Source organism: Chryseomicrobium palamuruense (genome assembly GCF_042649045.1).
In the GTDB taxonomy this organism is placed as follows: domain Bacteria; phylum Bacillota; class Bacilli; order Bacillales_A; family Planococcaceae; genus Chryseomicrobium; species Chryseomicrobium palamuruense.
Map to the genome: position 1 here is coordinate 1 of NZ_JBHSEF010000023.1, position 55,475 is coordinate 55,475.

Genomic DNA, 55,475 nt, shown 5'->3' on the forward strand with positions numbered 1-55,475 from the left:
CGCGCCCAACGGGGGTCGGGTCGGCGACTTGTATATCTTGACGTCTTGCATGTTCAGTTTTCAATGTTCATATGTCGTTTGAGACAACTTTCATATAGTAACAAAACGTTGTTTGCTTTGTCAACTTATTTCGTTGTCATGTTTTAGCGACCTTTGTATCTTAGCATCATTTCACGAAAATCGTCAACCGTTTTTGAAAACTTTTTTAAAAACTTTTAACTTTTTCTAATCGATTACAAGATGATGTGAGAGCACTATAAAGATGACACAACATATCCGGCAAGTGAAATTTCTTTACAGCATAGCAATAGATTTTTCTAGTAGACTTTTCCGTTTCACGCTTCCGGAATAGTGTTATCTGAAAATAACAAAAGCCGCTCATTTTTGAGCGACTTGTTCACGACGAGCTTTGCGGCGTTCTTCCCGCTTCGCCAAATCGATTTCTGATTGCTTGTTGTATTTCGGTAATGCGAGTAACTGAAATGCATTAACAGCTAAAATCGGGAACAATAATAGAGTCACCCAACTGTCGACGTTATCTGCCCGTACCATTAGAACCGGCAACCACTCGAGAGTGGATACAACAATCATAAAGAATAGGGCTGAGATCAATGCATGCTTTTTGGTCATGCGAGCTTTTGCGATTGCCACGGCCGCGGATGTTCCAAGTAAGACAAGTAAAAGTCCTAGGTAAAGCATTAATTGACTTGATGAGGCAGTGCCAGGGCGGAAGCGGAAAATGATTAAGTCAAAAATGACGATGACGATCAGTAAGATTTGCACCCAGTTCCATAACGTTAAACTCTTAAAAATGTTGACGCCCATTTGGTGAATCGTTAAGTAGGCGAAGAAGCCCATTTGTGCAATGACGCTCACGGTAAAGCCCATGACGACCATAAAGATGAAAGCCGCAGTGAACTCTCCCCACTCTCCTGCTCGAAAGTATTGGGCGAATGCATCGTCCCATCTTATAAATAAGCCAAGCACACCGGTGACGAGTCCCCCGATGAGCATAGCGCGTACAAAAAATTTAAACCAATTTCGTATTGTCACGAAAAGTCCTCCATCTCTTTCTAGTTCGTCTTGATTGTATCAAAAGTTCAATTGAAAAATCTATCGGTCGGCCCAGTTCTTGTATATTTCTCATGGAAATGTGAACACTAATTGAAAAAGAGGTGAGGTTTGTGCGGATTTGGTTGTTGGTTCTAAGTGTCATCTTGCTCGCTGCGTGTTCCCCGTTTCAGGAGAAAGCATCTTATGAAGAAACAAAGAAGATGGTGCTCGATGCGATGCAGACGGAAGAAGGAAAGAAGGCGCTGCGGGATACGCTTGGAGATCCGACCTTTCAGAAGATGCTGATATTGGAGCAGGACGTGGTGAGACAGTCAGTTGAGACGACACTTCTCAGTGATGAAGGGAAAGCGTTTTGGCAACACTCTATGCAGGACCCGAAGTTTATGGAGTCGATGGCGAAGAGCATGAGTGCTCAGCAAAAGGAATTGATGAAGCAGTTGATGACGGACCCTGCGTATGTGAAGACGTGGGAAGAGTTTTGGAAGCAACCGAGTCAGCAGCAGGAACTGGAAAAGTTGTTGAAGTCGAGTTCCTTACGGGAAGAAATGAAGAAAGTCGTTGAAGAAACGATTCAAAATCCGGTGTGGAAAGCGTATTGGCAAGATCTTGTGCTGAAAGCGGCAGAGTCTGGGGAAGGTACAGCCGGAGGTGGAGGCTCAGGAGCTGGTGGAAGCGGCGAAGGTGGTTCTAGTGAATCCGGAGGCTCGGGCGAGGGTGACAGTTCCGGCAGTGGAAGTGGCGGCCAATAGAAAAGGCAAGACTCAATTGATGTGAGTCTTGCCCTTTTTTTATGCGCGTTCGATGATTTGTTTTGCGATGTCGTTGTAGATTTGTCCTGTCGGATGAGATTCTTCATAGACAGATGGTGCGAAATCTTCGTTGTTCCAGTCCGGTTGTCCAAGTGGAATCTGACCAAGCAGTTCGGTGCGAAGCTCTTCTGCAAGCTTAGGTCCGCCACCTTTACCGAAGACCATTTCACGTTCACCTGTTGCTTTGGATTCGTACCATGCCATGTTCTCGATTACACCAAGAACTTCGTGATCTGTCTGAAGTGCCATCGCCCCTGCACGTGCAGCAACAAAGGCAGCAGTTGGATGCGGTGTAGTCACAACGATTTCTTTTGAAGCCGGTAGCATCTGGTGAATATCCAGTGCCACGTCCCCTGTTCCGGGTGGTAAGTCTAGTAGTAAGAAATCAAGCTCTCCCCACTCCACGTCCTTAAAGAATTGGTCGAGTACTTTTCCGAGCATCGGTCCACGCCATACAACCGGTGCATTGTTCTCAACGAAGAAGCCCATGGAGATGACTTTGACGCCTTTACGCTCAACCGGAATGATGCGGTCCTCTTTGATTTGTGGGTTTTCACGGATACCCATCATGTCTGGTACGCTAAATCCGTAGATGTCCGCATCGACAAGGCCTACTTTTTTCCCTTGGCGAGCAAGTGCAACAGCTAAATTCACGGAAACCGTAGACTTCCCTACGCCCCCTTTACCGGATGCGATAGAGATGATCTTTACATTTGTCGCTGGAGATGTCAGGCTCTCAGAAGCCGCTCCCAGTTGGCCGCGGAACTGGTCCAATGTTTCTTTTGATAGTTCTTCGAAACGAATACCGACTGTGCCGACACCGGCGCTCTTCAATGTATCCACGACTTTCGTCTGCAGTTGCATTTGTTCTGCTGTATTGGTTTTTGCGATTGCGACTTTCACACTCACATAGTTTTTTTCTTCTTTGATTTTTACGGAAAGGATTCCGTTTGTTTCTTCCAATGTTTTATGTAGAAACGGATCTTCGAGTTTCCCAAGAAGAGCCCGTACCTCTTGTTCGGTCAGCATGCTCAAAACTCCTTTTTTTCCTAGTCGCCTACTAGTATAGCATACCCTTGCTTTGGAAGGGATGGTTGTGCTTGCGACTGGAAAAACTGTTCGAGCCCCTCTGTCACCGCCTTAGCGATCTGCTTCTGGTAGTCCTTCGATTGAAGAAGTTCACGTTCTTCGTCGTTGCTGATAAACCCAGTCTCAACGAGGACGGAAGGAGCATTCGCTTTTTTCAGTAGGTAGATTTGACGGATGGAAAGTGCTTCCCGTTCGGTGTTACCCAGTGTGTCTTTCAAACTTTGTTGAATTGCTTTCGCAAGAGGTTGTCCGTCTACTTCACCTTCCGCGTGAAAGAAGACCTGCGCTCCTCTCCATTTGGATTGCGGCACTGCATTGACGTGAATGCTCAAGATCGCATCCGCTTTTGCTTCATTCATCTTGGTTTCTCGGTAGAGGAGGTCTGCGCGTTTGCGTGCACGCAGTGTTGGGAAGTCTTCCTGCGTTCCTGCTTCTTCGATGGCATCTGCCTCTGTGGAGCGTGTGAGGATGACTTCGGCATTCTGTCTCTTAAGATGTTTCTCAATTTCCTGGACAAGTTGCAGTGTAATCTGGCTTTCAATGACTTCGCCATGACTGGCTCCCCCGTCCGGTCCCCCATGTCCAGCGTCAAGGACAATGCGCTTCCCTTCGAGTGGACTTGGGCCAAAGCTGCCGATCATGCCGCTTGCCTGTTGAGACCATGCCCAAATTCCTGCTGCTGCAATGATTAGAAGAAGTACCCACCGTTTCTTCATGTCCCGCCTCCTTTTTGATGCATTGTATGCGGAGGTGGGGGTGGGCATGTCTGGGTGGTCTTATTTAGGAAGGGTTTAGCTAGCAAGGGCGGATTACGACATTGTTTTCGCTGATTGCGACATTAATCCGATTGATTGAGACATTATTTCCGTTGATTCATACATTAAAATTTATCATTCGTACATTGCTCGAATTATGGAAACTAAGATGGCACAGTTTCTCTCTCCCTAACTAGACGCGCCTGACTCTTTTCTCCCCATTTTTCGAATGTGCTGAAGATCTTTCTAGTAAGACCTTTCCCAAAAGAAGATAGGTTCGGAAATTGCTATTTACCTAAACTACCTCATGTAGTCTAAAGTTACTGTTCGCATTGACGAAGAACCCATCTTACGGCCTCCATCAAGTCCTCTGCAATAAAGTCTGGATTAGTATCCGCCCATTTGTCTCGGTATTCTTGCAATGAACTATGTCCCCACCCTGTAAGAACCAACACTTTCATAGCTCCGACTGCATGAGCTGCCAACATATCCGTTGCACCGACATCCCCAATAAATACCGTTTTCTCTAAATCCACATTGTGTTTTCGGGACGCTTCCAAAAGCATGCCGGGTTCAGGCTTATGACATGTACAACCATCATCTGGACTGTGCGGACAAATAAAGGCATCATCAAATCCAAGTAATTGAAATTCTTCGTAAAAATCATGGATGGATGCTTCACCTCTGCTAATTCGGTGTTGATTTGTACAGACAAATATTTTAATGTTTTTTTCCTTCAACAACTGCAATGCTTCCTTACTAAAAGGATACAAAGAAAAATCTTTCGGATGGACGAAGTGTCCATTACCACCAATCGTGCCGTCGCGATCAATAAAAACTGCTTCAATGTTCATTGATGTTCCTCCCACTCCATAGGTTTAAAATATCTCTTGGATTTCGTATTGCCTTTAGAAATATAGCCATACGAGTCCAGCACTTTTCGCACTTGTCTGGACTGTAATTCTGGTAAATGATTTCGAATATCTGTAATCGTTAATTGGGAATTTTGAATGGAAAACAAACTGAGCACGTTAACATCAACAAACTGAGTTGCATTGAGCTTACAATTTGTACATATCCAAGTACGCATAGATTTAGTTAATAGTTGATAGCATTCCACACAGTACAAACCTTTCCTCAGGTCCAACGGGTTTATTTGATATCGATCACAGAATGACTGTTCTTGAAAACTTTGAGCTTTTTGGACGATTTTCTTTTTAAGAGCATTGAATTGTTTGTTTGAAAGGAGGTCTGGAAGTTTTTCAAGTTCTTGAATCATGAGTGGTACTTTCTTGAGAGTCAAGAACAGGTGAGGTGCTTCAAATGGTAAATCAAAAGTGGTGGATGAATTAGCCCAAACCAAGCTTGTGTATATGGGTAACTTACTATCAGGTAGCGATGCAATAAACCCATCAAGATTACGGTCTAATTGAACAAAGGGACATTCCATCGCTTGGGAGGGTCGCCCCTCAAGAGTGCGAATCATTTGTGGAGGGTTCGAATTGAATTGAATATGTCCAGCAATATTCTTCACTTCAATAATCAGCAAGTATTTTCGTGTTACCAATAAATAATCGATTTGAATAATTCTCTTTTGGTGGACACGAGTGAGAAAGTTTCGAATAACGAGTGGTGACTGTTTAAAGTTTACTTCTTCTAAAAACCGAAGAAGTTTGGCTTCACCACGATGCCCAATTTTCATATTATTCATTTGAGCTTCGATAAAGGTTTTTTGAGGGTGATCATGCGGAATTCGAGCGTAGAAGATGTCCATCATCGAGATTGAGACACCAAAGTGGTGGATTTCGATAGCTATTCCTCCTTTTTTAAGTAGAATAGCACTGTAAATCGTAAGTGTATAGAAGAATTTTACAGGGGTTGGCACTAGTGAAATTTGATTCATACATTATTTTGATTGATTGTGACATTAATTTCGTTGATTGCTACATTAATTTTGTTGATTCATACATTAAAAATTTTCATTCGTACATTACTCGAATTATGGAAACTAAATTTCCTCATACTCTCCCCTTCCATTAGAAAGGGCTTAGCTACTTAAGATCTTCCTAGTAAGACCTTCCCCAAAACCACAAAAAACCCACCCTCGCCGAAGCGAAGATGGGTTTCCGAGTTGTATCCGTAAGCGAATAAAATTCGCAACGGCTCCAACAATTAACGTTTCGAGAACTGTAGAACCGCATAATATCAATACGCTCAAGCGTATTTGTCTATTACCTGACTATTACATTTATGACGTTACAAAATTTAAAAGTTCAATTATTGTACAATCAGATTGTTTTTATGAACTGCTGCAACGACTGTTTTTCCACTTCCAATGACTGCACGGTTACCGTTCAATTGAATCACATCATAAATAGTTTTGTAAACAAAATCTGCAAGTCCTTGACCTTCAAATGTCTTTGCCCCTGATTTCACTTTGACTTTACTACCGACCTTTACCGTCTTAGTTGGTACTGGTTTTGGTGCAGCACTTGAAGAAGTAACAGACGCACCGGATTTTGTTGTGATGAATACATTGAACCCACTTGATTTCAATTTAGCTGCTAATGCATCCGCATTTGGTTTTTTACTAAATGCACCTACTTGAACTTTGAACAGTCCACCATCTTGCACCATATACGTTTGGAATCCTTTTGATTTCACTTGAACCATTAATGCTTCTGCATTCGACTGATTGCGGAACGCACCCGTCTGAACACGATACAATGTACCCACAAGCGGTTTTTCGACTTCTACCTTGTATGGTACTTTAAAATATTCACAAATGCCCTGTGCAGTCTCTTTCGCTACTTCCTTTTGAAAGTCCACGTTGATCTTCAGCAAAGCTTCACGTAAATTGTCCATGAACCCATTTTCAATTAATACTGATACCATTTTTGTTTCTCGTAATTCGTGGAAATTATCTTCCTTGATTCCACGGACGACCTGCGGTGTTCCATTCTTCAAATATTTTAGGATAGATTCAGCAAGCTTTCTTCCCGATGTACTACCGGGGAAAATATGAATACTGATACCTTCCGGGTTTGCACCACCGAACGACCCATCAAATGCATTGTAGTGAATGCTCACATAAGCATCTGCTTTTTTACTATTTGCTAGGTTTGTTCGTGCAGTAAGGGAAGTATCAGCATCAGTAGGTGCGACCAATAAGGTTTGAAATCCACAACGCTTCAATTCTATATCTAAGTATTTTACTACTTCCCTATTGAATTCATTTTCACGGATGACCCTTCCCCCCAATGATGCGATTGGAGGGGTGCGCTTACCTGCTGTTTCTAAACCATGTCCATCAGACAGTGCAATCAAATATGCCATTCAAAATCATCCTTTCTCGTTTGTATTTCCATCACGTTTATTAATAGCTAATTCAAATAATCCTGTAGCTGCTAAGCCTGCCAATCCGCCTGACCATAACCGCATTGTCAAATCAAGGTCGCTGAACGGATAAGCTACTCCACCAACTAACAGTCCAATGACTAATGCGATCAGTGGAACAATGTTTTTTGGTAAAATAATCGAACGTTTGACCAATTCCACCAATGCGGTGACGATTGGAAGAACGATAGTTGCAAAAATTAAAATATCCTGCATAAGTTTCATCCCTTCTATTCTGCTAATATTTTTTGTCTACTTTCTAATGAATCCAAGCGCTTATGAGCCTGTTTTGAAGATTCTTCAACTTTGATGATTCGTTCTCTTGATTCTTTTAATTCGCTTTTGATATTGTTCATTTCTGATTTGATTTCAGTTACACCATTGCTTATGGTTTCCAGTTTCACGATTACAGTAGTCAATGCGGACGTATCATCCTGCACGTCTTTTTTGTGATTACGTTTGGAATCAGCTATTCCTTTGTAAAGTCCGAACGCAAGTGAAACTGCTGAAATCAGTAAAGCGACTTCAATAGTCATTAACAGCACCAGTCCTTCCCGACCATAAGAAAACCCTCACTCGATATTTCAAGTGAGGGCTTAAAAGATTATTGTTCAACTATTACGTCATTGAATCCGTCTGTTCGTAAAATCGTGTCAACTTCTGCTTTCCAGTTAAGGTAAAGGGAAGTATTGACGAAATACGCCCGGTATTTTTGCTGACCTTGTTCCATAGAGATTTTAGCGTTCTGCTCAATCATACGTGCGATAAATGCGCTCATGTTTTCACCACCTTTCGATTACATCATCAGACTTGGAATGATTTCCGTTAAGATTGAATCCACTGTACTTTCCGTGTTTGCGTTTCGTTCCTGCATAAACTTGATATATTCATCTTTTTCATACTGCACCATGCTGAATTCAAAGCCTGTGAACGTTTCCTCACCAACCTCTTCTTCCACTGGTACGATATCGCTATACACCCAAACGCTTTCTTCATCAATCACCAATGGTTCAGGTCGAACCGTACTTTTTACTTTTCCATAATCTTTCATATTGGTAGTCCACCTTTCTGATAAATGTATTTGAGATAATAATTTTCTGCATATGTTCTAAGGGGTTCTAAATATTTTTGAATCAACCTGAAACTATCACAATGAATCAACCAACCTTTGTATGAATTGATTGAACACCACTCTGAATAATTCAGTTCTTGTCCTGACAATCGTTTTCGGTTCAAGAAGTTCATTTTTGCTTTGAACTGTTTGCAAGTGGTCTTTCGCAATAGCTTGAAGTTCATGAACACCCTGTACCCAACGAAATCAACCCCACGCACAAACGTGGGGAAAACTTGCCAATTATTTTTGACCGTAAGTTTCAGTTCTTTTCTTAAATAATCATTTATTTCTTTTCGCAACTGATGCAGCTTCTTTTTGCAATCACCTAAAATCACAATGTCATCCATATAGCGGTAATAATATTTGATGCGCTTTTCTTCCTTCATCCAGTGGTCAAAGTCAGAAAGATAATAGTTTCCGCTATATTGTGAAATATAATTTCCAATCGGTATTCCTGCATCATCAGGGGTCGAATCAATGATTTCATCAAGCAAGAACAATAGATCATGGTCTTTGAACAACCTACGATATTTCTCTTTCAAAATCGTATGGTCGATTGACGGATAAAATTTCTTCACGTCTAATTTCAAACAATACTGAGTGCCGGGTACGTCACTTTGAATTGCTTCACTTAATCGGTTTAGACATAAATGGATTCCCCTTCCCGGTATTGCTGAATAAGTATCGTATATCAAATGCTTGAGTAGCATTGGTTCAATTATTTGTAGAATTGCCCACTGACAGATTCTATCCGGGAAATAAGGTAGCTTGTATATTTCACGTTCTTTTCCGCTATCTCGTTTGATAAAGGTTTCATACGTTGAAGTTTGGTAGGTCTTGTTGATTAGCATTTCTTGAAGTAACCCTAGATAATAATCAGGATTTTCATCTACCATTTTGACTTCCTTATACCAACCTTTTCCCTTCTTCGCATTCTGATGGGCTAACCTTAAATTATCCATGTCATAAATCTTGGGATATAAATGTCCGTGTCTTTTCATGTTCAAATCCTTTGTATGCACATTTTGAAATTGAACGTTCAACCTTGAATGAATCAAGTCTACTAATACAATTTACTTTCTTTTTATGTTTTACCAAGGGGTAGGGTAATCAAAGTATCACGGTTATTTGATGCATTTACTAAGTGACTACCGATATTCCGATTACGATTAGTAGAAGAATTATTCACATTCCAATAGAAAGTACCGCTATTAGAAGAATTATTCCAATTACTGCCTAATTGAGTGACCAACTAATAGTGGTTTCTTTTCAAATGCTTTTATCGGTAAGACCTTTGATTACCCATATTTCATTTACTGATTAGTTAAATTTAAGCAACTTCTGACGGTACATACACCAAGCGACCACCGACACTCCGAATACGAGACGTAGAAGAATTACTCACAAGCCAACAGAAAGCACCGCCATAAGAAGAATGAGTCCAACTACCGCCCAATAGAGCGACCAACCATGAACTTGCTGTGTTATTTTGGTATAAATAATCCCCTACTGGTACGGAACTGTTTCCAGTCGTTTCGGATGGGAAGAACAACCAATCAAATTCTTCGTTATATCCAAATGCTGAAATATATCCGCTTGCTTTCGCAATCGTAATTCCTGCGTCTTTGTATGGTGCAGCGGAAATATTATCTGCAAATCCGTTGTCAGCCACATACAAGCTGTGTTCACCGTATGCATAGATGTTTAATCCATCCACCCAAGACCAGATGTTCATCCAGAAGTTTTCTTCACCACGATAAGACACCACATTGAATCCATTCGCATTTGTGATTGCACCGGATGCGTTTCCTAGTGTGGACGTTCCACCTGTCAATTCAGCCATGTTGTTCACACCGTCATCAGTTTTCGACACGCCAAATCCAATCGCTGATTGAGAGTTAAATGATGCATATTCAACAGCAAATAGAAGCTGTGTAGCTGCTACAGTTGCACCATATGCTTGTTGCCATCCAGTACCACGGTTCTGTGCAAGAATTCGTGTTTTTGCACGTGTAAGGTCTTGAACTTGACCACTCATAGGACGAACGTTTGCAACTGATGAAAGCATATCCCCTGTAGTTGGTGTGAAATCAGCAATCTGTTCGTCATTTCCTAAATTGATTCCTGCTGATACATCAAAAAGACTTGCTTCAAATGCTGACATGTAAATAAAATTCTTCTTCACATTATTGCTGATGAATGCCGGGTGAAGTTTAAATCCATCACGTTTTGTATCGCTCACATAGTAACGTGCCTTTCGTAAGTGGAAACCTTTTCCGCCTACAACTTTATCAAGCTTCAATGGAACGACCTTGTAATAAAATTTAGGTTGTTCAACCATGACTTGAACTTTTTCCCCTACAGGATAAGTTGTTGTGCTAATCGTGATTGCTTGAAGTAATGCACCTGTTTCCGTGTACCCTGCTTCACCATAGTAGGCAAGGACTTTACCTGCGTTGTTCACAATACAGCGTCTGCGACCACCAAACGCCTGAATATCGTTGAACATTGCCCCTGCTGTTCGATTTACAGCACCTGCAATACGTTTTACTGTCCGTGCTGCAAAGTCTGCTTCAATACCGACAATATCTGTTTCCGTATATCCAACATACGCTTGTAGATCAGCAATCTTGTTGTTCAGTTCTTGAATATCTCCAATAGTTGCAACTGCACCTGGGTCAACGTTCAATGTAACGTTGTTTGAATTTGATACGGTTGTGACTAATTTGAAGAATGCTCCTGAAACGGTCAGTCCGTTGTATGGCGGCATATATCCTGCAACGCTTGCGATTGTCACAGCGTAAAGAATTTCCCCTTCTTGTGGGTCTAACGCATAAAGTCCAATCGTACGCATGTAATAACCAGTTGTAAGTGCGGTGTTCGTTACCGCACCTTCAACTTGGATTGCCACACTGTTTGTTCGAATGACACGACTAATAGAAGTTGTTTGTTTCACACCAGTAAGTGCAGTCAATGTGGGAAGTTGTGCATCAGTGTAAGTTGCATCTGACACATTGATTTTTGTGAATTGCACGTTTCCAGTACCTGCAATCATTTTGGCCATTAATGCTTGACCTTTTTGAGTTATAATCAGTTGTTTAAATTCAGCCATTTAAGTTAGACCGCCTTTCAAATTTTAATTAATTCCATTAATTGAAGTGATAGATGCATTTGAACCAACTGTACTTTCACCAGTAGTTGTAATTTCTTCATTAAAGTTATCCGTGATTAATACAGAAGCAGTTCCAACGATCCCACCACCTAGTTTTGAATCTCCCTGAATTGTTACCTCTTCCTGATATGCATCTGATAATTCAGTGACATTTACAGAAGATAAAGATGCTGCAAGCTTTGATTCACCTGAAATATTGAAATCTGCATTGTACGCATCTGATAATTCGAACATGTTGAATGAAACGAATCCTGCTGCAATCTTTCCTTCACCTTCACTGTCACAATAGATTTCATTACTTGAAGTCAGTTCCAAATTCACTGGTATCATGTAACCCAATAAGTTTTGCAGTTCATCGACCTGACCCGGTAATTCAAGATGAGTAATGATTTCCATCCGATATTCATTGAATTCTGCGTTGATCGTGAAGTTCATTCCGTCACTTAGAAAGATTAATTTTTCAATCAAGGCTTTGTAAGTGTACGGAACAACATCATTCCATCTTGCCATTACTCTTGAAATACGTGATTTCAGTGTGTCATCCGGTGATGGGAAGATTTTCAGCAATCGTTCAAATCGCACAATACCAACTTCATCAGAAGTAAGAATGAACTGATTGTTCAAAATGCGTTCACTTTCATCAGCGACCAATTGAAATTCAGGGTTTTCTGTGTTCATGATTTCTCTAATTTCACGGTAGTCCTGAACGTAAGGAGGAAGATAATCTAAAAGTCGAATATCTCTAAGCATTGCTAACACTTCCCATGATCGGAATCTGATAAGCAGACAACGTAAGGTTTGCGGACGCACCATTTATTCTTGTATTTCCAATATCCACAATCCCTTGAATGGCCAATATTCTTGTTTCGATTTGGGCCACCCTCACGACAACAGTTGTCAGGTTCGCCCATTCCATTCTTAATTCCAATAAATAATTTGAAATCACATCTTCAATTTGAGATTGTAAAGTTACAAATGAATATCCTTCATCGAATGTCAACGTGGATGCGACATTGATTACGACTTCATCAGTAGTATCAACAGTTACGACATGACCGATTGGCGCAATCCCAAGTCCTTTTCCGTCATTGGAAGGGTCAATCTCATTTTGAACATTATCAACTAGAATTGAACTTGCCTTATTGAAGTCAGAATCAAGAATGGTCAATTTAACCGTTCCACCGCCATTCCAAATTGGAGTGACCTTAGTTGACCCTACACCTGCAATGGCATTTGTTTTTTCAATATAATCTTTCTTGTTCCCACCGTATGGTTTAGTTTCGAATGAACTAAAATAGCGTGTACGCAAGCTTTCCGTACTTTCCTCATCTTCTCCCGGAATCAGCACTTGGGTCAGGACAGCAGTTTCAAGTCCTTCAATATAGTTGATTGGAATAAGTTCCCCAAAGTATTGATTACCTGTTGCACCAATCGTTTCACATTCCAGTTGATAGATTCCGTTTGAAATTTTACCTTTAACGTAATAGTTCAATTGGTTCAAACTGAATCTTGAACCAATTGGAATATCCAAATTTGTTGGTGTAAATTCACCTTGAAGTAATGCATAAGTCGCTTCATATGGTGAAATCCCACGTTCTTTCGCACGTCTGATAAGAAATTCTCGTGATGCTGTATCGCCAAATGTTTCTTGTAAAATCACATCAAATTCAATATACATAAGTTGAAGTTCGACAGCAGCAGGTGCAAGTGCATCAAAGATGATTGAACCTTCACGTTTATCAAACTGATTCGGAACACGGTTTAACATTCGTTCTAAAATAATTTCATAGGTCATAGATTCATACATCAAATAGTCACCACCCTTTCTGCTTCGACATCACCATAAATCGTGTTTACAAGAAATGTCGTATGAATTTTACTTTTTTGACTTGTGTCAAAAGAAAAAGCACTGACATCCAAGATTCGTGAATCTTGTGTCAGTGCTTCTTTAATTCGTCTAACCAGTTCAGGACAAACATACGTCACTGGTTCACCGTATAGATCAAGTGTCTCTATTCCGTAATCCCAAGAATAGATGACATATTGATATCTTTCAGTGTTCAGTATCTTATAGATTGCCTGTGCTACAGCTTCAAGTTCATCAACAGTTCCTATGATGAATGATTGTGCTATCTGCATTCGATAAGTCAGACTTGGTTGTTCTTCAATCTCAAAATCTTCCGGTAAAAATCCATTTTGGGGAATCATGTCATCACCCTATCTATCACAATGTATTTTTGACCACCTTGCATCTGAATCATCAATACTTCTTCACCCACTTTTAAAGCATTGTGAATCATGTATTTTTGCTTTGAACTTTGACCGTCCAACTTCAATTCCGTTTCAAAATCAGTCACATTTCTAGTCAAAACTAATTGTGCATTGGTCAATGTCATTTTCTGTTCAACATTCACTTTGAGTGGAGAAATGGAAGTTACTTTACCATAAACAATAGCGGTTGGTTTAGTTGCATTTACAGCATCAACTGCTATTCGTTGCATGGCCTTTGAAAAGCTTGTAAAATCACGCAACGAAATCACCCCCACGTAAAGTTAAATCCATTAAATGATCATCATTTCTGAACTTATGCTTGCACTTTTCAACTAACATCAGGTTATTTGTTTTGATGTCTCCCAAGTTCAACTGTACAACGACCATTGAACCTGCCCTTACTCTTGTATCTCCAAGTGCATTTGTGATGGTCAAATTTCTTGTTTTCTTGTTGTATAACGCAAGTAATGCATCTGCTTTAGCTTTCCCGTTCTCACCCTCTTGTAGGGTATCGAAATGTTGAAGTACGCCCCATGCATTGATATTTTTAGAATCTTGAGCAATGTACACGTCACGCTTACCGCTTTTTTCGTTTTCGTATACAAGTTTCACTTTGTTGTAGGTCTCCGAATCAATAGATGATGTATAGTCAAAATTTTCACCTGTCTCTTCATCAATCAGCAAATCAAGGCGCATTGATTCAAGACCTTTCAATGTAATTTTTCCAAAATCATCATACATGACGAACATTCGCTTTGTATTCTGCATGGTCAAATCCAATGAATTTTGAATCATATCGAACAATGCAACGTTATCTTCAACCCTAGATGCAATCTTGAATCCTGTGTTTTCTAGTGTTCCCGTCTGCATTCCAAAATCCTTAGCAAGCATCTTGATGAATTCACCTGCTGTTTTATTGGTATACACATACGTATCTTTATTTTTCAGATATCGCAATTGGTCGTATGCAGTCACGCTGATCAGTTGTTCTTTGTCACGCTTTTTCATGAATACGAATCCGTAAAAAACGTTTTTACCGTCTACTGTCATTCGTACCGGATTTCCTTCTGTAAAGCTTAGTTCGTCATCTTTTACTACCGAAAAAGTCAATTGACCGGGTGTTCCTGCTCGTTCGGTTGACCAAACAATATCTTGTTCGACAACCGGAAGATAAAGTTTTCCACCGTTTTGAATCATCAGTTCAACTTTCAACAGAAACACCCCCTTATACTGGTATAGTCAATACCTGACCCGGATAGATTAGATTTGGATTTTTGATTTTATCTTTGTTCGCATTGAAAATTTTAGGGTACTGACTACCATTTCCATAGTAACGTTTAGCTATCGCCCATAATGTATCGCCACGCACAACTTTATACGTTTTTGCGGTTTGTTTTGGTTTGGGTGAAGAAACATCACTTCTTGGTTTAGTAACGGTTGCTGATGGTTTTGGTGATGTAAAATTAATCTTTGCTGTCTTTGTACCATAATCCCGGTACTGCTTTAATTTGATTGAAATCATCAAATCAAAACCGTTCCCGGCATCTTCATCAACCTGATAATCTTCTAGTGATACTTTCAAGTTGGTATCGAACATCATTTTTCCATCAGGAAAAGTTCTAGTTACGATAAACTGAAAAGGTTCTTGACTATTTTTTAATGCTTCTAATTGGTCAAGATAATAGCTAGGTCGTTGGAATCCATCTTTGTAAGTTGCAAATGGATATTGAACTTGTGGAATCATGGCATCAAATGTGATATCAGTCAAAGTAGCTTTTTTCAAAATATTGATTTCACCATCATTGATCAGTGTCAAAGTATTATTTTGATTATTCACTTTCAATTGCAGATTGGAAGGTGCTATAGGTAACAGCACCTTATCCAAATAGAAAAAATAAGGCATTAACTATGCACCCCTTCTGCTGAACTTTCCATTGCTTCTTCTACACCTTCCGTTAAATAATCAATCACACCATCTAAATCTAAATCATTGTTGATAGTATTATGGTTTACCATATCAACTTTAATTTCTGCTGTTGTAAATCGGTTGATGATTTCACGTTCGGCTAGATCACGCATGTATTTCAGTTCCTCATTGGTGAAGTCCAGTGCATCTTTCATAGCTGCGGTATTAGCAGCAGTATCAGCTACGTTTTTTGGTACTTTGTCGTATGCTGAACCTCCACCTTTTCCGCCTGTACCATCTCCACCACCTAGACCGCCCATTTCATCAAATGATGGAATATTGGCCATATCAAGTGCGTTCTGATATTCGCTAGGGTCAGGAATCTCACCAACATCAAATAGTGATTTAGGGTCAAACCCTGAAACCTTGTCCTCAATCCCTTCACCGAATCCATAACCTGCATCCCATGCAGCACCCATGTCCAAATATCCAACGGTATCAAAACTGACCTTGTTAGGTACTTCAGGCGCTTGTACTGAACTTAGATAATCACCAGTCATATTGGAACGATTTAGACTGACCTTATCCGGCATGGTAGGCATTGTGATACCTGAACCGATACTATCAACAAATGATTGGACACCGCTTCCCACTGATAGGTTCACTTCACCGACAGTTCCGATTTCTACACCCGGAATCATGTTCGCTAGACCAATCAACTTGTTCAATCCACTAGCTGCGGTATTGACGATTGCAGAAATTCCAGTAAGAATGCTATTTGCAACATTGATTGTACCCTGACCGACAGCCTGAAATACTTTAGAAGTGAATGTTTGGAAATGATAGAATCCCATCTGTAGACCGAAAATCATCGAATTCCATCCGTTTGCAATCCCTTCTGCACTTGCCATTGCAAAATTATAGATTGCATCCAAGATGACCCGGATGAGGATATTCAGACCAATCCAACCCAACTGCATCAAATACAGTCCAATCAAGAAACCATTTGTCAGCATTTCAGCAGTCATGATACCAACATTCAAGATGAAGATTAAGATGTTCAGTATTCCAGTTCCAAGCCATGCAAATGCACCAAAAATCAATCCTGTTGCACTAATTGATGTTCCTGCAAATTTATTGATAGCTGCAACCACCGCATAAAATACCGCAATCAAAGCAATGACAGCAATGATTATCCAAGTGATAGGTGAAGCTAGTAATGCTGTATTCAGTCCATATTGTGCTGCTGTAGCCGCTGCTGTTGCGCTAGCTTGAACACCTGTAGCCGCTGCATGTGCATAAGATGCAAGTGCTGATGCAATTTTGATACCGGTACTAATCATCTCAAGTGTTCGTATCACTATCAGATATCCTGCATAGATGCCCATTGCAGTAACGATACCCATAATGAGTGGTTCAATAATCGACCAGTTACCAACGATAAATCCACTAACAGCGGATATCGTATCTAGTAAGGTCATTGTGATACCTGCAAGTATCATCATTCCATTGACTAGATTTGATATCATGTTTTGAAATCCTTCTGAATTCGCAATCTCATTCATTCGTTGAAGAACAGGTTGGAATGCCATCAAGGATTGGTTCTTGAATCCTGTCCATATCTGATTGAATGTCAAAGGCATCTGTTCGAACTGATCGTTTATTGCATCTGTTGCAGACAACATGGCATTTTTAACAATTTCGGCTGAAACTTCACCATCGGATGCCATTTCACGAATCTTACCGATAGGAACATCCATATAATCTGCAATCGCCTGAATGACGTTAGGTGCAGATTCAAATACTGCATTCAATTCTTCACCACGTAACACCCCTGAACCCAATGCTTGGGTCAATTGCAGACTTGCTGAACTCATTTCTTCTTGTGATGCCCCTGCAATAATGAACATCTTGTTCAAGTTTTCAGCAAATGCAATGGTCTCTTTGTTCGAATCAAATGCATCACCTGCACGTAATCCAAGTTTGGCCACTATATCAGCAGTCGCAAGATATGAACCCCGTGAACGTTCAGCAGATGCATAAATCATCTTTTGAAGTTCTTCTGTCGTCTGTAGACCATCATTCATCATGTTTAATCGTGCAGTAGTTTGAACTAATTGGTCTGATAAGTTCAAACCATTACCCAATGTATGAAAGGTTGCATAGGTCGCAACCAGTGCCAAAACTTTATTCTGTAATGAATCAACAGCAGAAGAACCTGCACGAATATCTTTATTTAGATTTTCCTGCGCTCGTTCATTTTGACGTATGTTGTTTGTCATTTCGTCAAATTGTGCATTAGCAGCATTCAAATCCTGACGAATCGAATCAAAGGCGGAAGAATCGAATGAACTATTCAAAGCCCTATCCATACCTTCAAGCGCATTGACAGTTGAATTTACTGCATTTGTCACGTGCATCAATGGGGATGTCATATTGTCCATCAATTCAATCTGTGTTCTAATTGTTGCCATCTTTTAGCTTCACCTACCTCTCTTTTTAGATTTTGCATTTCGTTTTAGATCGTTGTTCTGTTTCTTTTCCGCATCAATTTTTATTTGTATAGAAGCAATGACAAATGCTTTTTCATTTTCTTCTAGTTCTATAAATTGAGATGGTAAGATGTTTAATTTGTGAAGGCAATAGTAGGCAATATTCGCTTCACTATCGCCTTCATTTATTAGTTTTTTGCTTCTTCAACTTTTTCTTCCAATGTAGTATTGAAGCCATTGAAATTCTGAATGAAGCTTGCAAATTCGTTGTATTCACCCGGGTCATCAATCATTTCTTTCAATAAATCTTCCGGGGTTTTAACATTATACGAATCTTGAAGTTCAGCGTTGTAAAGGTTTGGTTCAACAACCGATTTCACCATCATCTTTGCAAGATATAGGCTTGAATTTAGCTTAGGACGATACATATTCGCTTTACCTTTCACTGGTACTTCGAAAGTACACGCATCACGAATATCTTCATTTTCTTTTGTGGTCAATGGTTTGATGACCCATTCCAATGCGTTACCTTGTTCATCTGTTAATGATTTGGTAGCAGGGAATGTTGTATTTTCCTTTTGAATTTTATTGCTTTTCAAGAATCGGTTTAAGTTTGACATGTAGTTCACCTATGCCTTTCAGATTTTAGTTAATAAAAAAGACCCACACTATCAAAGTGTGGGTAATGCTTAGACCATTCCATTGAGTAATGAGAATGATTCAGGCATTTTGAAATCTTCAAAAGTACCTTCAATCTCTTCATCCAAGTATTCTCCATCTGCATCAAATTTAGCTAGTACGCCACCATCTGTATTACAGTCAAGGAATACAATTGTTTGGCGACCTGCATCAGAAGAAGGGTCATTATTTGTAATTTGGATTTCAAAATACGGGTCAATACCGGTATTTTTGTAATCAAGTAATGCTTGACGGAAAATTGATTGATTGTAGTGTGCAGTAGCTGAAAAAGAACCTGCCAATCCTACTGTCTTGTTCCCTTCCATGATACGTCCAAGAATCGGAACAGTCGTCTTAGATTTATCAATACGACCTTCAAAATCAATCATCTGCATGAAATTGTAGCGATTACCGCCAATCGTGATGAAACATTCAGCAAGCTTTGCAGAAATCGTATCTTTCCCTTTCATCGTCACATTGTTCATCAACTGTCACTCCTTTCTTATCCTACGACAACTGTCATATACAGTTGCGCCATTGTATTTACGACAGTAACAGCATCGTTCACCACTACCGCTTTTTTCGTGTCACCTTGACTTACCGAAACGTCTGCATCACTAAAATCTTCAATGGCACGAATCGTTTGAAGCTGTTCATGATGTTTTACAATGTCAGACCATAATGAGATGCGTCCGGCTTCATCATTTGGAACGTTTCCAAGGTATTTCGTATTGAAAAGAACCGCAATATCATTTGCGATTTGATCTAGCACACGAACCGTCTGATTTTCTTTGAATACGTCACCTTTAGTGTCAGATGTAGTAACCAATGAGTTGATATCAGAAAGTACACGGATATCTGCACCCACTTTATGCAGTGTAAATTCACCTGCTTGAATGGCCGCTTCTAATTGAGATTGTGTGAAATCAGCTTCAACCGCAAATTCACCATCATAACGTTTGTTCAGATTGGATTTGTTCACTTCACATCCTGCAATGATTCCAGTCACCCAATACACAAGGGAAGCTTCATTTTCACCGACATCAGACACTGAATTTTTGACATTCACGACACCCTCATAGTCAGCAGCCTTTTGATGAATGACCGCTTGGAATTTTTGTCCGATTTCATCACGTAAACGCTGTGCAAAATTTGCATACAATCCTTTTGTTACTGAATCAGTTGTCACTACGCCCAATGCATTATAAGAATAAGATTCAATCTTATCCAAGAATGCTTGGTGTGCTGTTCCATTGACTGTTCCATTCGTTCCACCAGTGAAAGGTGTAGAAGCTGTGACCGCTAAAGTTGCAGCAGATTTGAATGAAACATACTCATTCGCTACTAATTCAGCAGCAGTTGCTACAGTTTGTTGGTCAACGACTGTAGTATCAATCAATGTACGTACGTCAAACTTTGCAGGATTGTCCACATTCGCTTGAATAACTGTTTTCAATGCATTTCCACGTGTTCCACTATAAAGGGCTGTAGCGAACGTATTTGAAGCTTTAACGCCACCACTTGTTAGCTTATATGCGAAAAGTGTTTTTGCATTTTGAAATAGATCACGCAATCCTTTTAATTTCGGATGAGTGTATGGATAGCCGAAAATCTTTAACGAATTCTTTTGAAAGTCTGCTGACGTTACTTCAAAGACCTCATTATCCTTTCCCCAATCTAATTCAAGCGGCATAGCTACGACACCCCGACTTGATAGATTTGCATTTGCTCGTGCTAGTGAAACAAAGTTGATGTATGAACCGGGAAGAACTTTGTTTTGAGTTAGGAAATTTCCACCGCCTAATGGCATATTAATTCACCTTACCTTTCATATATTTATCAATCAGTGATTCAGCTTGCTCAAAAGAATATTCTTTTCCATCTTCTAAGACGACACCAAGAATATCCTTTCGATTGTGAAACTGCTTTGCTGAAAGCAACTGACTTTTTGAAAAAACAGGTGCTTTTTGTTCTTCTGTTTTTTTCGTTGTCATTCTGTTCATCCTTTCGCATCAGAATTTACATTCACACTGTCCATCATGTCTTGCGGTGCTTCTACTTTATAAATGAACATGTCGTAATTCACAAAGAAGTTAAGAACTCCATCAACCATTTCAGATGTCATCTTCATTCCACGGGTTAGATCACCGTTCACAGTGACAACATCCAAGCAATTGTATAGGCGTTCGATGACCGCATTGATTTCAGCTTTTCTCTCATGAGTTGAAGGAAAGTATTGAATGCAGAACTGGTTGCTTCTGAAATATCGCTTGTTCAAAAATAAATCATTGGTTGGGTTGATACAGAAAATAAAAAAACAAGGCTCTTTGAGACCTTGTTCTAAGCTTTCCGTATAGATCGTATACGTATCAGCAGTTTCATTAAATTCTGAATCAATCGCAATACTGACTGCATCCACGATATGATTAATCATTTGAATATCTCACCTAATTTCTTTTTAAGTTTACGCTCAAGAATAGAAGGTGCGGTTGCTTGTATCTCTTGTTCAGAAATGGTCAACATGAATCTTCCCTGCACCCAACCTTTATGATTTCTTGTTCTATGTCCAAATTCTACGTAAGACGCATAATCTACAGGGTTGATGATTTCAATCACCAATGTATTCCCACGCTTGTTCACAGTAATGGATTCAGCAAATTTCTTTGCACCATTTCCGCCACCAAATGCAGAAGATAGTTCTGCCTCACGCTGTGAATGGGATGTCCATCCACGTCTAAGTGTTCCACCCATTGTTCCGTCAGTGTACTGACCGACAGGTGTACGCTTGATTACTTTTGCAAGCAATCGTGCTGCTAATTCTTTTGCAAGAGATTCAACAAAAAGGTCAAGGTCAGCCTGATTTAACTTCATCAGATTCTTTTGAAATCGTTTCATTTGGGTAAGATTTACCTTACCCATCCTTCTTCCCATTATGCCCACCCCTTAAATAGTTCAAGGACTATTTCTTGGTGTGTGTCATACATTGCAGGTTCACCACTGCTTTGATACTCATTGGTGACCCCACTTTGTGTGACAGTTATTTTTGAACCCGGCTTAATTCGAACGTCAGGGGAAATGAACAATTTAACTACTTGTTGAACTTTAGCTGAATTTCCCATCTGCTCGTTGTTTTTCACAGTTGTGAATGAAAGCCTACATGGTTGATTGTTTAAAACAGGAACTTCTGATTGACCAGTGGACTTGTTCGGTTTCTTATATGATTGATATTCAATGACTGTACATACTCCATCATAGGTACGTTCAAGGGTTGCACGTACAATCACCACCTGATTTTGCGATAAGATGCGAATTCACCCCTTCCATTCATTCTTAGAAAGGTTATCAGCATGTCAAAGTGTGAGGATGAATCAGAACTTCCAAACTGTACGTTGGTATCACCAATCTGTACCGCTTTGATAGCCTGTTCAATCTTAAATCCAACTAGCGTTCCACTTTGCTTTTTACTGAATAGGAATTCCCCACAAATCATATCAATAGCCACGAAATATAAACCGTCAGGAATGGATGCTGTATTACATTCAGACTTGATGTCATTTTCAACCTTCTGAATCGAGAATGACAACATCCAAGCATCAGTATTAGTTGCTACATAACCGATTGATTCAAGACGTTTCAATAGATCAGTGTAGAATTCATCCGTTAGAAGTGAATCAACCATAATCAGTTTGATTTCATCAACTACTGGTTGGAAATCAGTCATACGTCATCCATCCTTTCCGTTTATTATCCTCGTGAAATGATACGTGCGATTGGAATAGCTTTGTGGTCAAAATGTTTACGACCTGCGCCTGCACCACCATCGTGAACCAATTCCCAGTTAGCACCGTTAGAAAGTTCAGCATCTGTTGGTGAATTAGTCGCCATAGCTGATTTAGTGAATGAAATACCGTATGGCGCAAATACTTTACGTTGACGTGAGTAAAGTAATGTTTGACCACCGTTTGTCTTTTCATCACGAACCATAGCATAAGGAACTTCAACGCCTACATCTTCATAATCAAATGCACCGTTACCAAGAATGTATGAAGTATATTTTGTATATCCGTCACCTGCATCCGGTGCAGATTCAGGAACATCTTCTGTAGGCATTCCATCGTCAATGATCACTGCACGACCATTCCAAGTCGCAAGTTCAAGTTGACGTTCAATACCGTTTCCATCAGTGTACGTCATGTATGAAAGAAGTTTTAGGTTTTCAAGGTTTGTGGCTAAAGTTGAATGCATGATTGCAATAGTGAATTTAGATTTCTTGTCACCCGATGCTTTTTGGATTGCAGTGTTCAATGTTGCAGCACTTACAACTTGCTTGTCAGCAGTTGCTTCTGCACTGATATCATACGTATGGCCATTTACGAATTTAAGGTTTCCTGCACCTGTCATTGAGAAGATACCATTAAGGATTGCTAGAATCGTATCTTGGTCAATTTCATCCCAATATTCAGCAACCTGTTTGGCTACATTGTCCATGAAACCTGCACCATCGGTAATATCTTCTGCAAAGTCACGTTCTACCCATGCTTTCGCACGACCTGTAACGACAACCCCACGTTCATATGTTGTTGTACTTGTTGCTGTGATGTCAGTTGTTCCATCATAATTGAGTGGCGCACCGTCAATGCGACCATACATAGGAATCGTTGCGAAAACTACCCCTGTTTGTCCGCTGAACGCTTGACGAATCTGACTGTTCGGTGTTAATGCACGTGATTTCACTAACTCATTTTTCTTTAGTTTTGGAACGATATCTACGTATTTCGCAAATGCTCGTTCGTTGAATGTTTTAGAATCGAATTTTGCCATTTAATTTCACCTGTCCTTTTTAATTTTTAGATGTCTGCATCCGGGTTTTCATCTAGATATTTAGCAAGTTCATCATAGTTCATTTTTGAGATATCCACTTTACCGTCAGGATTCTCTTTTCCAGTCTCACCCGGTACAGCACCTTTCATTTGTTGCTGTGTGCCTGTCTCAAAGAGGAATTTAGAATCTTCCGCTTCCGTCAAAGTTTTCAATTGGTCAGCCAAACCTTTAATTGAACCGTCATCATTGAATTCTACTTTTTCAAGGTCTAGATCAAGTAACGCACGAACCGCCTTTTCGTTTTTCGCTTTAGAAGCTGCAAGTGCAGCAGAAATGGCTGCATCTGTTTTTACCTGCTTGATTTCAGCAGCACGTTGTTCGTCTTTTGTCTTGTTCTCTTCTTGTAATGTAGTAATCTGCTTTTTCAGACCTTCCACATCTTCTGTAGAGTTTTTCAATGTTTCAATTTGTGTATCACGCTCTTGGATGTCAGTTTCTAGACGTTTCTTTTCTGTATTGACCTCATCAAATCGAGACTTGGGAATATATGATTTCAATTCTTCTGCGGAAGCATCAGCCGCTTTTTGAGCATCCTCTTCACTAAAACCCAATTTTAAAAAATCTTCTTTTTTCATTTCATTTTCCACCTTTCAAATTCATTGTTTTTTCGTGGTTCAGTCCACGTCCATTTGTCTTGTTCTTTTACGTCTGCAATACCAAAAAGACGATAGCGCATGTTTTAACCCAAACACGGAAGGGAGATAATTAGACCACCGCCTGTCCGCCTAAATAGGCATAATAAAAAGCACCCTGTTTAGGTGCTTTGTCAGTCCTGCATCTTATCCCAATCATCACCAAGAAGCTGTTCCCACGTCTTTTTCTTCTTGATACATTCATCATATAACCCAATCAAGCCCCCATACTGTTCATCAATATCAGGCATTCCATGACTATATGCAAATGGCTTTGAATTGAATAACTTATGATATTCCAAATACTTCTTACCTTCTTCTGATAAGTTCAATAGTTCAATATCTGTTTCATCTAGTTCATATTCCAATTCACATCACCACCTTTATTTATAATCCAGTTCATGGGTCTGAATGTAATCAAGAACCAACTGGTAGACCTCTTCATAGGTTGAAATTGTATTCGGCATTAGTTCATCAATGATTGTTCTTGTTTCCGCATCATAAACGAATTTATATGACCCAAATTCAGCCCACACTTCACTGGTAGCACCATTGAATCCACCATCTTTACTATATGCATTGTCATGTCCCCAAAATCTGTTGTTGTGAGGGGATAACCTTGCTTTTGTGACCATTCCAAATGCATCTGAAAACAGTGCAATCTGCGCTCTAGACTTTTCATCCGGGAATCGGTCAATTAGATAACGGAAAAAGGCTAGTCGTGCATCAGATGAAATCCTATCCAAGCTTTTTAGATGCTTGATGGATTGTCCATTTCTACCGTTCTCCCAATCAATGGCCTTGTTGACCATATTCAGAACATCTTCTTGAATAGCAGCAAGCATTTTTGCACCGTGAATGGTTTCAGTATGCGTCAATGTGTAGAATCCATAAGTGTTTCCATCTACATCTTTCGCAAGCCTAGTATTGGCCAATAACCAATCTAGTTGATGGAACTCTTCATGGAATTTCGTACCCCATGCTCCTTGTCGTCCGGTCTCTGCTTTCTTTTCCCATGAATTAGCTTGCATATTCATTTTGACCATTCGACTTGAAGGAGAATAGTGTGCCCCACTTTTACTGAAATACTGATTATTTTTCACATGTTCACTTAATCGGTCATATAGCAATAGATCAGCAGCAGTCACACCATCTAAAATGGTCTGTAATTCATCAGTGTAGATGTCTGCTTTCTCATGACCATTAAATGTGCGTTCATGCTTCTTTGCAATCCGTGATTTAATCGGTGCTGAATTGTCTACTGGTACAACATTTGTTTTGTTACCACCGTCTAAGAATGTCTTTTCCCATTCAGGATATGTCATATTGGACGGAACATAATACGTTTGACCATTTTCATCACGTGCAGCACGTTCACCTAGATCAAACTCATCATCGAATGATGGAACAGTGACTGACCTGCATCGTACATGAAAAGGTGGTGCGGTCACACCCGGCTGATAGTCTTTCATTTCAAATACTTTACCATCCAATGTACGACAGATGAGGGATGTACTTGAATCCAGTGTGGCCACTATCTCAAATTTTTCTACATCCAATTCATTGAACGCATCCTTTTGTGATGCAGAAGCAAAATAAGATGCTTCTGTCATGACCAAGCTGATTGCATTACTTTTAGGTGCATTCATCTTTTTGGCAATGTTCTTGATAGCGACATCCGGGGAACTACCTGTGATGACCATTTGCGTAAGTTCATTGTGAAGTTCATTGATAAGCTTGGACTTGTTATCCCAAATTCGAGTGCTGAAATTTCTTCCATCAGCCGCCCATGGCTTTGCAATGATTTTATCAATCCGGTTCTTATCCAGTGCGGAAACATCAAATCCGATATTGAACCCTTTTTGAATTTCGAACAACGTCTGATAATATCCTTCTGTATACACTGACCGTGCGAACGCATCTAATTCATCAAGTTGATTTCCATATAGGACTTCCAGTGACTGCTGCATCTGAATCTTCATGGCTTCAAGCTTTGATATGTGATATCTAGCAGAAGCATTCTCAAGCTGTGTCATCCACAATTGATTCATATCGTTCAGTTCACCGTATTTGATATATTCTTTCACATCCCACTTGAATTCTGCAAGTTCTTGAGATGATAGAAGTCTACGTGCTTCCTGCATGGAAATATTGTTGTTCTTTGCCAATCGTTGATACCAAACTTGAATCTTTTCTTCAATCTCACGTTGTGCAGCGTTAAACTGTCGTTCCATACTGATGATATTTCGTTCTGCTTTTTTGTTTACTGCTGCTTCCATCTGTTCAAAGCGTTGAATCCAGTAAGCATCATTCTTCATTTCCATCACCACTATCTACAGGCGGATTGAACGCACCTGCATATTGGGTCATTTCTTCATCCTTTTCTTGCTGTCGTCTTTCCATCTCTAGTTGCGGATTGTCCACCCAAGGGTGATTTGCAACCAATGTTTCATCTGACAGAATGCCGAACGAATCTTTGATGTTCTTGATGACTTCTGATTCACTGATCATGATATCACGATTGAAGATGACTTCAACTTCTTCCTGTTCAAAATCACCTAATCCATTATTGAACAAATGAACATTGATGAACCATAGCATATCTTCAAGGGATGCCTGATATTCAGTTTCCATCTCATTTGCATCAAGGTCGATATCAGAATACATGGACTGTATGTTCATCTGATTTGGATTTCCGTTCAATCGGTCATCCTTTGCATCATATCCTTTAGCATTTTCAATGATTGCCTTTTTGAAGATTTCAAGAATGGCTTTGTAATTATCCGAATTGACTTCAACCTGTAGGGTTTTCAAGTCGCCCCCTGCCCCATCTACCGTTTTCACTTTTACAGCACCATAAGTGGCCAGGTTCTTTCGGAATTCACCCAAGTTTTCACCATCATAGTTCACTAGGACAAGGATTGTATTGCGCATATCCTCTTCCATGTTGTTTTGGAAGTTGGATAGGATGACATTCAAACCATCCTGTAAGGTCTTGACCTTACGAATCAACGGAATCTCTTTCGCATTGTACTTGAAAGGAATCAACGGAATCTTTAACCAGTTCCAACCTTGTTCGATGATTTCATCTCCATTTACGGTTGAAGTGGTGAAGTAATTGCTAAATGGTTCTTCATCAGGAACAAGCTTACTTCCATCTAGAACGAAACGATAGATACCTGTTGCATCATAGACTTCAATCTTCTCCACAATTGTTTCACGCTGACCATCATACATAATGACTTCATAAATACGAATCGCATATTCCAGTTCAGTATGTTCTGCATCCTTCCAACCCGGAATGATTTCATAACTCTTGAACCGTTTGAACGAAAGTTCACCTTGTTCATTGTAGTGGATGAATAACCACCCAATACCACTGTTAAGTGAATCTTCACCAATGTTCTTCAACAGTCGCTGAAAACGTTTATTGAAAATCTTCTTTAGCAGCTTGTTATACAATTCATTTTCTGACTTGAAAACAAGCGGTTGACCTAGCAAGTAGTTCTTCTTTTGGTCTACCATCTTCCCATACTGGTTATCAACAATGCGATTGTTTGGAAGATTCCGGACTTCTTCCAACTCACCATTTGCGCCAATTACTGTCCGCTTCTTCATGAGGATGTCATGATCACCGTCATAGTATCGTTCACCATCAATCATTTCTTTCCTACGCTTTGAGACCCTGAAACGTTGAATCTCTTTTTCAATGAACTCTGCATCCGTCAATTTTGAAGCAGCATTTGTGTTCATGGTCGCCTTGTTCTTCCGCTGCCACTGAAATAAGAACTCAAACAATAATTTCACCACCTTCCTAATGGAATCATTGTCACTAACTCGTAAATGTGAGATAATGACAGTAATCAAATACATTACTCAATTCCAGTGTGAATTGCAGTGAACTAAAGAAACCGCTAACTGTGAATTAGCGGTTTCTTTTTGTTTTAATCTAAACATTCGGCAATTTGATAAGCTTTCGCAATCTTTGAAAACTGAATCGCTAACCAATCAACTACGGTCTCTTCACTAAGTTCACGCATATCCAGTCCTGATTCATAAAGGAATGCATGATTGATTTCATGACGAAGCACTTTACGCTTGTATGCTTCAATGTCATGTTTGTTCATCACATCATAATCAGGGTCAACGACTACGATCAGTTGCGTGGTTGAATCAAAATAACCGTCACACTCTTTTAGTCTTGGGTCATCCTGTTCTTTGCTGAACCTGATTTCATAATCCACGCCCAATATGTTCACTTTTTTCATGTGCTTCTTCCCTTCTAATCAAAACTGAATGTCTCACCTTTGATGAACTCTTCCAGTGCATAACGCATGGCATCAAGTAAGTGGTTGAAGTCATCAATCGGTTTGTTTATCTTCTTGCCGAACTTGTCTTTCGCCCATGTGTAGTTGCTGATTTCCGTTTGGAAGTTCACACATCGTGGATGAATGATGATTTCATAATCTTGGATGAAGTCGATTCCGTTATTCACAGAATCTTTCCCCTTCCTTGCACCTTTGATGTTGCTGATTCCAAGTTCACGTAATCGGTCTATTGATTTAGGTTCAGCAGAATCTGCCCGTATGCGTTCTTTCCTGAACCCCATTTTCGTAATCTCTTCACTGATCGCTTCATTCGACATACCTTCTTTGTACATCTCATCGAATACATAAATCTTCTTGTTCGCTGTATCGACCATTCCACACCATAATGCAGAAGGGTCATTGGTATAACCGAAATCAAGGCCGAATGCAGACTTGATACCGCTGATTCTCTTGACCGTTTCCAAATCAAAATTCTCTTCTCGCCAATTTTCATAGACAAGACCTTCAACAATCCCCCACTCTCCAAGTCCTGCAACCCGATAACGTCTTGGATTGTTCTTCTTCATAGTCTCGAATACTTTTTTATCAGCAGCATCTAAGAACTCATTCATCAGGTAGTTGGTCGTAATGGCCAATATGTCTTTGTCCGGTTCAGCATCAAAGAACCGCTTCTTAATCCAGTGATGTTCGTTCCATGGGTTGAATGTCAATGTGACCTGTTTGAATAATCCATCTGCTACCTGACCACGAATGGATTCATCGAGGATATTGAAATCATCTTCATTCATGATTTCATAGGCTTCTTCAATCCACATCCACGTGAGTGAACCGACATCCACCGTAATAGATGTAACCTTCAATGGGTCATCCAGTCCACGGAAATAGATTTTCTGACCTGTTGGAATGTATTCAAGCTGTAATGGGGATTCTGTCACTTTCCAATGCTGCTGCACTTTCAGTTTCTGTATCGCCCATTTCAATTCAGTGAAGCAGCTATCTTTCAAAGTCCTAAATGTCTTACGAACAACTAACAGATTCGCTTCTGGATAGTCCATGATGTTTGTGATGTACCACAATGCAGTTGTCTTGGATTTTTTAGAAGCACGACTACCCTTGACTACACGATAACGACCTTTGAAATTCCAAAATCGTGTGTAGTTCTTACCTACGACTTCTTTTAGTGAAAGTCTATGTGCTGTCATCTTCATCATCCTCTAGATCATTGTGGATGATGACTGGTATCGCACCTTCTACATTCACTTTTTCAGTGAAGATACCATATCGCTTCCCAATCAGTTCAGCGGCCTTTAACTTTTCACGTTCGTCAGGTGCTTTTGTGATTCGTCTTGCAGATGACATTCCGTCACCGTCACCTTCAACGACAACTATTTCTGCTTCTGATTCTCCACGTAAGACAGAAGTTAGATATTTCATTACTTCTTTTGCATCTGCAATCTGTTCATCTTCAATTTCTTTCATTCGCTGTTCTATATAAGCTTTAATATTAACTTTTGTTAAATTTGAACTTGCAATCACATTAGCTGTCTTAGGTGAATATCCTGCACGAATGGCTGCTTGTGTACCGTTGCAGTCAATCAGATATTCGTCACAAAATCGTTTCTGCTTTCCTGTCAATGGTTTCATCAAGCAGTCATCCTTTCCGAATATAAATTTTTGAATATAAATTTTTGAATATAAATTTGAATACATAAAAAAGACCTAACACACCAACCATGTGTCAGGTCTCCCAAGGGGAATGATATAGTTAATCTTGATTATGTGAGGAGGTGGACACTAATCAAGAGATAACACGAATCTTAGGTATAAATTTGCTTGTACTCATTATTTCATGTATATATAGCGCACACAAGAGCATTGTTCGTGCATGGTTTGTGCATGACAACACTTAACTGAAAATCTGAAATATCACTTCATCACTGAATAGTCGAATCTGCAACGTGTTCACTAATCGGTTCTTATTGCGACTGATCGTGGATGCATCAACATCAAAATGTTCCGCAATCGCTTCCCTCGACTTTCCTTCAAAATACTTCATGCGGATAATATCAAAGTATGGGTCATCACGAATCATATCAATGGCCGAATCAATCAGACGAATAAAGTTCTGTGTGACATAGATACTTGTCTGGATAGAATCAAGTTTCTCTTCTGCTTTTTCATGGTTTGACTTCGATTCATTCGAACCGCCTTGACCTGAATAAATAGTGATGTCTTTCGATTTTCCGGCAATGCCTACTTTCTCAATCTCTTTCATCTGCTGCTTCTTATCTTCAACCGCTGACTTGAAATGATTGTAATTATAAAGTAACGTTTCCGTCTTTTGAAAAGGTGATTGACGGTTATTGCGAATCAGACCCTGCCGCTTCAATTCATTCGTGTATTTCAAAATCGTGTCATCAATATATTTTTCAATCTTGCTCACCTAATCATCATCCTTTCGTGCGGTTCAAGGTAAATTAAAGGTTCTTCATCTTGAACCCTATCTTGAACCTCTAAAAACATAGATGTATCAAGGGTTTAACCCTCTTGCGGTTCAAGGTTCAAGATAGATACCCTTATATTATTTATTTTTAGAGTAAAGTATAAATTCATTTGCTGTTTTGAGATTGTATATAATAAATGAGTTTTATCTTGAACTTCTTGAACCGAAACCCTCAATCCCAATAGTAACAAGGATTCAAGGCGGTTCAAGATGACTGTTTTTATCTTGAACCCATCTTGAACCCATCTTGAACCGCTGCACCTACTGAAACATGTTGGGAATGGCGGTCAAAGTACCGTCCTAATCACCTTTTATGATGATTCGACCACGCTTTCTGTTTGCAAGGTGACGTTTCATCAAATCGTTTTCTCTTTTCAATTCGAACATGGGTTTTATCATTGATAATTTCCCAATTGCCAAACCAATCAAGAAAAATGCCAATGGAATGATATAAGCTTCCACGATCTATTCACCTCAATCTTCGAAAAGAATAATAAGTATTTTTGCTAATCGTTTTGCATCTATGAAGTCCATATTGAATATAACAGCTTCATCCTCATACGTATTGTCATGTAGAATCAATAGTTGTTCATCCTGTTCTATTCTGTAACGAATCGAACCATAATAGTTGATGTCTTTTACATTTTGATTAGCAGTATCACGGATGCGGATATTTGCATCAATTAATTCCATTTCCTGAATTACTTGTTTCATGATTTACACGTCCTTGACTTTAGAAGCGTGCATGTCTGCCTGATGTGTCCATAAGACTGTTTCATATTTTCGAATCGCACGGTCAAAATATTCCCAATCCCCTGTCTCATAAGCGCCCATATGGTAACGGATGCAAAGGATTTCTTCTTCTGTCAGGTGCAACCAAGCAGCAAGTTTCATCACTGACTTGTCACCGTGACCTGGGAACAGACTGTCCTTGCGATACTCGTAATGATATTGTTCATTTTCAGCAGTATTGCCGCCAAAATACTGAACGCCCGGAACGTCTACGACCTTCTGATATTGGTCAATCTTACATAGGTCATGGAACATCCCAACAATATATGGTGAACGTTCATGCTCCCATTCAAGACCCATCTTTTCTGTGAAATCCAACAATGATTCTGTGACTGCTAGACAGTGATCAAACAGGCCCCCCTCATAATTTCCATGGTAGCTGCGTGATGCAGGTGCTGTGAAAAATCCTTCTTCCTGTAACCAGTTGAAAAAGTCCTCGTTGATTTGTGCAGGTTTCATTTTTTCTTTGAACAGTTCAATTCGATTTTGAACATTCATCATAGTTGCTGTCATTTTTCATCTTCCTTTCCATTTTCGAATACGGATTCTGTACTGATATAAAACGGTTGAACAGTGCGACCCATGATGTTTAGATAAATCATTCCAGTCTCCATGATTTGTTTCTTATCTTCCGCATCTAGCTCAATTGCAACTTCAATTCCGGGTGTCACTTCATCTTCACAGATGTACTTTGTTCCCGGTAAATCTTCACAACCATCACCTACAAATGTGACATTAGTTGTTTCCGTAACGATAGGTTTCATTTGGATTACCAACTTTCTCTGAATGTGATGTCTTTCAATAAAATATGTCCGGGTATGACTGGGTTCGGCTCTAATCTCACCCGGATGATTGTTCCAGTTCGTTGATAGATTATGGTCTCCATATCAAATTCCATGGAATGAATCAGTTCTGCATTCACTGGAAGATAAGAGTATTTATTCACAACCTCTTGAAGTACATCTAGCATCTGAACCGCCATATCATTTGAATTCCTTTCCTGATTTTTTATGTCGAATCTGAATTCGTGATATCAGTTCAAATCCCGTGAGCGAAATAATACTCTTTATGATCTTGATGATTTCACTTGATTGTTTCTCAACAGAAGCATCTTCTTTAATCATGGGTTTCAATGCATGATAAGCGGTTGGGTCAGCAAGACCACTTTTATTGAATAAGGGATTTTTGCGACTTTTCATTTAATCGCCCACTTTCAGTGGAATGAAAAGTTCATCTGTGACGATTGTTGCACCGCTGGATTCAATAATGATTTTCGAATGCGGATGGTAATGTTTCAACATCCATTGTTGAAGTGGTTTAACAAGTTCAGCGAATTGTTCAATTTGTTCAAAACGGTCATCTGTCAACATTGGAATTTCAGTAGACGTTTCTTTCACTATTCGTTTCATTGGAACACCCCTTTAATTTTATTCCGTGCGATTGATGGACTTTTCAACTTCAAATCCGTCTGGATATCGTGCTTGTAGTTTGCGAATGTTCCGCTGCATGATCTCTTCAAGACTTACGTTCAACCCACTTGCTAAGACTGCAATATACCAACAGACATCACCAAGTTCATTGATGATTTCATCTTCATTTAGTTCATGACCTTGAAATAAGTGTTTCTTCACATGGTCAGAAACCTCTCCTGCTTCTCCACATAATCCAAGTGTTCCATTTAGAATCAAATCTTCTGAACTCTCACTGTTGCACGTACGTAATGCTAAAAGTTGATATTCATTTATTTTCATTGACTGACCTTCCTTTCTACCAATTCCATGATGCAATAGTTTGCCAAATCTCGAAGTGTATCTTCAATGCTTTCATCCATAACCTGTCTCTCATGACCATTCATCAAGGTTTTCAATCTACTGTATTTATCATAGATTCTAACCAAGATAGCATCGGGCAGTTCATCCCTAAGATTCGCAAATGAATCACCGTAATCATGGTTCTTTTTAGCATATATCACGTTCAGTTCCTGACAGATGTCGGAATGAATCTGCTTCTTAGAGACAGGTTTATCATTTTCGCAATTCAAGCAGACCATTCTTCCTTCTGGTACGTAATGACCGCATGATACACAACAATCGTCTTTTAAACGACTGAACATTTACTTCACTCCTTTGTCATAAATATTCTGCGTTTTTTACCATCTACTTTTTTGTCTACAATCTCAAAGTTGAACCTCGATAGAATCTGTTTTGAGAATGCGATTTGAGAAATAGGCTGCAACCCATTTTCTGAACAATAGGATGTATATCTGCGATAGACTTCATTTGTTGGTTCATTTTCAATATCGTCTATCTCAATTTCCTTGAAGAATCCAATAACAGGGTTGTTACTTTCTTCAAATTCTTCAAGTTCTCTTTGAACTTGTTCAGATTCAGTGAATTGCTGACTGCTTAGTACACGTTTTAGACCTTCAATTCCAAGTTTTATCAAGTATTCGATAGCTTCTTGACGTTTCAACTTATCCCCGATAAATGAAACATGGTCAGCATCTTTTGGTGAAAATTTTGCATTGAACGGTACGATTATCAACCGTCTAAGTAATGCGTGTGAATCTCTACCTTTTCCGATTCGTGGAATATTGTTTGCTGAAAAGAGAAGCTTCACGTATGGTTCAAATTCAAATTTTGGTTGTCCTTTTTGTTCAGCATCAATCGTTTCACCAGTGACAATCTTCTTGAAATCAGAAGCATCTGTAATGAATTCGTCCGAAATATCATCCCCCACATTCGCAAGTTTTCCGAAGATCATCACCGTACTGAAACGGTCATTCAACTTCTTTAAATCAAGGGATGAGATGTTTCTTCTTCCAAGCATGGTTTTCATCATATTTAGGAATGTCGATTTACCATTACTACCTGAACCAGTGAGAATAAATGCTTTCCCAAGTTCATTTCTTCTGAACATGGTGTAACCGACCATCTCTTCAAGTAGCATTCGTATGCTCTTGTCACCACATGAAATCCTATCTAGTGTCTTATCCGTCAAGTCATCAAATGCATTCGGGTTGTAATCCCAATCAATCTTATTGGTGATAACATGTTCATGAGAAAACGGAATGAATTCATCCGTGTAGATATTCAACAGGCCATTTCGGAACGCAATCCATTTTGCATCTGTAGCAGGCGTATTTTCTCGAATCATGATGTCAAGATAGGACATGACTTCTGCACGTTTTGCCCTATTCAATTGTGGTATATGCTTAATCATTTCAGATTCGATTTCCGTCTGACCGCTGACATAGATTCCATCCCGGTATAAGTGCAATTGATTGTTGATGCGAATAATGTGATGATTGGTTTTTAAAAATGTAGCGAACTTATCGAACAGGAACGTTGTTCCTTTGAAAAAAACTGGTTTTGAAAAGGCATCATCTCGAAGAACGATTTCCAATTCATCATCTGAAAGCGGCTCTTTCAAAACAAACTTATTGATCAAGCGAATAGTTTCCCTTGCTTCTTCCACTTCAAAGTCATTAGATTGTAGGGTCAGGATATAATTGAAAAGTGCCTGATTACGTCCATCCCCTGCGTTCATTTCAAGGAAATCCGTGTTCGTCTTAACTGGAAGCAACCATTTTGGAAGTTCCTGTGCTTCTTCATTTTCAGTCGTATCATAGATGATGGTACGTTCCTTATTATCAAATTTTAGGACGGAATATGAATTCCTTCTCCCAAGTTTGATGTCTGCTTGTATTCCAATTGCGAGCGTTGCAGCAGTGCGATTGGATTTAACTAGCTTATTCTTGAATAAGAAATGCTTACCCCTAGTTGTTTCATAGACCCGGCAAATCAGGTTCTTTTCTTTGACGACTTTGTATATGATTTCACTAGATTCAAAGTCATCCACATCAATCAAGATCGTGTCATCAGATAGAATCCCTGCAAATTCAGGTAGTGACTTCACTTGTTCATAGGATTTCAAATCCGTTCTTCCTTTGAACTTCTCAATGCATTTCTTATTTTTTGTTAGAACATATCCTTTGAAAAACAACTTTCCATCACCACCTGACGTATTAAGATTCTTTCGTTCATGAATTACACGACCCCGAAACCTGCAAGTCTTTTATGTGCCAAATCAATGTACCATTGCTTATCTAGTTTTTCTGGAACAGGTACACCGTTCACTTCTTCGTTGTAGATGAAGCACTGTTCGGGTGACATCTCTACTTTTGCAAGATTTCCTGTCTCTTTGTGCAGCTTCTTGACCCCTGCATCTGATTCCAATTTGGAAGCAAAAATACGAATACATTTTTCTTTTACGATTTCATCACCGTGCAAGATATGATGATATTTCCCACTGATCTTCTTCACCAACTGAAATTCCTTCAATTCGTTGCAACCGTTGATGGTCTCTTCCACTGGTACTTCATTGACCATGTATTCAATCAAGGCTTTGTTCACAATCGGCAAATCATAATCAAGGTTTCCTAATTTTTTTACATAAGCACCTTTTGATTTGTAATTACCTTGTGTATCTACAATGATGTAGTTGTTCACGTCTTTCTGAAATACCTTCGTAAATTCTTCAAATTCAAGCGTTAGGCGTGTTCGTTTTTCCCACTCATAGCAGATGTCATCAATCAGTTCATATGTCTTGTCTGACCCATCAGGAAGCTTGATTAAGATACCATCTGTATTTGATTGGATAATCTGACAGTGCGGCTCAAGCTTCTCGATTAGATCAAGTAGAAGAAGTTGACCATAGATACACACCCTGTTTGCTTGACGTGGGTCAAACAATGGATTGTTCTTGTCCTTCATAGCCCCATACGTTCCATTCAGAACAAGTTTTAATGGTAGCTGCAAAGGATTCTTCTCTTTTTTGTATTTCAACCTTGTATGATAAATCTCTTCATACTTGGAAGGGTCTTTCATGTTCCGGCTTCCCAAGTCATATTCAATCATCAATGAGGGATATAGGGATGCAACATCCATATTCAGAAAATGACCTTCACCATGATATTTGTGAATCGCACCATGAACACCGCCCCAAGCGAATACATGCGGTACACCTGCGACCATGATTTCACACGTGTTTTTCTTGGATTTTGGATTGGTTGGGTCTACTAAGTATTTTCGATTGTCAGGGTTTGCGTACCAATCAACCACATCTGTATATTTTTCAATTCGCATAGTGTCTGGAAAATCAATATCAAATTCATCCGAACGCTCTTGTTTTCCTGCATCAAGAATAATGGCCGATAGCTGCACTTTCGTCTTGGATAGTAGGAACAAATCAAGTGGCTTGTTCTGACAGGCAATTTTCACTAGACCCATGTGGGCTTCAAAATCATCTTTACGTTCAAGGAATACTTCAACCGTCTGTTCCACATCATGACGACAGTATTTGACGGTCTCTTCCAATTCTTCTTGTGTCAATTTGCGGTCAATATCAAATGGAACGCTAGATTCTTTGATGTCATTCCCCATGAATCCCTCAAAGGTCTTTAGTCCACGGTCAATGTTTGTCATCACGTCATAATTGATTAATTTGACGTTTCGCAATAATGAAGAGAATCGCCATCCCGGATTTCCTCTTGTGATGATGTAATCATTGATTCGTTTAGGGTCAAATCCGCAAATAATACCTTTCAAAATGTATTGATCATAGTGACGTGAATTGAATCCAATCCATATCTCATTTTGATTTTCAGCATGAACCTGTTGAAGCTTTTCAGGGTCGTTGATGATGACATGTTCACATTTGTTCGTCATATCAAGGATGACCACAAGCCAATCTTCTTTGAATACCTCAAAGTCATAAAATAACAATCAATTCACCCTCCTTTATAGAAAAGGGAAGCAAGCTTTGCTTCCCCATTATTCAATTGATTATTCTGTTTCAAATACATCCGTGATTTTGTAGTTGCTGAAACCTTTTTTACCTTCTGTGTAGTCCAGGGCAAATTCAAGGTTTCCATCAATCTCTTCCATTAGATCAAGTAGAAGTTCACCGTATTCCTTGTAAGTCGTGAATTTGATTTCCATGTCTGTTCCCATGGAACGTAACAGTTCATTTACAATGTGGATTTGGAAGCCTTGGGTGATGACCTGATTGAAGAAGATTAGACTTCCTTTGAAATCTCCACCTAAGACCTTGAACCAAATGCTTACCATTGGGTCACCTTTTTTAGATGCAATCAGTTCCATTTTATTTATTTCCACTTCATAGCTGCCATGCGGAACTTCTTTGAAACTTCCAGTTCCGTTTTCCGCTGCTTCTTTCACATCTTGCTGTAGACCTTCCGTGTCAATTTCCTTGTCGAATTTATCCCAAATGTTTGTCATTTTACTTCACCTTTACCTTTCGAATAATTAAATTTGATTGTGGATTTCCGCTTCAATGTTACTTAGTAATTCCAATATTTTGTCTTTGCTCATTCGCTTGGAATTAATGTTTCTTTGAATCTTTTCAACTTTTGCTAGAATCTCTTGAAAACACGAAGTGTTATCTTCAAGAGAAGATTCATATGAAACTAGATCAGTCTGAACTTTTACTTTTGTATAATCAGCTTCATCAATGATTTCTTGCAGCATCTTTTCTGCATCGTAACCTAATCGTTCCGCTACAAGTTTTTGAAAACTGTCACGACCAAACATGATTTCTGTTGTTCCATCAGGAAGGTAGATGGTTTGTGCCATTATTCATCACGCTTTCTGCGTGTGCGTGTTTTCGGTTTCTCTTCTTCCTGTTGTTCAGGTTCTGCTGCATCTTCTGTTTTTCGCTGTCTGCGCTGACGTGTCTTAGGTTTTTCTTCCTGAACCTCTTCTACTGGTTCGGCTTCTGGTTCTATTTCAGGCTCAACGATTGGTTCAGTGTCAGGTGCATCTACTTCTTCAAGTGGTTCAACTTGTTCAATAGGTTCATCTTTCTTTGAACGTCTTGAAGGTTTTTGTTCAGTTTCTTCTTTTTTCACCTTGCCGCCTTTCAGTTTTGCAACTGCTGCTTTATTCGCTTCTTCATAGACCTTCAAGAACTCTTCATAGTCCAGTCCAATTTGAGTTGTTTCAGCAGTCAAACGGCCACCACCAAATACAACTTCATTTGTTTTGAAAGACAATGTACGAACTTCACCATCTGCAATGACACGTGCAACGATATCCACCATCCCTGCAACCTTATTGGCTGTCTTTTCTTGAAGGTTTGGTTTGATTGCAGTGATCTTGTCACCGCCTTTTTTGGTGATGTCCTTGGACGTATCTTCATGAGAAATAAGAATGATATTTTCATAGTCTAAGTTCATCAACTTTTTCAAAGTTGATAAGAATTCAGTTCTCACCTTATCCCAAGCACGGAAGCTGTCATCTGATTCATGACTGATTCCCATTTGGTCATACATGTACAGGCGACAATGTTCATACGTATCTTCCAGTAGGTCAACAATGATTGTTTTGAAGTCATTGTCTTTCTTTTCAAGTTCAGCAATGACATCTTTGAAAGTCTGCCATGCAAGCGTGCGTTTCGATAATCGACCTTCAACTTTCAACTGGTCTTTAATGGCCACAAATGGTGCATCAACGAATTTCACGTTTCCATCTGTGTTCAACATCAATGGGTCTGGAAACTCATTGGCGAAAGTTGTTTTTCCACTGAATGGTGAACCGTACAGCCAAACTACTTTCTTTTCAATTTTTTCAATGTTACGTCTTTCGTTTTTAGGTAAAATCATGTAATCATTCCCTTTCAGACAATAGTCTTGGTATTCGCACCAATTACAAAGGTGACTTTCGTTTTTCGGAAATTCCTTGGCTTCAATGACGGTTTTCGTTTTCAACATGAATTCAATTACTTTGTCGTAATCGAATTCAATTTCTACAAGTTTTGGTTCAACTTTGTTCAATTCTTGTTGTAGTCTTTTTCTGAAACCTAGAAGATCTTCGGACTTCTTTTGACGAATCTGCACTTTTGGAATGAATAAAAAGTACATGTTTCGAATGGTCTTTCCAGTCATCTTCTCCCAAAAATATTTGTACAGATGAAGTTGTGCTGACTTTCGATAGTTTGAAACATTGTTTGAATACTTGAAATCGTACATGTCATACGTACCGTCAGGATTTTTACAAATCAAGTCAATGAAACCCTGAAAGTGTGTAGTTCTTATATGCACTTCATGCTGTCCATTCGGTAGCATGTCAATGGCTTTTGGAATCAAGTGTTCCATCTTCATGACCTCATGAACGTGTAGATCAGTGACAATGGGATATGACATCAAGTAGTCATCAATTGCCTGTTGTAATCCTTTTTCAATGCCTGTATGAATCGCTAGTCCAAGAATCAATGCATGATCTGCGTTGTCAGGCGGTAAGGTCAATATTTTGTCACGATATCGCAACTGGTAGCGGTAAGCGCATTTTTCAAAGAGTTCAATTCTTGAATGTGAGACTTGCAAGCTATCACCCCTTCCATCAGTTCCTTGAAGTTCTCAAATCCATCTGGATAAAGAATGATTCCAATCCCATTTGAACCGTTTATCCGGGATGTATTCATCTTTTGAAGTTCAGATGCTTTTCCGTTTGGTGCTTTGACTTCAATACTGACAAATATTCCATTTACACATAGAACTAAATCAGGAATGCCGCTTTTTTGAAATCCCCCACCCCATATCTTGGTGAACCAACCAACTTGATCAGTGAGCATCTTATCTGTAGGTGTTCCTGCTTGATAAACCCCTACGGAATGTAGAAACTTTTTAATTTTGGTTTCAAACTGCTTTTCTGCTGCCATTATTTCACCTTGTTGTGTGAAAAATATGTTATCTTTTTTCCATCAACTAATTTTCTGTAAGTTGAAAGATTAGCTACTCTTTGTAGTTGTTTTGAAAATTCATTGTTTGCTACAGGTTGAAATTGTTCATTCAAACAAAATTCAATATAGTCCTCATAAGTTTCTCTTACAGGTTCACCGTCTAATTCATCGAAAGAGACTGTACTGAAAAATTCGATAACCGAATCATCTGCTAATTTAAATTCTTCTAATTCTTTATGATTCGAAGTTCCAAGTAGTAAATTTTCTGCTTCTTGCAAATAAAAATTTCGCTTTTCCAAATCCTCTGTTATTTCAGCCATTCGTAATAGCGAAGAAACTTTGAAGTTATTTAGACTTTTATTTTTCATCTCTTTACCACCTTTCTATTTCACCGTGAACTTGACGTGTGCCTTACGTACGGTTTCTTTTGGATAATCCTGCATCAATTCACCGTATAGCTTAGGTTCTTCATTTTCCAAGGCTTTCAGGTCAATAGATTTTGATTTGGATTCCCCTACACGTGTAATTTTTAAGAACTGGTTGTCAATCGACTTGATACCGTGTTCGTCCATTGCTTTTTCAAGATTTTCTTTTAGCTGCTTCTCTTGGTTTTCCAAGTTCTTTTTGGTCTTTGTGATTTCTGATAACTTTTGAAAGGCTTCTACATGATGCGCTTCAAAGACCTGAACGCTGTTTTCATTGCTCATTTTTCTTCCCCCTTGACTTGAATTGTTTTGTGGAATGATGCTGCATTCTCCATGACTTTGATACTGTAATCAGAATGATAGATTCCCTTATCCCATAGCTTGGATGCGCCATATTCCCCAAGGTTGTAAGCCATAAGAACAAGATTTGGTTCTTCATACTTCTCAAATAGATTTCGTAAGATGTACACGCCTGCTTTTGTATTTTGATAAGGGTCGAGGAAGTCACTGATCAGTAACTTGTCCTTCAACCAATCGTGATTTATTTTATTGATTTGCATCAGGCCAAAATCATTTGTCTGACTGACAACCGTTGGTCTAAAATCACTTTCAGTTTGAATCAATCCCAATACCAGTGAATAATCTACGTTGTAAGCATGGGATAGAGTGAAGATGTATTCTTGCAGTTCTTCATCTACTGGAAGGTCTAATGGTGTGAACTGCTGTTGAATTTGGTCTTGCCATTCAACTGAACTGCTGAATGTAAAGTTTTCATCTACTGTTCCGTAAGGTTCTTTTGATTCATTTAGATTCATTGCCTGAACTGAATCATCTTGTCCAGTGAAACTGCCAATCAACCAACCTATCAGAATTCCAACAAGTAGAACGATGACCCAAGAAATTACGATTCTTTTAATTCGTTGCTTTTTCTTCGTATTCGTTGAATAGTTCATCTGAATAGTCCTTTCTCATTTCTAAAGTTTTCAGGATATCTTCTTCCACACTATCTTCACAAATCATCAGATAGTAGAAACAGTTGTTTTTTTGACCTATCCTGTGAATCCGTTTCTTACTTTGCTCAAATAGATCACTAAGTTCAGTAAGGGTGAAATAGATTATTTTGTTTGCTTTTTGCAAATTCAATCCCATTGCCCCGGCCTGATATTGAACGAATGTTACGGAATTGTCTTGATTGTTGTAAGCTGACAAGTCTTTGACATGACCATTGACTTCCGAAATCGGACGTTCAAGTTTAGTTGCAATTTTCTTCAATGCTTCAAGTTCATCATTGTAGTTGTAGAAAACTATCAACCTATCATTTGTACTGGAAACCAAATCTTCAAAGGCGTTCAATTTCTCTTTGCTGTAATGACCACAAAGCATTCTTGAGTACATTCGCTTTGTAAATGTCGAATCACCAATCAGTTCGACACGTGGGGTGACATCCACACCGTGAAAGTCACTATCATCCCAAAACTCACATAGATTAAGAGTGTCTAGGGTAATAATTGAATTTCGTTGAAACTTTCGATAAGCTGCACTTGATTGAATTTTTACTGGAATCATCAGTTGTTCAGGAAGTTCAAAGCAATCTTCTGTTTTCATGAACACTGCACCATGATTACGCAATTTTCGTTTCAATCTGTCCACATTCTTATAAGGTTCTGACTTATCCACAACTTTATGTGGAAAACCACCGACTTTGATTGTTTCCCAATTTACATATTGCTTGTTGTACAAGTTTTTGCTGATTTCCCAACCCAATAAGTGAATTTGCGACCATAAGTTTTCGTATTTCCCGGATGTTGGCGTTCCTGAAAGAAGAATCACATTTTCAGGTTTCAAGTTCAAAATGAATTTTGTTCGCTTAGCTTTCTCATTCTGAATCAATGAAGATTCATCCAGCATCAAGGTGAAGTCCTTTAATGAGTGAAAGAACTTTCGTCTAAAAATCAGGTCGTAATTTACGACTAAGATGCAACGATCTAACTTGTCTTGATTCTCCAAGTAATACTTTGACGATTTCGGTATTGTCATATTTATTACTTTGTAGTCTGTATAGTAAGTCTCAAAATGTTCTATCCAGTCATCTACTTTAGATTTCTGACAAACTAAAATGTTCAAGTTAGTTTGTAGCTGCACCATCTTTTCTGCACCAACAAAAGTCTTTCCAAGACCCATATCAAGATAGTATGCGACCCTGTTTGAATCCTTTGTCAGTTCAAGTGCTTGTTTCTGATGCGGAAACAGTTCCATGATTTTTCTCACCACTTTTCGTGACTACTCGCACATCTTCCCATTTGATACCAAACCGTCTTTCTACTTCACGTTTGGCATCTTCGCCTTGTTGAATCATTTGTGTAAGTTTAATAAGTGAAATCCGTTCCATCAGTTCACCTTGATTCCAGTGATCAAATAGAATTTATCTGCGTCAAAGTTAGGAATATTTTTGATGATGTTTCTACGGATTTCAGAAAGTTCATTCCACCATTCGACTGCTACATTATCGTTGTTTCGGATTTTTAGATAACCGCCTGTGACTTTATATTCCGGGTGAAGGTTCTTTTCATCATCCGTCATGGAATATTCAGAAACCCATTCGGTAGGTCTGAAATCAATTTGATTCAACAAGTAATATGCATCTGATGAACGCCACTGGTCGAACGTCATATCAGTTGGTTTGTCAAAGAACAATAATTGATGTTGTTCAGTATTGAAGCATCCTGCGACATTAGAAGCCTTGTTCCAATCACCGCTGTTGGAATGACCGCTGTTGGAATGACCGCTGTTCCAATCACCGCTGTTGCGATTACCGCTGTTGGAATGACCGCTGTTGGAATGACCGCTGTTGGAATGACCGCTGTTGGAATGACCGCTGTTGGAATGACCGCTGTTGCGATTACCGCTGTTGGAATGACCGCTGTTGCGATTACCGCTGTTGGAATGACCGCTGTTGGAATGACCGCTGTTGGAATGACCGCTGTTGCCTTTTCCTAGATTGACAAGTTCAAGTAGTTCACCCCATGGGATTTCACGAACGATTTGAATTTTATTTGTACAAGACTTGTCACCATCTTCATCAAGATGACCAAGTGCTAAAACTTCTGCGACTTTATTTTCTGGATTGAAAGGATAATAGTTGAAGCAATCTACTGCACGTTTGCAAAAATGAAAACCTTCTTCACAAATGATGGGTGGACAATCGTTTTCAAAAATGCCGCCTACCTCATATTGAAAATTTCTACACGTCCAATCTGAATTGAACACTTTATAACCCTTGACTGCTTCTGTCATTGCTTTATGACCTACCTTTCACATATAATGTGGATAAGAATATTTTTCTGATTGCGCCTACTGGAACTGGTACTTCCAATGGGTGCTTTTTTTATTGTCCAATGTATTCATAGAACTTTTTAGGACTGATATGATACGTCCATTTCGAACTTAATTTCACTGCTGTTCCAAATGGAAGAATAGATCGTTGCAATCCCACCCTTACGAACTGCTCTGATTTTCCTAATAGTTCAGCAGCTTCTTTAACTGAAAGATTCTTAGTCTGTCCATCTGCATTAGATGTTTCAGGGTTCAGTCCAAGTGCTTCTGCAATCTTGTCTTTTCGTTTTTGATTCGGTTCATTCTTACCTGATAGATATTGACTGATAGATGATTTACCGATTCCAGTAAGTGCAGCAAGTTCAACTTGTGTCATGTTTGCACTCTCCATTGCAGTTTTAAGCTGTTCCGCATAGTTCATTTCATTCACCCCCTTTCAGTGAATCATCAACTTATTTAGTTCGTCTTGATTCTTCAAACTCTTCAAGGTCTTGGGGTCTGATGCTGTACATCTTTCCAGTTTTGATCGCTTTCAGTTTCTTCTCACGAATCCACGACCACACTGTGATGACCTTAACCCCGTATCGTTCAGCCACTTCCTCGCAAGAGAAGTATTTTTCCAATGAAATCACCACCTTTCAATTGCAAAATAACAGTTGTGTATACTTCGGTTTTGTGATATACTTCGGTTGTCAACATAAGTAATCAATAAACCTTAAGCATCCGTATCTTTTTCATAAACGACATTTTTCGTTTATTTTAGATAGGTTATGTTTATTTTGCTTCGGTTTTCTTTAGCACATTTTCATCTTACTACGGTTTTATTAAGGTGTCAACAAAATTTGCTAAAGTTTTTTGAAGTATTCATTTTAGGGGGAATGGATATGTACGAAAGATATGCAGATTTGTTGAAGAAAAGGAAGATTTCCAACTACAAAGTGGCGAAAGATACCGGAATTTCGCAAGCGACATTAAGCGATTGGAAGAATGGGAAAAGTACACCGAAACAGGACAAACTACAAATACTAGCTGATTATTTTCAAGTATCACTTAACTATCTATTGGGAATTGATTACGATGTGTGGGAAAAGAAATACAATGCGAATGGAAAACTTGCAGAAGAAGTGGCCAATAATGAATCCGGTGTGAAAATACCTGTACTTGGTCGTGTAGCAGCAGGGATTCCGCTAGAAGCGATTCAAGAGATTGAAGATTATGAAGAAATTTCACAAGCAATGGCCAGTAGTGGGGAATTCTTTGCTTTAAAAATACAAGGTCATAGTATGCAACCTAAGTTTTCACCGGGTGACGTGGTAATCGTTAGAAAACAAAGTGATATTGATTCAGGTGATATCGGTGTAGTAATCGTGAACGGAGAAAATGCGACAGTAAAGAAAGTAATGAAACAAGATAACGGAATCATGCTTGTTGCATCTAATCAGACCGTTTATCCACCGAAATTCTATGACCGGGAAGATTGCGCTTCTCTTCCAGTCCAAATTTTAGGTAAGGTCGTTGAATTGCGTGCAAAGTTCTAGATAAGGTTCAAGATGGTTCAAGATGTAAATTTTATCTTGAACCGCTTCAAACGCTTTTATATCAACCCTTCATGAATTATCGGTTCAAGGTTCAAGATGAAAATGAATTATTATGTAGAATTTGAAAACAGTAAATTCATTTACACTTTAGTCTAAAATATAATAATATAGAGACACTTACCTTGAACCTTGAACCCGAAACATCATAAACCTTGATATTATTGGATTTGTAGAGGTTCAAGATGCGGTTCAAGATAGCCGAAAAGTTCAAGATAAAACGTGAAAAGGGGATGAAAAGCATGTTTGGAAGGAAAAAGAAGGATGAAAAAGTAGCATTGGGGAACTTGATTGATGGGGTAAATCTTCCTCAAAACACATCAGTTCAAGTGAAGATGAATACAAATGAAGTCATGATCAGCGGAAACAATCAAGAATTCTTGATTTCATTTGAAAAACTGGTGAACGTGGATTTGAAGTCTGATGTAGAAATGGAACAAATCATTGAACAATCCTTGCCGGGAATGGTGATTGGTGCAGCCGCTTTTGGTGTGATTGGTGCAATGATTGGTGGAAGAGTAAAGACGAAAGAAAAGAAGAAGGTCAGTCACTTTTTGATTATCAATTTTCAATCCGATGAATTGAAAACTATTGTGATTGATGCATCTAAAGATTGGTATAATGCAGCAGGTCTAGTTGACCTGTTCAGAAAATTCAACAACGTTCAAACTGCACCAGTTCGACAAGTTCTGTAAATGAAAAAAAAAAAAAAGAACCCCAAGTGTGACAGCACTAAGGGTTCAGCAGATACATTTACAGCAGGTGTAAAGTGCATCCGATTCAATTAAAATTATAGCATTTTTACACCTTTTAATTCAATTCTAGTTGAAAGGTGTGTTTCAGGTTGAAACATCCAAATGGATATGGTTCAGTCTATAAATTGTCAGGTAAAAGAAGAAAACCGTGGGGTGTAAGAAAGACCATAGGTTGGGATGAAAAAGGTAAACAGCTATATCAGAACATAGGATACTATGAGACACGGACAGATGCTATGCTTGCACTAGCTGAATTTAATAAGAACCCTTATACCATGGAATCTTCTTCAATCACATTTGCTGAGGTCTTTGAAAAATGGTCGAAAAAGAAATTTGCAAAAACATCACAGTCCAGTATCAATGGCTATAATGCATCTTATAAGATTGCGAAAAATATTCATTCCATGCGTTTTGTTGACATCAAGAAAGACCATCTTCAAGCGGTTATGGATAGCTGCACAAAAGGTCATGGTACGAAAAGAAAGATTAAAGTTCTGTTTAATCAGCTTTTTAAATATGCACTTGAAAATGATTTGGTGAATAAGGATTATTCGAAGTTTGTTGAACTTGGAGAAAAAACAGAAGTCAGTGCGAGGACACGTTTTAGCAATGCTGAAATTAAGAAGTTGTGGGAGAATGTTGAACGAAATGAATATGTTCAGGTTTACATCATACTGATCTATACAGGATTGAGGATTTCAGAACTGTTGGATTTGAAAAAAGAACACGTATACCTTGATGAACGTTCGTTTGATGTAGTGGATTCCAAGACAGAAGCCGGAATACGTAAAGTACCGATTGCACAAAAGATTTATGATTATTTCGTGTACTGGATGAACAAGAATGATTGTGACTATCTCATTTCCACACCTGATGGGGAACATTTCAAATATCGAAATTACTATGATTCGTATTGGAAACCATTCATGGAAGAGATGAAAATGAATCATCGTCCACATGATACACGACATACGACAGTCTCACTTCTTGCTTCTGCAAATGTGAATCAAACCATTATCAAGAAAATAGTTGGTCACAAAGGTTCAATGTCATTGACCGAAAAAGTATATACTCATTTCGAGATTCAAGAACTGATAGATGCTATAGATAAAATATAATTTGGTGCTGCGAATGGATTCCATTTCAGCACTTTTTCTTTTGAATTATTGTCTATTACCTGTCTATTACGTGTCTATTACGAACAAATTTTCATGGATTTTTATAGCTATGTAAGATTGAACAAATCCCACAACCGCAATGATTGTGGGATTTGTAGTTTGAACAAAATTAACGTTTCGAGAACTGAGGTGCACGACGAGCGCCTTTAAGACCTGGCTTTTTACGCTCTTTCATACGTGGGTCACGTGTTAAGAATCCAGCAGATTTTAATTTCCCGCGGAAGTCTGGGTCTACAGTAAGTAGTGCACGTGCGATCCCGTGACGGATAGCACCAGCTTGACCAGTGAATCCTCCACCGTTTACGTTTACGTGTACATCATAGCTACCAAGAGTTTCAGTAGTTACAAGTGGTTGTTTGATGATTTGCTCAAGCGTTTCGTATGGAACGTAGTCCGCTACTTCACGTTTGTTGATGATGATTTTTCCTTCGCCTGGTACTAAACGTACGCGAGCTACAGAACTTTTACGACGGCCTGTGCCGATATATTGAACTTGTGCCAAGGGTATGTCCTCCTCTTAATGATTATCCGCGAAGCTCGTATGCTTCTGGTTGTTGTGCTGCGTGTTGGTGCTCTGCTCCAGCGTATACGTGAAGCTTACGGAACATTTGACGACCTAAAGAGTTTTTAGGAAGCATTCCTTTGATTGCTAACTCAAGCATTTGAGTTGGGTACTTTGTACGCATCTCAAGAGCTGTACGTTGTTTAAGACCACCAGTGAATTGTGTGTGGCGATAGTAAATTTTGTCTTGCAATTTGTTACCAGTTAATTCGATTTTGTCAGCGTTGATGATGATTACGTGATCACCTGTGTCAACGTTTGGTGTGAATGTCGGTTTGTTTTTACCACGTAAGATAGAAGCTACTTCTGAAGCTAGACGACCAAGAGTTTGGCCTTCTGCGTCAACAACTAACCATTTACGCTCTACTTCGTGACCTTTAGCCATGAATGTTGTACGCATGTATATTGTCCTCCTAATAACGATCTGATTCGTTCTTGAATTTTCTATTTCACCTAACAATTAAGTTTCGGGGCTTATTTGTGGGGTTTGAAAATACCATACATCATCGTATAACAGATACGACATATTGTCAAGCGATTTTCAAAAAACACCTGGAAAAGTTGCTAACGTTTTTCATAGCCTACTTTTTCAAGGTACAACCCTTGAGGTGGCGCCGTTTTGCCAGCCTTACTCCGGTCTTTTGCCGCAATGATTGCCGACATCTCATCCGGTCCACGTTTTCCGATACCAACTTCCCATAGCGTCCCCGCAATGATGCGGACCATATTGTACAAAAAGCCGTTCCCTGTGATGACTAGATGTAGCTGTTGACCGTATCGTTCGATGCGCACCTCGTAAATCGTCCGCACGAAATCTTGAATACTCGTGTTCGCTGCACTGAAACTGCGAAAATCGTGCTCACCAACAAGGGCCGTTGCTGCTTCTCGCATCCGGTCAATGTCCGGCTGCTTCCCAGGAATATGTGATAACAAATGCCGTTCAAACGGGAGCGGGATGTCTTCGAGTGTCCATTTGTAACGATACGTCTTCCACTCGACGTCAAAACGCGCGTGAAAGTCCTCTCTGACCTCTTCAACGCCCATCACCCGAATATCTCCCGGAAGCTGACTATTGAGCGCCTTGCCCCATCCAGAAGGCGGAATCGAGAGGGCTGTATCGAAGTGGATGACCTGACCAACCGCATGGACCCCTGTATCGGTACGGCCACTTGCTGTGATTCGGGTAAAGACGCCTTGATTCATTCTCGTCAACACGCGTTCCACCTCTTCTTGAACCGTGCGTCCATTCGGTTGGACCTGGTAACCGGAGAACCCACTACCGTCATAGCTGATCATTGCTTTAATGCGCATAGGGGCCTCCTATCCTCTTAACAGCCAAAGGACGGCTGCTAGGACGACTAATAACATAAGAGCGAGGGTGTCACGTGTCTGCCAGTGTAATTGACGATAACGCGTGCGTCCCTCCCCGCCTCGGTAGCCACGCACTTCCATCGCCGTTGCCAAGTCTTCTGCCCGTTTAAAGGCACTGACAAACAGCGGAATGAGAAGTGGCACGATGGCCTTCAATCGCTCTTTAAATGGACCAGATGTCATATCCGAGCCGCGGGCCATCTGAGCTTTCATAATTTTATCCGTCTCATCCATCAATGTTGGAATAAAACGTAGAGAGATGGACATCATGAGAGCCAGTTCATGGACGGGAAGCTTCCACTTCTTCAAAGGTCCAAGTAAAAGCTCGATCGCATCCGTGATCGAAATCGGTGTCGTGCTCAACGTCAATATCGTTGTCATCACCACAAGGACGAAGAAACGAATCGCGATGAACACCCCTTGAATAACCCCTCCTGTATAGATCTCTGTATATCCAAGATCAATCAGTACGTAGCCTTCCTTCGTGAAGAACACGTGAAGTAGGAAGGTGAAGATCAGTAAAAACACGATTGGCTTTAATCCACTGAGGATAAAGTAGAAACGGATGCCAGATAACTTCACGATAGCTAATGTGAAGACAATCAAAAGACCATACGTAATCCAGTTGTTAGCCATAAACACGATGGCAATGAAGAGGAACACGAAGAGCAGCTTCGCCCGCGCATCAATGCGGTGCACAATCGAGTCTCCAGGGATGTAGCGACCAAATATCATTTTCTCTAACATCAGTCTGCCACCTTCCCTTCAGCGAGATATGTGGCAATCGCTACTGCAAGTAATTCCTCTGTCAAATACAATTCCGGAAACTTCACATTAAATAACGCTTCCACTTTGCGTTGTAGCTGTACCGATTGTGGAAGTTCTAGGCGGTAGTCACGCAAAAGCTCTTCTTGCGCGAACACTTCTTGTGGAATTCCTTCTAGTACGCAACGACCCCCGTGCATAATAGCGATACGGTCTGCATAGCGCGCCGCATCTTCCATACTGTGTGTGACGAGTATAGTCGTTAAGCCTTTTTCTTCATGGAGACGTGCAAACAGATTCATAATCTCTTTCCGACCTCGTGGATCAAGACCTGCTGTTGGTTCATCAAGAACTAAGACGTCTGGATCCATGGCAAGAACTCCTGCAATCGCTACGCGTCGCATTTGCCCACCTGACAAATCAAACGGTGATTTCTGTAAGACGCCGTCCGGTAGCCCGAGCACTCCTACCAGTTCATGTGCACGAATACGCGCTTCTTCTTCCGGGACACCAAAGTTCATCGGACCAAACATAATATCTTTCTCCACGGTTTCTTCAAACAGCTGATGCTCCGGAAACTGAAATACTATCCCCACGTTTTGGCGTACGACTTTTAACTGCTTGTTCTTTTGTCCGGCCTGAATCACGGCATCGCCAATCTTCACCGTACCTTCTGTCGGCTTTAAGATGGCATTTAAATGCTGCAGAACGGTCGATTTTCCGGATCCCGTGTGACCAATGATAGCTTGATAGCTTCCGGACGGGATCGTGAGGTCGACTTCTCGTAACGCTCGCTTTTCAAAAGGTGTCCCCGCTGCATACGAATAACTTACTTGTTTGAGTGCAATGTCCATAACAGATCCACCAATTCTTGCTCTGACATAAGAGTACTTGGGAGCTCCACACCTTGCGTACGCAAGAGGGCTGCCACGTTTGCGGCAAAGGGAAGGTCTAAACCAAGTGCCGTGATTTCATCTCGGTTACCGAACACGTCACGAGGGTTACCCTCCGCATACTTTTCTCCACCGTTCATCACAATTACTCGGTCCGCGAGCATCGCTTCTTCTAGGTCATGTGTAATGGAGAGGACCGTCACATCCGATAAGTCGCGCAAGGCACGGATGGTCTGAATGACTTCCCGACGCCCCTGCGGATCAAGCATAGACGTGGCTTCATCGAGTATTAACAATTTTGGACGTAACGCAATGGCCCCAGCAATGGCGACACGTTGCTTTTGCCCTCCTGATAGATGATGCGGTTCTTGGTTTACGAACTCTTCCATTTGTACTTGCTTAAGGGCGGAAGTCACACGCTCCACCATCTCTTGATACGGAATGCCATTATTCTCTAAAGCAAACGCCACATCGTCTTGGACGGTGGCTCCTACGAATTGATTGTCTGGATTCTGAAAGACCATTCCTAAATTAGAGCGGATTTCCCACAAGGTCTGCTCATTCAACGGCAATCCAAATAATTCAACAGTTCCTTGCTGCGGGAACAACAAGCCGTTAATCAGCTTGGCCATAGTTGACTTCCCAGATCCATTATGACCGACGATGGCAATCCATTCCCCTTGCTCAATCGTAAGCGTCAGGTTGGCCACGGCAGGGCGTGTCTCTTCTTCCGCGGGGTAGGTATACGTCACGTCACGTAAATCAATTATCGCTGTCATGTGATTTCCTCCTCTGTCTCATCTCAACTTTACTCATCTAGGCTCTCTTCGTGATCTGCCCGAAGCAATGCACCTTATGCATTCCGTCCAATAGATCACTTTTTAGGGAAATAAAAAAGCGCGCACCTCATCAGTGCGCTCTTCAGGTTTGTTGCAGGCCGGGTGCTCAAGTCCGTCCTGCTTGATGAGGTGCGTAGAGCTAGACGAGACGCCACCCACAAGGGGTCCGCTCATCATAACGCTCAGCCTTTTTAATTGTCGTATAAATCGTTTTTGAAAAGAGAGAGTTTGGGTGAACCCTAAACCCTCTCTGAAGTCGTCCTTAGACTAACTCGATTACTACTACTGGTGCGCCGTCTCCACGACGTGGACCAACTTTCATAATGCGAGTGTAACCACCTTGACGATCTGCGTAGCGTGGTGCTACATCATCAAATAGTTTAGATAAAGCGTATACTGAAGTTTCATTGCCTTCTTCATCTGTTTTCACAGCTGTTTCATTGCGAATATAAGCAGCAGCTTGACGGCGAGCATGTAGATCGCCACGCTTTCCTAAAGTGATCATTTTTTCAACAACAGAACGTAATTCCTTCGCACGTGTTTCAGTTGTCTGAATACGCTCGTTGATAATTAGGTCCGTCGTTAAGTCACGTAACATCGCTTTACGCTGAGAACTTGTACGTCCAAGTTTGCGGTAACCCATGGATGTTTCCCTCCTTTAGTTCAATAATTATCTAGCTGAATCAAATTTAGCGCTTAGTCTTCTTTACGTAATCCTAAGCCAAGCTCATCTAACTTCGCTTTTACTTCTTCTAAAGACTTACGTCCAAGGTTCCGTACTTTCATCATGTCGTCTTCTGACTTGTTCGCAAGTTCAAGAACCGTATTGATTCCTGCACGCTTCAAGCAGTTATAAGAACGAACCGAAAGATCAAGCTCTTCAATTGTCATTTCCAAGACTTTTTCCTTTTGGTCTTCTTCTTTTTCGACCATGATTTCAGCCGTTTTCGCCTCATCTGTCATGCCTACAAAGATGTTTAAGTGCTCCGTTAAGATTTTAGCTCCAAGCGAAATCGCCTCTTTTGGACCGGTGCTGCCATCTGTCCACACATCAAGCGATAACTTATCGTAGTTCGTCGATTGACCAACACGAGTATTTTCTACTTGAAAATTAACGCGTGAAACTGGAGTGTAAATAGAGTCGATCGGGATTACGCCGATAGGAAGATCTTCACGTTTGTTTTGGTCAGCAGGAGTATAGCCACGGCCACGGTTTGCGTATAAACGCATACGAAGGTGTCCGTTTTTGCTGATTGTTGCGATATAGAGTTCAGGGTTCAAAATTTCAACATCACTGTCATGCGTAATATCCGCAGCAGTTACTGTTCCCTCACCTTTAACATCAATTTCGATGACTTTTTCTTCATCGGAATAGATTTTAACTGCAAGTTTTTTCACATTCATAATAATTGATGCTACGTCTTCCACGACACCCTCAATAGTTGAGAATTCGTGTAATACGCCATCGATTTGAATAGAAGTCACTGCAGCTCCTGGTAATGAAGACAGAAGGATGCGACGAAGTGAATTCCCCAAAGTATTTCCATACCCACGTTCTAGCGGCTCAACAACAAATTTGCCATATTTTGCATCTTCGCTGATTTCTATCGTTTCAATCTTTGGTTTTTCAATTTCTAGCATACTACTTTACCCTCCCTCAAAACATCGAATGAATAGGTCTTGCCATCATGAATTCGATCGTTGCTGATTTTCATCAGTCCAATAAATGATGCAGTTTCACCTATTACACGCGACGGCGTTTTGGTGGACGGCAACCGTTATGTGGAACTGGAGTTACGTCTTTAATAGCAGTTACATCTAATCCAGCAGCTTGAAGTGCACGAATTGCAGCTTCACGACCTGCACCAGGACCTTTAACTGTAACTTCTAACGTTTTTAAACCGTGTTCCATAGAACCTTTAGCAGCTGTTTCAGCAGCCATTTGTGCAGCGAATGGAGTTGATTTACGTGAACCACGGAATCCTAGAGCTCCAGCGCTTGACCATGAAAGGGCATTCCCTTGCATGTCAGTAATTGTAACGATTGTATTGTTGAAAGTAGAACGGATGTGAGCGATACCAGATTCGATATTCTTTTTCACACGACGTTTACGAGTTTGTTGTTTACGTGCCATGTTGAGAAGAAACCTCCTTTACCGATTATTTTTTCTTGTTCGCAACTGTTTTACGAGGACCTTTACGCGTACGCGCATTGTTCTTCGTATTTTGTCCACGAACTGGAAGACCACGACGGTGACGGATACCACGGAATGAACCGATTTCCATCAGACGTTTGATGTTTAGGGAAATTTCACGACGAAGATCTCCTTCTACTTTAAACGCACCGACTGCTTCACGAATTTTGTTTAGCTCATCTTCAGTTAAATCGCGTACACGCGTGTTTTCAGATACGCTAGCAGATTCAAGAACTTTTTGAGCTGTGTTTTTACCAATACCATAGATGTATGTTAATGAAATTACAACGCGTTTGTCGCGTGGAATGTCAACACCAGCAATACGTGCCATGAGTGCACCTCCTTCAAAAATTAACCTTGTCTTTGTTTGTGTTTAGGGTTTTCACAGATTACCATTACTTTACCGCGTCGGCGAATAACCTTACATTTTTCGCAGATCGGTTTTACAGATGGTCTCACTTTCATCTAACCTAACCTCCTTAATAGTCCGGAGTGCAAAAGATTATTTAAAACGGTACGTAATACGACCGCGAGTTAAATCATAAGGAGATAGTTCAATTGTGACTTTGTCTCCAGGTAGAATACGAATAAAGTGCATACGGATCTTACCAGAAACATGTGCCAAGATCGTATGACCGTTTTCAAGCTCTACCTTGAACATTGCGTTAGGCAAAGTCTCAACAACTGTTCCTTCGACTTCAATTACATCATCTTTCGCCATCAACCCAGTCTCCCTTCTTATACAAATCAAGCCGAAGCTTCATTCGCTGTTCTCTTTGCTTCATACAGGTACGATTGTCTGCTGAAAGCATATGTCTGGAAAGCATGAGAGATGTTCGAAAGACACTCGTAAGGCTTCGCACAAAGCAATCTGCGGAAAAGACTGAGTGCTCAATCTGAACCCTTGCAAAGA

Annotated in this window: 75 protein-coding genes; 4 read left to right on the forward strand and 71 right to left on the reverse strand. The window is 39.9% G+C overall.

Translation table 11 applies throughout. The features are described from left to right. Positions 1–378 precede the first annotated feature (378 nt). Positions 379–1,053, reverse strand: coding sequence for a KinB-signaling pathway activation protein (locus ACFO0S_RS09525; protein ID WP_378141735.1), 675 nt, complete (start codon positions 1,051–1,053; stop codon positions 379–381). A 131-nt stretch (positions 1,054–1,184) separates the two neighbouring features. On the opposite strand from ACFO0S_RS09525, the gene gerD reads away from it, so the two are divergent. Beyond that, a complete protein-coding gene (gene gerD / locus ACFO0S_RS09530; RefSeq protein ID WP_378141737.1) occupies positions 1,185–1,823 on the forward strand; it encodes a spore germination lipoprotein GerD in 639 nt (212 codons plus the stop codon). A gap of 39 nt (positions 1,824–1,862) precedes the next feature. Here gerD and ACFO0S_RS09535 read toward each other — a convergent pair whose 3' ends face one another. From ACFO0S_RS09535 to ACFO0S_RS09820, 58 genes are all read right to left on the reverse strand, one after another. Further along, on the reverse strand, positions 1,863–2,912 hold the full coding sequence (locus ACFO0S_RS09535) for a P-loop NTPase (RefSeq protein ID WP_378141739.1): 1,050 nt from the start codon (positions 2,910–2,912) through the stop codon (positions 1,863–1,865). 20 nt (positions 2,913–2,932) lie between these two features. After that, on the reverse strand, positions 2,933–3,688 hold the full coding sequence (locus ACFO0S_RS09540) for an N-acetylmuramoyl-L-alanine amidase (protein WP_378141741.1): 756 nt from the start codon (positions 3,686–3,688) through the stop codon (positions 2,933–2,935). A 359-nt stretch (positions 3,689–4,047) separates the two neighbouring features. Continuing rightward, positions 4,048–4,581, reverse strand: coding sequence for an HAD-IIIA family hydrolase (locus ACFO0S_RS09545; RefSeq protein ID WP_378141743.1), 534 nt, complete (start codon positions 4,579–4,581; stop codon positions 4,048–4,050). Next, positions 4,578–5,630 (reverse strand): nuclease-related domain-containing protein, encoded by a 1,053-nt coding sequence (locus ACFO0S_RS09550; RefSeq protein WP_378141745.1) that lies wholly within the window; start codon positions 5,628–5,630, stop codon positions 4,578–4,580. Before ACFO0S_RS09550 ends, ACFO0S_RS09545 begins: the two co-directional genes overlap by 4 nt. 374 nt (positions 5,631–6,004) lie before the next feature. Beyond that, positions 6,005–7,063 (reverse strand): N-acetylmuramoyl-L-alanine amidase, encoded by a 1,059-nt coding sequence (locus tag ACFO0S_RS09555; protein ID WP_378141747.1) that lies wholly within the window; start codon positions 7,061–7,063, stop codon positions 6,005–6,007. Positions 7,064–7,069: 6 nt separating this feature from the next. Continuing rightward, positions 7,070–7,339: a holin gene (locus ACFO0S_RS09560; RefSeq protein WP_378142210.1), complete on the reverse strand. Its 270-nt coding sequence runs from the start codon at positions 7,337–7,339 to the stop codon at positions 7,070–7,072. 14 nt (positions 7,340–7,353) lie between these two features. Then, positions 7,354–7,659: a hypothetical protein gene (locus ACFO0S_RS09565; protein WP_378141749.1), complete on the reverse strand. Its 306-nt coding sequence runs from the start codon at positions 7,657–7,659 to the stop codon at positions 7,354–7,356. A gap of 68 nt (positions 7,660–7,727) precedes the next feature. Then, complete coding sequence (locus tag ACFO0S_RS09570) at positions 7,728–7,901, reverse strand: hypothetical protein (protein WP_378141751.1); 174 nt, start codon at positions 7,899–7,901, stop codon at positions 7,728–7,730. A gap of 18 nt (positions 7,902–7,919) precedes the next feature. Continuing rightward, a complete protein-coding gene (locus ACFO0S_RS09575; RefSeq protein ID WP_378141753.1) occupies positions 7,920–8,174 on the reverse strand; it encodes a hypothetical protein in 255 nt (84 codons plus the stop codon). After that, positions 8,171–9,238, reverse strand: a complete 1,068-nt coding sequence (locus ACFO0S_RS09580; protein ID WP_378141757.1) for an RNA-directed DNA polymerase — start codon at positions 9,236–9,238, stop codon at positions 8,171–8,173. The genes ACFO0S_RS09575 and ACFO0S_RS09580 overlap by 4 nt, the downstream gene beginning before the upstream one ends. A gap of 329 nt (positions 9,239–9,567) precedes the next feature. After that, positions 9,568–11,349 carry a phage tail-collar fiber domain-containing protein gene (locus ACFO0S_RS09585; RefSeq protein WP_378141759.1) on the reverse strand — a complete coding sequence of 594 codons (1,782 nt, stop codon included), beginning with the start codon at positions 11,347–11,349 and terminating at the stop codon, positions 9,568–9,570. Between the two features lie 24 nt (positions 11,350–11,373). Then, positions 11,374–12,159 (reverse strand): putative phage tail protein, encoded by a 786-nt coding sequence (locus ACFO0S_RS09590; protein ID WP_378141761.1) that lies wholly within the window; start codon positions 12,157–12,159, stop codon positions 11,374–11,376. Then, positions 12,152–13,216, reverse strand: a complete 1,065-nt coding sequence (locus ACFO0S_RS09595; protein WP_378142211.1) for a baseplate J/gp47 family protein — start codon at positions 13,214–13,216, stop codon at positions 12,152–12,154. Before ACFO0S_RS09595 ends, ACFO0S_RS09590 begins: the two co-directional genes overlap by 8 nt. Beyond that, on the reverse strand, positions 13,216–13,617 hold the full coding sequence (locus tag ACFO0S_RS09600) for a DUF2634 domain-containing protein (protein ID WP_378141763.1): 402 nt from the start codon (positions 13,615–13,617) through the stop codon (positions 13,216–13,218). The genes ACFO0S_RS09595 and ACFO0S_RS09600 overlap by 1 nt, the downstream gene beginning before the upstream one ends. Further along, positions 13,614–13,940, reverse strand: a complete 327-nt coding sequence (locus ACFO0S_RS09605; protein WP_378141765.1) for a DUF2577 domain-containing protein — start codon at positions 13,938–13,940, stop codon at positions 13,614–13,616. The genes ACFO0S_RS09600 and ACFO0S_RS09605 overlap by 4 nt, the downstream gene beginning before the upstream one ends. After that, the gene (locus ACFO0S_RS09610; protein WP_378141767.1) at positions 13,933–14,901 is read right to left on the reverse strand and encodes an XkdQ/YqbQ family protein; all 969 of its coding nucleotides are present in this window, start codon (positions 14,899–14,901) and stop codon (positions 13,933–13,935) included. Before ACFO0S_RS09610 ends, ACFO0S_RS09605 begins: the two co-directional genes overlap by 8 nt. A gap of 4 nt (positions 14,902–14,905) precedes the next feature. Beyond that, positions 14,906–15,583, reverse strand: coding sequence for a LysM peptidoglycan-binding domain-containing protein (locus tag ACFO0S_RS09615; protein WP_378141769.1), 678 nt, complete (start codon positions 15,581–15,583; stop codon positions 14,906–14,908). Continuing rightward, on the reverse strand, positions 15,583–18,060 hold the full coding sequence (locus ACFO0S_RS09620) for a tape measure protein (protein ID WP_378141771.1): 2,478 nt from the start codon (positions 18,058–18,060) through the stop codon (positions 15,583–15,585). The genes ACFO0S_RS09615 and ACFO0S_RS09620 overlap by 1 nt, the downstream gene beginning before the upstream one ends. 206 nt (positions 18,061–18,266) lie before the next feature. Next, on the reverse strand, positions 18,267–18,698 hold the full coding sequence (locus ACFO0S_RS09625; protein WP_378141772.1) for a phage tail assembly chaperone: 432 nt from the start codon (positions 18,696–18,698) through the stop codon (positions 18,267–18,269). Positions 18,699–18,767: 69 nt separating this feature from the next. Further along, positions 18,768–19,241, reverse strand: a complete 474-nt coding sequence (locus tag ACFO0S_RS09630; protein WP_378141773.1) for a phage tail tube protein — start codon at positions 19,239–19,241, stop codon at positions 18,768–18,770. A gap of 17 nt (positions 19,242–19,258) precedes the next feature. Continuing rightward, positions 19,259–20,566, reverse strand: a complete 1,308-nt coding sequence (locus ACFO0S_RS09635) for a phage tail sheath family protein (protein ID WP_378141774.1) — start codon at positions 20,564–20,566, stop codon at positions 19,259–19,261. 1 nt (position 20,567) lies between these two features. Continuing rightward, positions 20,568–20,750, reverse strand: coding sequence for a hypothetical protein (locus tag ACFO0S_RS09640; RefSeq protein WP_378141775.1), 183 nt, complete (start codon positions 20,748–20,750; stop codon positions 20,568–20,570). A gap of 5 nt (positions 20,751–20,755) precedes the next feature. Further along, entirely contained in the window at positions 20,756–21,190 is a 435-nt protein-coding gene (locus ACFO0S_RS09645; protein ID WP_378141777.1) for a phage tail terminator family protein, read from the reverse strand. After that, positions 21,187–21,687 (reverse strand): HK97 gp10 family phage protein, encoded by a 501-nt coding sequence (locus ACFO0S_RS09650; RefSeq protein ID WP_378141778.1) that lies wholly within the window; start codon positions 21,685–21,687, stop codon positions 21,187–21,189. The genes ACFO0S_RS09645 and ACFO0S_RS09650 overlap by 4 nt, the downstream gene beginning before the upstream one ends. Continuing rightward, complete coding sequence (locus tag ACFO0S_RS09655; protein ID WP_378141780.1) at positions 21,687–22,040, reverse strand: hypothetical protein; 354 nt, start codon at positions 22,038–22,040, stop codon at positions 21,687–21,689. Before ACFO0S_RS09655 ends, ACFO0S_RS09650 begins: the two co-directional genes overlap by 1 nt. Next, entirely contained in the window at positions 22,037–22,477 is a 441-nt protein-coding gene (locus ACFO0S_RS09660; protein WP_378141782.1) for a hypothetical protein, read from the reverse strand. The genes ACFO0S_RS09655 and ACFO0S_RS09660 overlap by 4 nt, the downstream gene beginning before the upstream one ends. A 23-nt stretch (positions 22,478–22,500) precedes the next feature. Beyond that, positions 22,501–23,577: a phage coat protein gene (locus ACFO0S_RS09665; RefSeq protein ID WP_378141783.1), complete on the reverse strand. Its 1,077-nt coding sequence runs from the start codon at positions 23,575–23,577 to the stop codon at positions 22,501–22,503. A gap of 26 nt (positions 23,578–23,603) precedes the next feature. Then, the gene (locus ACFO0S_RS09670) at positions 23,604–24,212 is read right to left on the reverse strand and encodes a phage scaffolding protein (protein WP_378141784.1); all 609 of its coding nucleotides are present in this window, start codon (positions 24,210–24,212) and stop codon (positions 23,604–23,606) included. 191 nt (positions 24,213–24,403) lie between these two features. Further along, on the reverse strand, positions 24,404–24,637 hold the full coding sequence (locus ACFO0S_RS09675) for a hypothetical protein (RefSeq protein WP_378141785.1): 234 nt from the start codon (positions 24,635–24,637) through the stop codon (positions 24,404–24,406). A 15-nt stretch (positions 24,638–24,652) separates the two neighbouring features. Then, the gene (locus ACFO0S_RS09680) at positions 24,653–26,587 is read right to left on the reverse strand and encodes a minor capsid protein (RefSeq protein ID WP_378141786.1); all 1,935 of its coding nucleotides are present in this window, start codon (positions 26,585–26,587) and stop codon (positions 24,653–24,655) included. Further along, positions 26,577–28,067 (reverse strand): phage portal protein, encoded by a 1,491-nt coding sequence (locus ACFO0S_RS09685; protein ID WP_378141787.1) that lies wholly within the window; start codon positions 28,065–28,067, stop codon positions 26,577–26,579. The genes ACFO0S_RS09680 and ACFO0S_RS09685 overlap by 11 nt, the downstream gene beginning before the upstream one ends. A gap of 146 nt (positions 28,068–28,213) precedes the next feature. Continuing rightward, on the reverse strand, positions 28,214–28,537 hold the full coding sequence (locus ACFO0S_RS09690; protein WP_378141788.1) for a hypothetical protein: 324 nt from the start codon (positions 28,535–28,537) through the stop codon (positions 28,214–28,216). 14 nt (positions 28,538–28,551) lie between these two features. Next, the gene (locus ACFO0S_RS09695; protein ID WP_378141789.1) at positions 28,552–29,799 is read right to left on the reverse strand and encodes a PBSX family phage terminase large subunit; all 1,248 of its coding nucleotides are present in this window, start codon (positions 29,797–29,799) and stop codon (positions 28,552–28,554) included. Continuing rightward, positions 29,786–30,241 carry a terminase small subunit gene (locus tag ACFO0S_RS09700; protein ID WP_378141790.1) on the reverse strand — a complete coding sequence of 152 codons (456 nt, stop codon included), beginning with the start codon at positions 30,239–30,241 and terminating at the stop codon, positions 29,786–29,788. The genes ACFO0S_RS09695 and ACFO0S_RS09700 overlap by 14 nt, the downstream gene beginning before the upstream one ends. 262 nt (positions 30,242–30,503) lie before the next feature. Continuing rightward, positions 30,504–31,040 (reverse strand): sigma-70 RNA polymerase sigma factor region 4 domain-containing protein, encoded by a 537-nt coding sequence (locus ACFO0S_RS09705; protein ID WP_378141791.1) that lies wholly within the window; start codon positions 31,038–31,040, stop codon positions 30,504–30,506. A 360-nt stretch (positions 31,041–31,400) separates the two neighbouring features. Beyond that, positions 31,401–31,562 carry a hypothetical protein gene (locus tag ACFO0S_RS09710; protein WP_378141792.1) on the reverse strand — a complete coding sequence of 54 codons (162 nt, stop codon included), beginning with the start codon at positions 31,560–31,562 and terminating at the stop codon, positions 31,401–31,403. 12 nt (positions 31,563–31,574) lie between these two features. After that, positions 31,575–31,814 carry a hypothetical protein gene (locus ACFO0S_RS09715; RefSeq protein ID WP_378141793.1) on the reverse strand — a complete coding sequence of 80 codons (240 nt, stop codon included), beginning with the start codon at positions 31,812–31,814 and terminating at the stop codon, positions 31,575–31,577. Positions 31,815–31,817: 3 nt separating this feature from the next. Continuing rightward, positions 31,818–32,405 carry a hypothetical protein gene (locus ACFO0S_RS09720; RefSeq protein ID WP_378141794.1) on the reverse strand — a complete coding sequence of 196 codons (588 nt, stop codon included), beginning with the start codon at positions 32,403–32,405 and terminating at the stop codon, positions 31,818–31,820. Continuing rightward, positions 32,402–32,656 carry a hypothetical protein gene (locus ACFO0S_RS09725; protein ID WP_378141795.1) on the reverse strand — a complete coding sequence of 85 codons (255 nt, stop codon included), beginning with the start codon at positions 32,654–32,656 and terminating at the stop codon, positions 32,402–32,404. Before ACFO0S_RS09725 ends, ACFO0S_RS09720 begins: the two co-directional genes overlap by 4 nt. 5 nt (positions 32,657–32,661) lie before the next feature. Further along, positions 32,662–32,874 (reverse strand): hypothetical protein, encoded by a 213-nt coding sequence (locus ACFO0S_RS09730; RefSeq protein ID WP_378141796.1) that lies wholly within the window; start codon positions 32,872–32,874, stop codon positions 32,662–32,664. 1 nt (position 32,875) lies between these two features. Beyond that, positions 32,876–33,091, reverse strand: coding sequence for a hypothetical protein (locus ACFO0S_RS09735; protein WP_378141798.1), 216 nt, complete (start codon positions 33,089–33,091; stop codon positions 32,876–32,878). Then, positions 33,092–33,301: a hypothetical protein gene (locus tag ACFO0S_RS09740; RefSeq protein WP_378141799.1), complete on the reverse strand. Its 210-nt coding sequence runs from the start codon at positions 33,299–33,301 to the stop codon at positions 33,092–33,094. Positions 33,302–33,319: 18 nt separating this feature from the next. Then, positions 33,320–33,643, reverse strand: coding sequence for a nucleoside triphosphate pyrophosphohydrolase family protein (locus ACFO0S_RS09745; RefSeq protein ID WP_378141800.1), 324 nt, complete (start codon positions 33,641–33,643; stop codon positions 33,320–33,322). After that, the gene (locus tag ACFO0S_RS09750) at positions 33,640–34,005 is read right to left on the reverse strand and encodes a DUF1599 domain-containing protein (RefSeq protein ID WP_378141801.1); all 366 of its coding nucleotides are present in this window, start codon (positions 34,003–34,005) and stop codon (positions 33,640–33,642) included. Before ACFO0S_RS09750 ends, ACFO0S_RS09745 begins: the two co-directional genes overlap by 4 nt. A 5-nt stretch (positions 34,006–34,010) precedes the next feature. Then, positions 34,011–35,828: a DNA primase family protein gene (locus ACFO0S_RS09755; protein WP_378141802.1), complete on the reverse strand. Its 1,818-nt coding sequence runs from the start codon at positions 35,826–35,828 to the stop codon at positions 34,011–34,013. A gap of 113 nt (positions 35,829–35,941) precedes the next feature. Continuing rightward, on the reverse strand, positions 35,942–37,621 hold the full coding sequence (locus ACFO0S_RS09760; RefSeq protein ID WP_378142212.1) for a hypothetical protein: 1,680 nt from the start codon (positions 37,619–37,621) through the stop codon (positions 35,942–35,944). A gap of 117 nt (positions 37,622–37,738) precedes the next feature. Continuing rightward, a complete protein-coding gene (locus ACFO0S_RS09765; protein ID WP_378141803.1) occupies positions 37,739–38,194 on the reverse strand; it encodes a DUF669 domain-containing protein in 456 nt (151 codons plus the stop codon). A gap of 27 nt (positions 38,195–38,221) precedes the next feature. Continuing rightward, on the reverse strand, positions 38,222–38,548 hold the full coding sequence (locus tag ACFO0S_RS09770) for a hypothetical protein (protein WP_378141804.1): 327 nt from the start codon (positions 38,546–38,548) through the stop codon (positions 38,222–38,224). Then, on the reverse strand, positions 38,548–40,296 hold the full coding sequence (locus ACFO0S_RS09775; protein WP_378141805.1) for an AAA family ATPase: 1,749 nt from the start codon (positions 40,294–40,296) through the stop codon (positions 38,548–38,550). The genes ACFO0S_RS09770 and ACFO0S_RS09775 overlap by 1 nt, the downstream gene beginning before the upstream one ends. Then, a complete protein-coding gene (locus ACFO0S_RS09780; RefSeq protein ID WP_378141806.1) occupies positions 40,215–40,631 on the reverse strand; it encodes a VRR-NUC domain-containing protein in 417 nt (138 codons plus the stop codon). The genes ACFO0S_RS09775 and ACFO0S_RS09780 overlap by 82 nt, the downstream gene beginning before the upstream one ends. Beyond that, entirely contained in the window at positions 40,631–41,020 is a 390-nt protein-coding gene (locus ACFO0S_RS09785) for a primase-like DNA-binding domain-containing protein (protein WP_378141807.1), read from the reverse strand. The genes ACFO0S_RS09780 and ACFO0S_RS09785 overlap by 1 nt, the downstream gene beginning before the upstream one ends. Positions 41,021–41,035: 15 nt before the next feature. Continuing rightward, positions 41,036–41,359, reverse strand: a complete 324-nt coding sequence (locus ACFO0S_RS09790) for a siphovirus Gp157 family protein (RefSeq protein ID WP_378141808.1) — start codon at positions 41,357–41,359, stop codon at positions 41,036–41,038. Beyond that, entirely contained in the window at positions 41,356–42,030 is a 675-nt protein-coding gene (locus ACFO0S_RS09795; RefSeq protein WP_378141810.1) for a transglycosylase SLT domain-containing protein, read from the reverse strand. The genes ACFO0S_RS09790 and ACFO0S_RS09795 overlap by 4 nt, the downstream gene beginning before the upstream one ends. Continuing rightward, on the reverse strand, positions 41,990–43,333 hold the full coding sequence (locus ACFO0S_RS09800; protein WP_378141812.1) for an SNF2-related protein: 1,344 nt from the start codon (positions 43,331–43,333) through the stop codon (positions 41,990–41,992). Before ACFO0S_RS09800 ends, ACFO0S_RS09795 begins: the two co-directional genes overlap by 41 nt. Then, positions 43,299–43,466 (reverse strand): hypothetical protein, encoded by a 168-nt coding sequence (locus ACFO0S_RS09805; RefSeq protein WP_378141814.1) that lies wholly within the window; start codon positions 43,464–43,466, stop codon positions 43,299–43,301. The genes ACFO0S_RS09800 and ACFO0S_RS09805 overlap by 35 nt, the downstream gene beginning before the upstream one ends. After that, entirely contained in the window at positions 43,466–44,371 is a 906-nt protein-coding gene (locus tag ACFO0S_RS09810; protein ID WP_378141815.1) for a DUF7666 domain-containing protein, read from the reverse strand. Before ACFO0S_RS09810 ends, ACFO0S_RS09805 begins: the two co-directional genes overlap by 1 nt. 91 nt (positions 44,372–44,462) lie before the next feature. Continuing rightward, complete coding sequence (locus ACFO0S_RS09815; RefSeq protein ID WP_378141816.1) at positions 44,463–44,831, reverse strand: helix-turn-helix domain-containing protein; 369 nt, start codon at positions 44,829–44,831, stop codon at positions 44,463–44,465. A gap of 31 nt (positions 44,832–44,862) precedes the next feature. Continuing rightward, complete coding sequence (locus tag ACFO0S_RS09820; RefSeq protein ID WP_378141817.1) at positions 44,863–45,045, reverse strand: helix-turn-helix domain-containing protein; 183 nt, start codon at positions 45,043–45,045, stop codon at positions 44,863–44,865. Positions 45,046–45,294: 249 nt separating this feature from the next. Between ACFO0S_RS09820 and ACFO0S_RS09825 the strand changes: the two genes are divergently transcribed. From ACFO0S_RS09825 to ACFO0S_RS09835, 3 genes are all read left to right on the forward strand, one after another. After that, positions 45,295–45,948, forward strand: coding sequence for a LexA family transcriptional regulator (locus tag ACFO0S_RS09825; protein WP_378141818.1), 654 nt, complete (start codon positions 45,295–45,297; stop codon positions 45,946–45,948). 299 nt (positions 45,949–46,247) lie between these two features. Next, a complete protein-coding gene (locus ACFO0S_RS09830) occupies positions 46,248–46,700 on the forward strand; it encodes a hypothetical protein (RefSeq protein ID WP_378141819.1) in 453 nt (150 codons plus the stop codon). 149 nt (positions 46,701–46,849) lie between these two features. Then, a complete protein-coding gene (locus tag ACFO0S_RS09835; protein ID WP_378141820.1) occupies positions 46,850–47,878 on the forward strand; it encodes a tyrosine-type recombinase/integrase in 1,029 nt (342 codons plus the stop codon). Positions 47,879–48,047: 169 nt separating this feature from the next. On the opposite strand, the gene rpsI is transcribed toward ACFO0S_RS09835, so the two are convergent. From rpsI to infA, 12 genes are all read right to left on the reverse strand, one after another. Next, positions 48,048–48,440: a 30S ribosomal protein S9 gene (gene rpsI, locus ACFO0S_RS09840; RefSeq protein WP_094942181.1), complete on the reverse strand. Its 393-nt coding sequence runs from the start codon at positions 48,438–48,440 to the stop codon at positions 48,048–48,050. Between the two features lie 22 nt (positions 48,441–48,462). Then, positions 48,463–48,900, reverse strand: a complete 438-nt coding sequence (rplM, locus tag ACFO0S_RS09845) for a 50S ribosomal protein L13 (protein WP_378141821.1) — start codon at positions 48,898–48,900, stop codon at positions 48,463–48,465. Between the two features lie 164 nt (positions 48,901–49,064). Continuing rightward, positions 49,065–49,811, reverse strand: a complete 747-nt coding sequence (truA, locus tag ACFO0S_RS09850) for a tRNA pseudouridine(38-40) synthase TruA (RefSeq protein ID WP_378141822.1) — start codon at positions 49,809–49,811, stop codon at positions 49,065–49,067. A gap of 9 nt (positions 49,812–49,820) precedes the next feature. Next, positions 49,821–50,618, reverse strand: coding sequence for an energy-coupling factor transporter transmembrane component T family protein (locus tag ACFO0S_RS09855; protein ID WP_378141823.1), 798 nt, complete (start codon positions 50,616–50,618; stop codon positions 49,821–49,823). Then, positions 50,618–51,490 (reverse strand): energy-coupling factor ABC transporter ATP-binding protein, encoded by an 873-nt coding sequence (locus ACFO0S_RS09860; protein WP_378141825.1) that lies wholly within the window; start codon positions 51,488–51,490, stop codon positions 50,618–50,620. The genes ACFO0S_RS09855 and ACFO0S_RS09860 overlap by 1 nt, the downstream gene beginning before the upstream one ends. Next, a complete protein-coding gene (locus ACFO0S_RS09865) occupies positions 51,466–52,308 on the reverse strand; it encodes an energy-coupling factor ABC transporter ATP-binding protein (RefSeq protein ID WP_378141826.1) in 843 nt (280 codons plus the stop codon). Before ACFO0S_RS09865 ends, ACFO0S_RS09860 begins: the two co-directional genes overlap by 25 nt. A gap of 322 nt (positions 52,309–52,630) precedes the next feature. Beyond that, a complete protein-coding gene (gene rplQ / locus ACFO0S_RS09870) occupies positions 52,631–53,011 on the reverse strand; it encodes a 50S ribosomal protein L17 (RefSeq protein ID WP_378141828.1) in 381 nt (126 codons plus the stop codon). A 53-nt stretch (positions 53,012–53,064) separates the two neighbouring features. Next, positions 53,065–54,009: a DNA-directed RNA polymerase subunit alpha gene (locus ACFO0S_RS09875; protein ID WP_378141829.1), complete on the reverse strand. Its 945-nt coding sequence runs from the start codon at positions 54,007–54,009 to the stop codon at positions 53,065–53,067. A gap of 103 nt (positions 54,010–54,112) precedes the next feature. Beyond that, positions 54,113–54,502, reverse strand: a complete 390-nt coding sequence (gene rpsK, locus ACFO0S_RS09880; RefSeq protein WP_094942188.1) for a 30S ribosomal protein S11 — start codon at positions 54,500–54,502, stop codon at positions 54,113–54,115. A 25-nt stretch (positions 54,503–54,527) separates the two neighbouring features. Further along, the gene (gene rpsM, locus ACFO0S_RS09885) at positions 54,528–54,893 is read right to left on the reverse strand and encodes a 30S ribosomal protein S13 (RefSeq protein WP_378141832.1); all 366 of its coding nucleotides are present in this window, start codon (positions 54,891–54,893) and stop codon (positions 54,528–54,530) included. 20 nt (positions 54,894–54,913) lie between these two features. After that, positions 54,914–55,027, reverse strand: coding sequence for a 50S ribosomal protein L36 (gene rpmJ, locus ACFO0S_RS09890; RefSeq protein WP_003247619.1), 114 nt, complete (start codon positions 55,025–55,027; stop codon positions 54,914–54,916). 37 nt (positions 55,028–55,064) lie between these two features. Beyond that, positions 55,065–55,283, reverse strand: a complete 219-nt coding sequence (gene infA / locus ACFO0S_RS09895) for a translation initiation factor IF-1 (protein ID WP_016429904.1) — start codon at positions 55,281–55,283, stop codon at positions 55,065–55,067. Positions 55,284–55,475 lie beyond the last annotated feature (192 nt).

Bases quoted from the DNA above. Each gene is read 5' to 3' on its own strand.
- ACFO0S_RS09695 (WP_378141789.1), bottom strand. From the start codon at position 29,799: ATGACAGCACATAGACTTTCACTAAAAGAAGTCGTAGGTAAGAACTAC.
- ACFO0S_RS09620 (WP_378141771.1), bottom strand. From the start codon at position 18,060: ATGGCAACAATTAGAACACAGATTGAATTGATGGACAATATGACATCC.
- ACFO0S_RS09540 (WP_378141741.1), bottom strand. From the start codon at position 3,688: ATGAAGAAACGGTGGGTACTTCTTCTAATCATTGCAGCAGCAGGAATT.
- ACFO0S_RS09720 (WP_378141794.1), bottom strand. From the start codon at position 32,405: ATGACAGCAACTATGATGAATGTTCAAAATCGAATTGAACTGTTCAAA.
- ACFO0S_RS09715 (WP_378141793.1), bottom strand. From the start codon at position 31,814: ATGAAACAAGTAATTCAGGAAATGGAATTAATTGATGCAAATATCCGC.
- ACFO0S_RS09750 (WP_378141801.1), bottom strand. From the start codon at position 34,005: ATGTTCAGTCGTTTAAAAGACGATTGTTGTGTATCATGCGGTCATTAC.
- ACFO0S_RS09635 (WP_378141774.1), bottom strand. From the start codon at position 20,566: ATGCCATTAGGCGGTGGAAATTTCCTAACTCAAAACAAAGTTCTTCCC.
- ACFO0S_RS09570 (WP_378141751.1), bottom strand. From the start codon at position 7,901: ATGAGCGCATTTATCGCACGTATGATTGAGCAGAACGCTAAAATCTCT.
- ACFO0S_RS09800 (WP_378141812.1), bottom strand. From the start codon at position 43,333: ATGGAACTGTTTCCGCATCAGAAACAAGCACTTGAACTGACAAAGGAT.
- ACFO0S_RS09650 (WP_378141778.1), bottom strand. From the start codon at position 21,687: ATGGGAAGAAGGATGGGTAAGGTAAATCTTACCCAAATGAAACGATTT.
- ACFO0S_RS09645 (WP_378141777.1), bottom strand. From the start codon at position 21,190: ATGATTAATCATATCGTGGATGCAGTCAGTATTGCGATTGATTCAGAA.
- ACFO0S_RS09545 (WP_378141743.1), bottom strand. From the start codon at position 4,581: ATGAACATTGAAGCAGTTTTTATTGATCGCGACGGCACGATTGGTGGT.
- ACFO0S_RS09555 (WP_378141747.1), bottom strand. From the start codon at position 7,063: ATGGCATATTTGATTGCACTGTCTGATGGACATGGTTTAGAAACAGCA.
- rpmJ (WP_003247619.1), bottom strand. From the start codon at position 55,027: ATGAAAGTGAGACCATCTGTAAAACCGATCTGCGAAAAATGTAAGGTT.
- ACFO0S_RS09680 (WP_378141786.1), bottom strand. From the start codon at position 26,587: ATGAAGAATGATGCTTACTGGATTCAACGCTTTGAACAGATGGAAGCA.
- rplM (WP_378141821.1), bottom strand. From the start codon at position 48,900: ATGCGTACAACATTCATGGCTAAAGGTCACGAAGTAGAGCGTAAATGG.
- ACFO0S_RS09730 (WP_378141796.1), bottom strand. From the start codon at position 32,874: ATGGCGGTTCAGATGCTAGATGTACTTCAAGAGGTTGTGAATAAATAC.
- ACFO0S_RS09640 (WP_378141775.1), bottom strand. From the start codon at position 20,750: ATGACAACGAAAAAAACAGAAGAACAAAAAGCACCTGTTTTTTCAAAA.
- ACFO0S_RS09795 (WP_378141810.1), bottom strand. From the start codon at position 42,030: ATGAACTATTCAACGAATACGAAGAAAAAGCAACGAATTAAAAGAATC.
- ACFO0S_RS09595 (WP_378142211.1), bottom strand. From the start codon at position 13,216: ATGTATGAATCTATGACCTATGAAATTATTTTAGAACGAATGTTAAAC.
- ACFO0S_RS09790 (WP_378141808.1), bottom strand. From the start codon at position 41,359: ATGAGCAATGAAAACAGCGTTCAGGTCTTTGAAGCGCATCATGTAGAA.
- ACFO0S_RS09700 (WP_378141790.1), bottom strand. From the start codon at position 30,241: ATGAAACCATTGACAGGAAAGCAGAAACGATTTTGTGACGAATATCTG.
- ACFO0S_RS09735 (WP_378141798.1), bottom strand. From the start codon at position 33,091: ATGAAAAGTCGCAAAAATCCCTTATTCAATAAAAGTGGTCTTGCTGAC.
- ACFO0S_RS09810 (WP_378141815.1), bottom strand. From the start codon at position 44,371: ATGACAGAAGCAGTCAAGGGTTATAAAGTGTTCAATTCAGATTGGACG.
- rpsK (WP_094942188.1), bottom strand. From the start codon at position 54,502: ATGGCACGTAAACAACAAACTCGTAAACGTCGTGTGAAAAAGAATATC.
- ACFO0S_RS09550 (WP_378141745.1), bottom strand. From the start codon at position 5,630: ATGAATCAAATTTCACTAGTGCCAACCCCTGTAAAATTCTTCTATACA.
- ACFO0S_RS09760 (WP_378142212.1), bottom strand. From the start codon at position 37,621: ATGACGAACAAATGTGAACATGTCATCATCAACGACCCTGAAAAGCTT.
- ACFO0S_RS09665 (WP_378141783.1), bottom strand. From the start codon at position 23,577: ATGGCAAAATTCGATTCTAAAACATTCAACGAACGAGCATTTGCGAAA.
- ACFO0S_RS09860 (WP_378141825.1), bottom strand. From the start codon at position 51,490: ATGGACATTGCACTCAAACAAGTAAGTTATTCGTATGCAGCGGGGACA.
- infA (WP_016429904.1), bottom strand. From the start codon at position 55,283: ATGGCGAAAGATGATGTAATTGAAGTCGAAGGAACAGTTGTTGAGACT.
- ACFO0S_RS09865 (WP_378141826.1), bottom strand. From the start codon at position 52,308: ATGACAGCGATAATTGATTTACGTGACGTGACGTATACCTACCCCGCG.
- ACFO0S_RS09560 (WP_378142210.1), bottom strand. From the start codon at position 7,339: ATGCAGGATATTTTAATTTTTGCAACTATCGTTCTTCCAATCGTCACC.
- ACFO0S_RS09855 (WP_378141823.1), bottom strand. From the start codon at position 50,618: ATGTTAGAGAAAATGATATTTGGTCGCTACATCCCTGGAGACTCGATT.
- ACFO0S_RS09585 (WP_378141759.1), bottom strand. From the start codon at position 11,349: ATGGCTGAATTTAAACAACTGATTATAACTCAAAAAGGTCAAGCATTA.
- ACFO0S_RS09765 (WP_378141803.1), bottom strand. From the start codon at position 38,194: ATGACAAACATTTGGGATAAATTCGACAAGGAAATTGACACGGAAGGT.
- ACFO0S_RS09690 (WP_378141788.1), bottom strand. From the start codon at position 28,537: ATGAAAAAAGTGAACATATTGGGCGTGGATTATGAAATCAGGTTCAGC.
- ACFO0S_RS09600 (WP_378141763.1), bottom strand. From the start codon at position 13,617: ATGATTCCCCAAAATGGATTTTTACCGGAAGATTTTGAGATTGAAGAA.
- ACFO0S_RS09725 (WP_378141795.1), bottom strand. From the start codon at position 32,656: ATGAAACCTATCGTTACGGAAACAACTAATGTCACATTTGTAGGTGAT.
- ACFO0S_RS09825 (WP_378141818.1), top strand. From the start codon at position 45,295: ATGTACGAAAGATATGCAGATTTGTTGAAGAAAAGGAAGATTTCCAAC.
- ACFO0S_RS09630 (WP_378141773.1), bottom strand. From the start codon at position 19,241: ATGAACAATGTGACGATGAAAGGGAAAGATACGATTTCTGCAAAGCTT.
- ACFO0S_RS09875 (WP_378141829.1), bottom strand. From the start codon at position 54,009: ATGCTAGAAATTGAAAAACCAAAGATTGAAACGATAGAAATCAGCGAA.
- ACFO0S_RS09780 (WP_378141806.1), bottom strand. From the start codon at position 40,631: ATGGCAGCAGAAAAGCAGTTTGAAACCAAAATTAAAAAGTTTCTACAT.
- ACFO0S_RS09785 (WP_378141807.1), bottom strand. From the start codon at position 41,020: ATGAAAAATAAAAGTCTAAATAACTTCAAAGTTTCTTCGCTATTACGA.
- ACFO0S_RS09580 (WP_378141757.1), bottom strand. From the start codon at position 9,238: ATGAAAAGACACGGACATTTATATCCCAAGATTTATGACATGGATAAT.
- rplQ (WP_378141828.1), bottom strand. From the start codon at position 53,011: ATGGGTTACCGCAAACTTGGACGTACAAGTTCTCAGCGTAAAGCGATG.
- ACFO0S_RS09805 (WP_378141814.1), bottom strand. From the start codon at position 43,466: ATGGAACGGATTTCACTTATTAAACTTACACAAATGATTCAACAAGGC.
- ACFO0S_RS09565 (WP_378141749.1), bottom strand. From the start codon at position 7,659: ATGACTATTGAAGTCGCTTTACTGATTTCAGCAGTTTCACTTGCGTTC.
- ACFO0S_RS09535 (WP_378141739.1), bottom strand. From the start codon at position 2,912: ATGCTGACCGAACAAGAGGTACGGGCTCTTCTTGGGAAACTCGAAGAT.
- ACFO0S_RS09660 (WP_378141782.1), bottom strand. From the start codon at position 22,477: ATGACTGATTTCCAACCAGTAGTTGATGAAATCAAACTGATTATGGTT.
- ACFO0S_RS09590 (WP_378141761.1), bottom strand. From the start codon at position 12,159: ATGCTTAGAGATATTCGACTTTTAGATTATCTTCCTCCTTACGTTCAG.
- truA (WP_378141822.1), bottom strand. From the start codon at position 49,811: ATGCGCATTAAAGCAATGATCAGCTATGACGGTAGTGGGTTCTCCGGT.
- ACFO0S_RS09830 (WP_378141819.1), top strand. From the start codon at position 46,248: ATGTTTGGAAGGAAAAAGAAGGATGAAAAAGTAGCATTGGGGAACTTG.
- ACFO0S_RS09770 (WP_378141804.1), bottom strand. From the start codon at position 38,548: ATGGCACAAACCATCTACCTTCCTGATGGAACAACAGAAATCATGTTT.
- rpsM (WP_378141832.1), bottom strand. From the start codon at position 54,893: ATGGCACGTATTGCTGGTGTTGACATTCCACGCGACAAACGCGTTGTA.
- ACFO0S_RS09815 (WP_378141816.1), bottom strand. From the start codon at position 44,831: ATGAACTATGCGGAACAGCTTAAAACTGCAATGGAGAGTGCAAACATG.
- ACFO0S_RS09615 (WP_378141769.1), bottom strand. From the start codon at position 15,583: ATGCCTTATTTTTTCTATTTGGATAAGGTGCTGTTACCTATAGCACCT.
- ACFO0S_RS09625 (WP_378141772.1), bottom strand. From the start codon at position 18,698: ATGTCAAACTTAAACCGATTCTTGAAAAGCAATAAAATTCAAAAGGAA.
- ACFO0S_RS09745 (WP_378141800.1), bottom strand. From the start codon at position 33,643: ATGAAAATAAATGAATATCAACTTTTAGCATTACGTACGTGCAACAGT.
- ACFO0S_RS09670 (WP_378141784.1), bottom strand. From the start codon at position 24,212: ATGAAAAAAGAAGATTTTTTAAAATTGGGTTTTAGTGAAGAGGATGCT.
- ACFO0S_RS09740 (WP_378141799.1), bottom strand. From the start codon at position 33,301: ATGAAACGAATAGTGAAAGAAACGTCTACTGAAATTCCAATGTTGACA.
- ACFO0S_RS09575 (WP_378141753.1), bottom strand. From the start codon at position 8,174: ATGAAAGATTATGGAAAAGTAAAAAGTACGGTTCGACCTGAACCATTG.